Genomic DNA, 57,671 nt, shown 5'->3' on the forward strand with positions numbered 1-57,671 from the left:
AGAAGGAGTCCGGCGTGACGTTGAGGACGCCCATCACCACCGGGCCCGGAGCCCGTACCAGATCGGTCACGACTAGACGGTACCGGTCGCGGCGGCGGAGCCCTCCGGCCCGGGTGATCCCCCGAACCACCACCCCTGACGTGCTCATTGGAACAGGTGTACGATCGGTCTTCCGGGCAGAATCAGGCAGCCCCTTCGCGCTTGTCGCAATCCGGGGCGGCCCGTACGCTTTGGAATTGGCCAGCATCGAGATGGCGAAGCCTGGAGGGAGGGCCGAAGCGGGGAAAAACCGCCCAAAGCTCGCCACTCTCCGTGGTGAGTAACGAACACAGGGTCGAGTTCGCTGCGCCCTGTGAGCACATTTCCCGCAGGCTTGGCTACTGCACCGCCGCGGCACGGCCGGCCGCGATATGGGGAGGTTCCAGTGATCGCCTTTGAGCTCATGGAGACGGCGTCGTCCGGCGTCGCCCACGCGCTCTCCACCCTGGCGTCGGCTCCGCTCGCCGAGCCGGCACCGAAGGGGATCGACACCAACGGTGTGGTCACCTTCTTCGCCAGCAAGATCGCGCCGATCCTGCTCGCCGTGCTGGGCGTCATCTTCATCGGCCGCGCCAGCCGGGGCGAGATATCCAAGGTGCTGACGAGCTCCGCCATCGCCATCGTCGGGCTGGCCTTCATCGCAGGCGCGGCCACGCTGTTCTTCGTCGGCGATTACCTGATCGATCTGATCTTCGAATAGGCGCGTTCACCAATGCGGCTGCGCACCGACGACGACATCTACCGGGCCCGCCTGGTCTACCTCGGGCCGCCCGGCTACACCCTTCCGGTCCACCTGCCCTACGCCCAGTACGGGCTGTTCATGCTGCTCGTCCCCCTCTACATGTTCATCCACTGGCTGTTCACCTTGACGGTCGAGCTCTTCCCGGCCTGGGAGATCGCGCTCGCCATCGTGACCACGTCGTTCATCTTCCGGCACGTCGACCCCGATCGGCCGGCGCGAGTGGTCATCCGCACCGCGCTCACCGACTGGCGACGTACCCGGGAGCCGGCGGTCGAGCAGCGTGACCCACGCCTGGTCGGCAGCCGGATCAGGATCCGGGAGGAGCTGGCATGACCGGGCGTACGCCGATGGGTTTGTCACACGTTGTGGGTGAGGCTGCCGCATGAGTCGCTCTTCCACGCCGGGTTCCCCGGCCGGCCGCCCGGCCGTGCCGGCTGGTCACCGTACGCAGTCATTCGACTACACCGACGCCGAGGATGAGGTGGCGCTCGATCCCGCGCTGGTGACCTCGCCCGGCCACGGGGCGGTCGGCGTCTTCCAGGCTCCCCGGCCGGTCACCCGCCGTACGCCACCCGCCGAGCCCGCCGAGGTGTCGGCCGGCGAGAACGCCGACATCGACTCACCGTTCCTGGACCTGTTCGGCGCGGCCCGGCCCGGCGCGGCGCGGGCCGTCACGGCCGGCCCCGCCGTTCGGGAGCAGCCCGCCCTTGGGCCGGCACCCACCCGACCAGCTCAGAGGGTGCCGGACCGCGCACCCGATCTGGAAGCACCGTGGACCCCCGACGACGAGCCCGACGGCCGTCCGGTCGAGCCACGGCGTGAAGGTGCCGTGGAGTCGCGGCGCAGGGCTGCCGGCCCAGCCCTCGAAGCGCGCGGCGCGGCCGGCCCGACCGCCGAGTCCCGGGTGCCGCACCAGGCCGGCGACCGACTGCCCATGCTTCGCCCACCGAGCGAACCCGCGCCGGCCACGGCGCACACGCCGGCCCCGACCAGCGCGACCGGTACCGCCATTCCGACCAACGGGTCGACGGCGCCGTCCGACCGGCAAGCCGGCCCATCGAAGCGGGCGCCAGCGGCAGGTCCGGCCGGCACCGCCGAACGGCCGGCTCTGGAGCGACCCAGGCGGCGGACCCCCGAACCCGACGCGGAGCGACCCGGATCCGTCGGCACAGACCCGGCCGGGCGGGAGGTCGCCAAGCCCCGACGCCGTGCCGCGGGCCGCCCGGACCAACCGATCCGACCGACGCGCGTCCGGGCACCAAAGATCAAGTTCGGCGACCGGGATCCGTCGGTCGAGCTGGCCATCACCGAGATCGCCGGCCACCTGACCTTCACCCCCAACACGGTCACCGCCTGGTATTGGTTGCCCGAGGTCCGCTGGGCGTTCCGGCCGGACGCGGAACGCGAGGCGCTGCTGTCCGCGATCTCCGAGCAGTACGCCGGCCTGGCCGGCTTCCGGCTGCACCTGCGCCGCACCACCAGGCCCTTCCCCGCCGACGAGTGGGCGCGCACCATCGACGCGCACACCCCCGCACCGCTCGCCGACGTACCCGGCACCACCGGCTGGGCCGACCACCTGGTAGCCGCCCAGCGGCACCTCATGGCGGTCAATCACGCCGAGGGGCAGACCTACCTGGGCGTCACCTTCGCCCGGCGCTCGCTCGGTGACTCGCTCACCGAGCGGCTGTTGCGCACGTTCGGCCGGGGCACCGCCGACGGCGAACGCCGCAAGCTGGGCCGCACCGTCGAACAGTTCGACGAGGTGCTCGGCGCGTTCGGCATGCGCGGCCGGCGGGTCACGGCCCAGGAGCTGGAATGGCTGCTCTACCGCTCGGTCGCGCTGTGCATGTCACCCCCGGGCCGGCTCTCCCCGGTGACCGACGGGCAATGGGAACGCGGCGACCTGCTAGCCCTCACCGAGCAGGTCGAGCGCTACCGCACCCCGTACGGCTCGACGGTGAAACTGGTCAATCGGATGACCGGCGAGGAACGGCACGTCGCGGTGCTCGCCGTCGGTCGGATGGAACCGCTGGAGATCCCCGAGCGGCACGAGCCCTGGCTGCACTTCCACGAGCGGCTGCCCTGGCCCATGGAGATCTCCACGCGGGTCGACATCCTCGGCTCCGGCGACTCGTTCCGTAACCTCGAACACCGGCTGCGGATGATCCGCTCCCAGCAGCTCGACTACGCCGAGCACGGCATCGACGCGCCCCCCGAGCTGGAACGTCTCGCCAAGCGCGCGCTGGTGATCGGCGACGAGATGACAACCGGGCTGCCCGTCGACTCGGCGCGGGCCCACGGCTGGCACCGGATCGCCGTCGGCGGCCGGACCAGGGAGGAATGCCTGGAGCGGGCCCGTCGGCTCATCCAGCTCTACTCCCGCGAGCTGCGCATCTCGCTCCAGCACCCGAAGAACCAGGATTGGCTGGCCCGCGAGTTCATCCCCGGCGAGCCGATCGCCAACACCGGATACGTCCGCCGGATGCCGGTCCCGCTGCTCGCCGCCGCACTCCCGCAGGCCGCGTCCAACGTGGGCGACAGGCGCGGCGACCTGATCGGCCGGACCGCCGGCACCTGCCGCCGCCCGGTCTTCCTCGACCTGCACTTCCCCATGGAGGTCCGCGAACGCTCCGGGCTCGCGGTCTTCGTGGCCGAACCTGGTGGTGGCAAGTCGACCCTGCTCGGTGCCCTGGGTTACCTGGCCGCCCGCCGGGGTGTTCAGGTAACCCTGCTCGACCCGTCCGGGCCGCTGGCCCGGCTCTGCGCCATGCCCGAACTGCGGCCGTACTCCCGGGTGTTGAACCTGACCGGCTCGGAGCATGGCACCCTGGCTCCCTACTCGCTCATCCCCACGCCCCTGCGCAGTGAATTCGCGGCCGGAGCCGCCGGTGACCGGGAGTTCGAGATCGCGGTCTCCAACGCCCGCGCCGAGCGGCGGATGCTGGTCCAGGACATCTGCATGATGTTGGTGCCGCCGCAGGTGGCCCGGGAGGCGTCGACCGCCACCCTGTTCCGGCACGCGGTCCGACAGGTCCCCGCCGAGGAGACGTCCACCCTGGACGACGTGGTGAGCTGCCTCGGCCGGCTCGACGACGACGCCGGCAAGGAGCTGGCCAACCTCCTGCTGGACACCGCCGAGATGCCGCTGGCCATGCTCTTCTTCGGTCGGCCACCGGAGGGCCTGCTCGGTGCCGACGCGGCGCTCACTGTCATCACCATGGCCGGGCTGCGACTGCCCGATCTCAAGATCGAACGCGAGTACTGGTCGGCGGAAGAGGCACTCGCCCTGCCGATGCTGCACACCGCGCACCGGCTCGCCGTCCGCCGCTGCTACGGCGGGTCGATGTCGTCGCGCAAACTCGTCGGTCTCGACGAGGCGCACTTCATGGAGGGCTGGCGCTCCGGCCGGTCATTCCTCGTCCGGCTCGCCCGCGACTCCCGCAAGTGGAACCTCGCGGCGCTCGTGGCCTCGCAGAACCCCCGCGACATCCTCGGCCTCGACGTGCAGAACCTCGTCTCCACCGTCTTCGTCGGCCGGATCGCCGAGGACGCCGAGATCGCCTCCGAGGCGCTGAGGCTGCTGCGGGTGCCGGTCAACGACGGGTACGAAGCCACACTCGCCTCGCTCTCCGCCGCCGACACGAACTCGGCCAGCCGGCTCGGCTTCCGTGAGTTCGTGATGCGCGACGTCGACGGACGCGTGCAGAAGGTCCGGGTCGACGTCTCGTACGTCGACGGCCTGCTGGAACACCTCGACACGACGCCCGCCGCGATCGCTGCGGCGGCCGGAGTGCTCCCGAGCATCCCCCTGCCGGATCTGGAGGCGTGACATGGCGAGGGCCTGGGCACGGATCGCGTCGTTCCTGCTCGCCCTCGGCGTACTGGCCGGGGCCAGCCTCTCCTGGCCGCTGATCGGCGCGGAGGCTGCCGCCGCCGCACCGCCCGCTGCCACCCAGCCCGTCGCCCAGGCTCGCGCCGACCTGTGTACGACCCCGGAGTGGCAGGCCGACTTCCGGGCCTGTGTCGCAAAGCTCCAGGCGGTCAGCGAGGACGAGATCACCTGCCGCAACGCCCCGACGCCCGGCACTCCGGACTCCGGCCTCGCCGGCTGGTTCGCCGCCGCCCCGCCGGCAGAGGCGGCGAATGGGGTGGCCGGGCGCTACAGCCTCTATGGGTACGCGGGTTACAGCTACAACACCTACGACATCGGCGGGGGCTGCGCATCAGCAGTCCTGCACCCGGACTACAAGTTCACCACCACGATCGCGAACGGCGAGTTCATGGCCGCCACGGCGATCATCGGCGCGTCGAATGCGCTGAGAGAGCGGGCCTGGGATCCCGGCTCGATGTGGGGTTGGGCCGACCCACTGGTGGACAAGGCGACCAAGGCCGTCTACGAGAAGGTGTTCAGTGTCTTCGGGATCGTCACGCTGTGCGTGGTAGGCCTCTACCTACTCTGGCGGTCCCGTCAGTCGGACATGAGCAACGCGATGACCACCGCCGGCTGGGCTCTGCTCGTCATGGTCGCGGTCACCGCGCTTGCCGCGTGGCCGATCAAGTCGGCAAACATCGCGGACGGTGCGCTCGTCGCCGGCCTCGGGGTGGTGCACGACGCGGTAGGCCCGCAGGCGAAGGAACCGGCACCGGGGCGTTGCATCGATGAGGACCGATGCAAGGATCTCAGAAGCCCTGCCGTCCGGGCCAGCGACACCGCTACCGAGACCATGCTCTACCGGAACTGGGTCCGAGGGGTGCTCGGCTCGGCCGACAGTGAGACTGCTCGGAAGTACGGTCCAGCGCTCTACGACGCACGATCTCTGACATGGGGCGAGGCCCAGTCCATGCGCGCCAACCCTGCTACCCGGGCGCCGACGATCAAGGCGAAGCAGCAGCAGTGGGCGCGGGTGGCCGAGCAGATCCAGACCGAGGATCCTGAGGCGTACGAGTATCTCCAGGGGATCCGGGACATGGACCGGGTCGGCGCGGGTTTCATCGCAGTGTTGGCCTCGATCCTCTTCGCCATGTTCGATCTCACCGCGTCCTTGCTGGTGCTACTGGGCTTCCTTGTCTTCCGGTGGGCGGTGATCGCAGCACCCATCCTTGGCACCGTCGGGCTGCTCCGACCAGCCAGCGCCGGCCTTCGACGGCTGGCGAACGCCGTGGTCGCCGCTGTCTTCAACATCGCCATCTTCGGCACCGGGGCGGCCATCTACCTGTTCGCGGTCGACCTGATCATGAGTACGCCCACCTTGCCCGGTTGGCTCCAGGTGGTACTGGTCTGGCTCTGCGGAGTGGTCGGTTGGTTGCTGCTACGGCCGTACCGACGGATCACCCAACTGGGCGGCAAGGACAGCAGCGAGGCGGTCAGCTCGGCCGGCTCCTGGCACCGCCGGTTCTTCCGGGACATGCGTGTCGCGGCGCGGCTCGACATCGCGGAGCCCGGGGGTACTGCGGAGCCGGTGGGTGGACGCCGGTCGCCGGTCGCGGAGCAGACCCGGCTGCGCCCGGAGGCGCGCAGGGAAGATCCGGTGCCGACCTCGGCTGCCCCGCTCGAGGGTCAACGCGCTGGCGGCGCACGGCCCGATGGTCAGGAACGCACTGACGAGACGCCGACAACGGAGACGGGCGGCAAGCGTCGACCGGTTCCGCCTCAGCCTCGACGGCGGCAGCCGGCGACCTGGACCGAGCCGGACGTGCCGGCCGAGAATCCGTCGTTCGTGGTCTACCGGCCAGGCTCCACCGAACGTGCGCCGGACCGCACCGGACCGCGGGTGCGTTCAGAGGCTCGGTGACAGCGATGCGACGTGCCCTGGAGTTCCTCTTCACCCGGGCGCTACGGTCCCGGCTGGGTGTGGCGCTGGTGATCGCGGTGCTCGTCTTCGGCGTGATCGGGGTTGCCCGTCTGGCCTCCGGTCCACTCGACCCGGCGGACGGTCTGAGCAGCCGACCGAGCCGACCGATCACCACTGTGGACCCGAAGGCTGGTGACGATGGCGTCCTCGCCACCGAGGCACCGCCGTCACCGGTCACCCCGGTGGGTGCCCGTACTCCTGAGCAGACCGCCGACCGGTTCACAGCGGCCTGGCTCGGCCGGCCCGGAATGACCGCCGAGGAATGGCACGCCGGCCTGCGGCCGTTGTCGACGCCGGCGCTGACCGAGAAGCTGGCCGGTGCCGAACCTGCCGGGGTTCCGGCCGAGAAGGTGACCGGCCCGCCGACGGTGCGGGCAGGCACCGAGACGTTCGTCGAGGTGCTTCTGCCACTCGACAACGGCCGGCTCCGGCTCGAGCTGGTCATGGCCGATGGCGACTGGCTGGTCGACGTCCTGGACTGGGAGCGGCAGTGACCGCCAGCGCCTCCGCAGCCGTCCGCCGGCCCATACGGATCGGACTGATCGCCAGCATTCTCACCGGTGTACTGCTCCTGCTCTGCTGCACCGGCGGCACGGCTGCGTTCTTCCTCAGCGGGCTCGGCGGCACAGCAGAGGACGGCGACAGCCTGGCCGGCTGGGGCTGCGGCCCCGTCCGGCCGGTCGACATCACCGGAGAGTTGCCCCGGTTCGCCGAGTACGGCGACACACAGATCCGCAACGCCGCGATCATCATCAAGGTCGGCCAGGACATGGGGGTTCCCTCGCGCGGCTGGGTGATCGCCCTGGCCACCGCCATGCAGGAGTCCGCACTGCGCAATCTCGCGAACTCCGGCGTACCCGAGTCTCTCGCCCTGCCGCACGAGGGTGTGGGCGCCGACCACGATTCGCTCGGCCTTTTCCAGCAACGGCCGGGGTGGGGCACTGTCGCCGAGCGGATGAATCCCGCCTACACGGCTCGGAAGTTCTACGAGAAGCTCGTCAAGGTGCGGAGTTGGCAGCGCCGACCGCTGACCGTGGTAGCGCAGCAGGTCCAGATCAGCGCATACCCGGACGCGTACGCCAAGCACGAGGAGTTGGCCAGCACGATCGTGGATGCCCTGGCCGGTGGTGCGGCCCGCACCGTCGAGATCAACGGCAAGGCGGTCTGCAACGCCGCCGAGCGTGGTGAGATCGCCGCCTCCGGCTGGACCGCGCCGATCCCCGGCGACGTCGGCTCCGGCTTCCGGACCACCGAACGGCCCAGCCACAACGGGGTGGACATCGGTGCGGCCAAGGGCACCGATATCCGCGCCGCAGCGGCTGGTCGGGTGCTTGTCGCCCGCTGCGACCCCGACGACCGGGGGCGGCAGAGCTGCGACGTGGACGGGCATCCCGGCAAGGGCGGCTGCGGGTGGTTCGTCGACATGCTGCATGCCGGCGGGTACATCACCAGGTACTGCCACATGGTGACCCGTCCCCGGGTCGCACCTGATCAGATCGTGCCGGCGGGCGAGGTCATCGGGCAGGTCGGCAGCAGCGGCAACTCGTCCGGCCCGCACCTGCACTTCGAGGTGCACCGGCGCAACGACCGGTCCAGCCGCGGTGCGATCGATCCGGTTCCGTTCATGCGGCAGCGGGGCGCCCCGCTGCGCGCTGCGGAGTGAGGTCACAACGGGCATGACCGGACCAATGCCGGACCCCTTCGCCGACCAGCCCGACTGGGCACCTCGGCCGCCTCGTCCGCTGACCATCGTCTCCGCGACCGAGCCCGTGGAGCTACGCGGACGGCGGGTACTGGTGGGCCTGCCGGGTCTGGGTTGGCGAGGCGATCTGCGCGCCGACGACCGGGTGGTGCAGGGTGCCCGCACCTACGTGCCGGTGATTCCCGAGCACGAGTGGTACCGGGCCGAGGCAGACCAGGTCGAGGTGTTCGCGCCGCTGATGCCCGTGGAGCGGGTGTGGGTGGAGACGATCGTCGAGCGGCCCGCGGCGGACAGCACCCGAGAAACCGGCATCCGGCTGGTCTCACTGGACGGCCCGACCCACCCGTCGCCCACCCCCGTCTTCGAGGCGGACGCGGTGACCGGGCGCCGGGTCGTGCACGTCGAGGACGGCGTGGAACATCGGGACATGCGGGCGGTCACCGAGACGTACTCGGGCGCCGAGGGCGACATCTGTGTACGGATCACGCCCGAGGTGGAGTGGTACCGCTGGGCCTGGCGCGGCCAGTCACCCACCACCTTGGAGGTTCCGGTTCACCTGCTGTGGATCGAGTGACGGTCAGCTCACCTTGGCCCCATCGCATACACGCCAGCCGTCTCTGTCTTGCACGTCGAAGCGCCAGGTGTCGGTCAGGCTCTGTTGAACGCCGTCAATCGATGCACTTCGCCGAATGACAGCGACGACCGAAGAGGCGTCCTGACCGGTCGTAGACGCCGCAACGCCCTCGATGTTGATCGAGAAGGAAACGTTCAGCTCCCTTTCCCGCTGGATTATCTGAGCACCAAACTCATCCAGGGCGGGAACTGCGCCATCGCAGGTGAACAGCTTGGCCCTGTTGAAATCGCGAGATACAAGCGCAGCCTGTAGATAGTTAACGACGACGACGTCGGGTGAGCTCCGGTCCGGAGTGGCAGCCCTGTTGTACCAGACGAAGCCGGTGATGACAGCACCCATGCCGAGCAGGGCGAGCACCCCTCCGACAACGATGAGCACAGTCCGCAACCGGCGGCGTGGCGGCTCCGGCGCTGGCGCGGCCTGGGCCGGCGGCAGCTGCTCGGACGGTGCCCGCTGGGCCGGTACGCGGGAGACCTGGGAACCGGCGGGGGGCTGCACTGATTCCACCTCCTGACGTTAACGGCTGGACGCTCCGGAGCCAATGCCTCAGATCGAGCGGATCGTGACGGACCGCTGCCCACTGGTGAGATCCGCGACAACACCGGCGCACCGCCGTGGCACCTCCCGGTGGAGCGGCCCTGGCTGGGATACCGTCTCTGCTCGGGAGGGGTTGCCAACCTCGGGCAGAGGGGGTGGACGCGGTGGCCGGTCCGAAGGCACGCACGAACCGCGCCGCAGCGCTGCACCGCCGGGCCGCAGCTGTCGTGACCGCCGCTGCAGGCATCCTCGACGAGACCCGCCCGGCCCCCGCTGACCAGCGTCGCCAGTACGAGTTGGCCGACCGTCTGCGGGTTGTTGCCGAGCGGCTGGCTCCGGGTTGGTCGGGCGCCGCCCTGGATTCGCTGACCGCAGATTCTCCGGCTGGTGACGGCCCGCCTCCGTTCGTGAGGGTGGGTACGGCGGCGCCGTTGGACGACGCCCGTTTCCCCGCGCTGGTGCCGCTGGTCGGAGCCGGACATCTGAGTGTGGACGCCGACGCCCGGGAGCCTCGGGTGGCGGGGCTCCTGCGGGCTGTGCTGTTGCGGCTGCTGGGTGCGGCGCCTGCGGGTTCGCTGCTGGTGCGTGCGGTGGACGCCACGGGTGCTGTGCTCAGCCCGTTCGGCGCGCTGGGCGACGCGGGTCTGTTGCCACCGCCGGCCGTGGACGTGGCGGGTTTGCGCGCGGTGCTGACCGAGGCGGAGCAGTGGGTGGCCCCGGGGGCGAGCGGGCGGCGCCGCCACGACCGGACGCTGCTGCTGGTGGTCGCGGTGCTGCCGGAGCTGACCGGCCCGACGGATCTGGCGCGGATCGAGGCGTTGGCGGAGCAGGGTCCGGCCGCTGGATTGCACCTGGTGGTGACGGGTTGGCCTCCGGCCGGCCCGTATGCGGCTCGGGCGCCACTGCCGCGGGCCACTCCGCTGGTGTTGCGCAACGCGTACGCGCTGCTTGGTGATCCGCCGGGGACGTCGTTCGCGAGCCCCGGTGCCGAACCGCCGGGTGGGTTGAACTCGCCTGTCTTCGTCGAGGCGGACCCGCCGGCCGACCTGGTTGACGCGGTGTGCAGGCGGCTGGCCGAGCAGGTGGAGGCGGGTTCCCGGTTGGCGTTGGCGGATCTGCTGCCGGCGACGGGTGAGCGGCTCTGGGAGTCCGACTCGGCCGACGGGTTGACCACGATGGTCGGTGATGCCGGGGGTCGGCCGGTGCCGCTGGGGTTCACGGAGCTGACCCCCCACTGGCTGGTGAGTGGCCGGTCCGAGGCGGGGCGTGCGGCGTTCCTGACCACGGCGTTGCTCGGGCTTGTCGCCCGGTACGGTCCGGACGACCTCGCCCTCTACCTGGCCGATCTCGGGGACGGCGAGTCCTTCGTGGAGTTCCTCCAGACCGAGCGGGACCGGTCCTGGATTCCGCAGGTGCGGGCGGCGGCGATGGCTGCCGACCGGGAGTACGTGCGGGATCTGCTCGAACAGTTGACGGCCGAGGTGCGGCGCCGGACGGAGGCGGCCGAGCGGGCGGGTGGCCAGCGCTTCGCCGAGTTGCGCCAGCACCAGCCGCTGCCCCGGATCGTGTGTGTGGTGGACAATCTGCCGTCGGTCTTCGCCGAGCGTGACCGGCTGGCTGCCGAGGTGGCCTCCCTGTTGGACGGGCTGGCCCGATCCGGTCGGGCGTACGGCGTACACCTGATTCTGGCCGGGGCGGGTGAGCTGGGGTTGAGCGCCCGCTCGGACGGCGGGCACCGGGATTCGGTGCTCGGGCAGTTTCCGGTACGGGTGGCGCTGCCGGGCGGCAGCCCGGTGCTGGAGCCGACGAACGACTCGGCGGCAGGGCTGCCGGTCGGCAGTGCGGTGGTGAACACCGCCGGTGGGCTGGGCGGTCCTCGGGGCGCGATCCGTGGCCACGAGCGGCTGATCCGGCACCCCGATCCGCAGGACCACCCGGAGGTGGTGGAGCGGCTGCGGCACGAACTCTTCGCCGCCCGGCCGGCGGGGTCGGCCCCGCCTGTGGTGTTCGCCGGCTACGCGCGGCCACTGCTGGGCAACGATCCCCGGCACCGGGCCGCACTGGCGGGGCAGGCGCACGGGCCGGCTGCCCTGCTCGGCCGGGCTGTGGACGTGGCCCGCACGACTGTTGCCGTACCGCTGGGGCCTGCGGCCGGCCGTAACCTCGCGGTGCTGGGGTCGGGTCCGGCGGCGGGTGGGCTGCTGGCGACGGCGGCCCGGAGTACCGCGGCCCATCACCCGCCGGGCACGGCGCGGTTCCTGCTGGCGGCACCCGACCCGGGTGCCCGGCCGCTGGTGGAGGCGCTGACGGCCGAGCTTGCCGCTCGCCATCCGGCCAGCATTGTCGACCTGCCGACGCTGCTCGCGGATCCGGACGACGAGCTGCCGACGTACCTCGTGGTCTTCGGGTTGGACCGCCCTGGTCCCCGGGAGTTGTCGGCGGACCGGCTGCGCGCCCTGCTGCGGGACGGCCCGCCTGCGGGACGGCACCTGTTGGGCTGGTGGCGGGCGGTGCCGCCGTTCGCCGCGCTGCTGGAGCCGGACGGCGAGGTGGACAAGCTCGCCGCCGTAGCGGTGCTGGATGTGCCGGCCGCGCAGCTCGCGGCCGTCTTCGGCCGGCCGGTGGAGTGGCGGACGCGCCCCGACCGGGTGACGCTCTGGGATGGTCCGGGCGATCGGGGCACGGTACTGGTGCCGTTCGCCGACGAGGCGTGGTGATCCGGCGGTGCGCGCGGGAGGTGCGGGGATGAGCGCGGAGGCGACGGTGACCGGGCCGGTCCGGCAGCGGACGGCCGGGCCGGACGATGCGCGGTCGGGCGCGGAGCCCGCCAACGCGTGGTCGGAGTACCTGGCGGCGGCACGTCAGCTGGACGGGGTGCGGCGCGGCGCGGCAGCGGCAGCCGGCGAGCAGGCCCGCTCGGCGGAGGCCGCCCGGGAAGAGCTGACGGTGGTCCGCGCTGGGCTGGCGAGTCAGCAGGAGCGGCTGCGGGAGCTGGGCGTACCGGCGATCTCGCTGGTGCCGTCGCCGCCGGAGCTGACCGAGGCGGCCCGGTCGATGGCCGGCGGCCCGGCGGCCGTGTTGGCGGCGCTGCGGGCGGCGCGGGGCCGGGCCGAGGCGGCGGACGCGGCGCTGGCCGCCCGCCGTGGGTTCCGGCCGGGTTCCTGGCCCGCGCGGGCGCGCAACCTTCTGGTGTACGGGCCACTCGCGCTGCTCGTGCCACTGATCCAGGTGATCGTGTACGCGTCGACCGGTGCGGGTGCGGCAAGTGTGGCGGCGCTGATCTGCGGGCTGCCGATGCCGGCGGTCGCGTTCGTCGCCGGTTGGGTGGGCGTCGGGCGGTTGTTCCGCGCCGGCCCGGGTGAGCGGCTGGACCGCACTGTGCGCTTCGGCGCGCTTGTCTGCCTGGTGCCGGCGGTGCTGGTAACGGCGGTTCTGCTGCTGGCCCTGCTGGCCGGCTGACCCACCGCGAACAGCGGAGTTGGTCGGCCGACCAGCAGCGTGCGGTCAGCGGGGGATGATCAGCGCCATCGCCTCGGCCCGCGACTTGGAGTCCGACTGCAGGATGCCGCGTACCGCCGAGGTGATGGTCTGGGCACCGGACTTCTGGATGCCACGCATCGCCATGCACATGTGCTCGCACTCCAGCACCACGACGACGCCCCGGGGTGCGAGCTTGCTCATCAGCAGGTCGGCGACCTGGGAGGTGAGGCGTTCCTGCACCTGCGGACGGCGGGCGAAGACCTCGACCAGCCGGGCCAGCTTGGACAGGCCGGTGATCCGCCCGTCCGGGCCGGGGATGTAGCCGATGTGCGCGCTGCCGCGGAACGGCAGCAGGTGGTGCTCGCAGAGGCTCATCACGTCGATGTCCCGGACGATCACGAGTTCTTCGTGGTTGGCCTCGAATGTGGTGCTGAGGACCTGCGCCGGGTCGACCCGAAGACCGGCGAACAGCTCGGCGTACGCGCGGGCGACCCGGGCCGGGGTCTGTTGGAGCCCGTCACGATCCGGGTCCTCGCCGACCGCGATCAGGATTTCCCGGACTGCCTTCTCGATCCGGCCGAGGTCGATGGCCTCCTCGACCGGGCGGCCGCTGAGCCTGCCGCTGATCAGTCGGGCGGCCACGTAGTCCAGGGCGTCGTCACCGTCGGGTTCGGTCGCGGAGACGGCCAGCTCCCTGTTCGGGGAGCTGGCCGTCGGGTCGTTGCTCAGTGCGTACCGTCCGAGTTGTTGGACGGTGTGCCGCCACCGACGGACGCCTGCGCGCCGTCGGCCTGGGCCTGCGCCTTGAGCGCGTCCTTTTCCGCGGGGGTGAGCACGGGCGGCTCGGTGGAGGGCTGGCGCTTGCCGAAGCCGTTGTACGGCGCCAGCGGCGGGCGCTTGACCACCCGGGAGCAGATCCGCGCCATGTCGGCCGTGGAGAGGGTTTCCTTCTCCATCAGCTCGAGCACGATGTTGTCCAGGACGTCCCGGTATTCCACCAGGATCTCCCACGCCTCGTCGTGCGCCAGCTCGACCAACGCCCGCATCTCGCCGTCGATCTCGGCGGCCACGGAGTCCGAGTAGTCCCGCTCGTGGCCCATGTTGCGGCCGAGGAACGGCTCGTCCCCGCTGGTGCCGTACTTGATCGCACCGAGCTTCGAGCTCATGCCGTACTGGGTGATCATCGCGCGGGCCAGTTGGGTGGCCTTCTCGATGTCGTTGCCAGCGCCGGTGGTGGGCTCGTGGAAGACGAGTTCCTCAGCGGCCCGGCCGCCCAGCGCGTACGCCAGGGTGTCGATCATTTCGGCCCGGGTCTGGGTGTACTTGTCTTCGGTCGGCAGCACCAGGGTGTGGCCCAGCGAGCGGCCACGGGACAGGATCGTCACCTTGTGCACCGGCGCGGCGTGCGGCAGCGCCCAGGCGACAAGCGCGTGCCCACCCTCGTGGTACGCGGTGATCTTCTTCTCCTGGTCGCTCATCACCCGGGTCCGTCGCTGCGGACCGGCGATCACGCGGTCGATCGACTCTTCCAGCGAGTCGTTGGTGATCGCCCGCTGGTCCTTACGGGCGGTGAGCAGAGCCGACTCGTTGATCACGTTGGCCAGGTCGGCACCGCTGAAGCCCGGGGTACGCCGTGCCACCGCGTCGAGGTCGACGTCGGGGGCGAACGGCTTGCCCTTGGCGTGCACCCGCAGGATGGCCTTGCGTCCCTCCATGTCGGGGGCGTCCACCGGGATCTGCCGGTCGAACCGACCGGGGCGCAGCAGCGCCGGGTCGAGGATGTCCGGCCGGTTGGTGGCCGCGATCAGGATGACCCCGCCCTTGGTGTCGAAGCCGTCCATCTCGACGAGCAGCTGGTTGAGCGTCTGCTCGCGCTCGTCGTGACCGCCGCCCATGCCGGCGCCACGGTGCCGGCCGACGGCGTCGATCTCGTCGACGAAGACGATCGCCGGGGCGTTCGCCTTGGCCTGCTCGAAGAGGTCACGGACCCGGCTGGCACCGACACCGACGAACATCTCGACGAAATCGGAGCCCGAGATGGAGTAGAACGGCACCCCGGCCTCGCCGGCGACCGCGCGGGCCAGCAGCGTCTTACCGGTTCCGGGCGGGCCGAACAGCAGCACGCCCTTCGGGATCTTGGCGCCCAGGGCCTGGTACTTCGCCGGGTTCTGCAGGAAGTCCTTGATCTCGTGCAGTTCCTCGACGGCTTCCTCGGCACCCGCGACGTCCGCGAAGGTCGTCTTCGGAGTGTCCTTGGTGATCATCTTCGCCTTGGACTTGCCGAAGTTGAGCACCCGGGAGCCGCCGCCCTGCATCTGCGACATGAAGAACAGCAGCAGGAGCACGAGTAGCGCGATGGGCAGCAGGTTGACCAGCAGGCTCACCCAGATGCTGTCCGACGAGACCTCGACGTCGGCAGGGCCGGTGACCCGGTTGGCCGCCTTGGCGTCCAACACCTCGTTCCAGATCTGGTCGCCAGCCTGATACGGGAACTGGGCCTCGATCTTGTCGGTCTCGGTCTTACCGAACTTCGTCTTCTCGGCCAGGTCGAGCTGGAGCGTCTGCTCCTTGTCCTGGAAGACGACTTTATTGATCTTCGCGGTATGGAGCTGGTCGAGCGCAACGGAAGTGTCCACGCGGTGGTAGCTGGGACCACTGGTGAACAGCTGACTGAGCACAACGGCGCCGAGGATGACCAGGATGATCCAGACCACCGGTCGGCGGAAGAAACGCGTACGTTCCATACTGTTGTCGAGCGCCAAGGCGCCCGCATCCTCCTGATCGACGTCCTGACCGTCTGATTGGTGTCGCCGCGTGAGCGGCCGCCGGAGCCGCCGTGCGGGCCGGCCTCGACCCCGAAGCGCGAAAACTGCCGCGCCGCGGTCATTCGACGGTACACCGTGTACGCGACGAGTGAGCTCGCGAGCCCCGCACTCGGTGCACCGTCGCCATCGACGGCGGGCACCATGGGCGGCCTCGCCAGCCCCACACCGAGGTCGTACGGCGGGTCCCGGGCAGAAACCGGCGTGGCGGAAATTCCGGCCCGACCACCCGAACGCCCGGTCACGCGGTCGAGGGGGCGGGCGCGAGGGTACTTTTCACGCCACCGGGCTCCACGGTAACCGGAAGAACTGAGAGCGCGCTGAACGTCGGCTTGACGAACACCGATGCGAGTTGCGCTCACGACCCAGGTGGACCGGGCCGGCCGACCTCAGGACCGGGCGTAGACCTCGGGCTTGAGCACCCCGACGTACGGCAGCTCGCGGTAGCGCTCACCGAAGTCCAGGCCGTACCCGACCACGAACTCGGTGGGGATGTCGAAACCGACGTACTTCACCGGGACCGGCACCTTGACCGCATCCGGCTTGCGGAACAGCGCGACCACCTCGACGCTCGCCGCCGAGCGCGACTCCAGGTAGCGCAGCAGCCAGGAGAGCGTCAGCCCGGAGTCGACGATGTCCTCGACGACAACGACGTGCCGGCCGGCGATGTCCCGGTCGAGGTCCTTGAGGATGCGGACCACACCGGAAGAGGTGGTGCCCTGGCCATAGGAGGAGATGGCCATGAAGTCGAGTTCGGCCGGGGGGCCGTTGCGGCCCAACGCCCGGGCGAAGTCCGCCATGAACATCACCGCACCCTTGAGCACGCAGACCAGCAGCAGTCCGTCACCCACGTGGGCGTAGTCGGCGGAGACCTGCTTGGCCAGCTCCGCCGTCTTCTCGCGGATCTGCGCCTCGGAGATGATCACGTGGTCGATGTCGGCGTCGTACCAGGAGCCGTCAGCCATGCCTCCTAGCCTGCCGTACGTCGCATGGCCTCCGTCGGCGGGGCCGCACCTTTCGGCGCGGTCCCGCCCGGGATTTTCAGGTCAAAAGCCCTCAAAGGCATCAGCTGGTACGGGACTGCCACCGGCGGCCGTCCTCAGTGGGCTTCCAGTCGGCCGAGTCGCGGCTGTCCGCGGTGAGGCCGGCCGCCGAGGCGGCGACGAGCAGGGCGAGGAACAGGAGGAAGAACAGGAACTCCATGGCGGCGCTCACTTTCGCGTGTTTGCTGTCGGTTTCGCCGCCGGTGCGCACCGGGCTGAGACCAGTCTGCGACGGCTCGCGCCTACCGAACAGTGGCAGTCATGACACTGATCATCGATTTACTGCCACCCGTCGGGTTACCCTCGTCACATGCTCAGATCCGTTGCCGTCCTCGTCCTGGACCAGGTCGCCCCCTTCGAGCTCGGAGTGCTCGCAGAGGTGTTCGGCACCGACCGCACCGCCGACGGCTTCCCCGCGTACCGCTTCGACGTGTGCGGCCCGAACGGCGCCCCCGTACGCACCTCGGCCGGGTTCCACCTCACCCCGAACGCCGACCTCGGTCCGCTTGAGGACGCCGACCTGGTGGCCGTACCGGCGCACGCCCAGGGCACGACCGTTCCGGGCCCGGTCCTGGACGCGCTCCGGCGAGCCGACGCACGCGGAGCGCACCTGTTCAGCGTCTGCTCCGGAGCCTTCCTGCTCGGCGAGGCCGGGCTGCTCGACGACCGCGAGTGCACCACCCACTGGCGGTACGTCGACGAGCTTCAGGACCGCCACCCGCGTGCCCGGGTCCGCTGCAACTCGCTCTACGTCCAGGACGGCCGCCTGTTGACAAGCGCCGGCACCGCGGCCGGTATCGACGCCTGCCTGCACCTGGTCCGCCAGGAGCACGGCTCGGCCACCGCGACCCGCCTGGCCCGCCGGATGGTGGTGCCGCCGCACCGCGACGGCGGGCAGTCGCAGTACGTCGAGGCGCCGATCCCGAGGGTGCCCGAGGCGCCGACCCTGGAGCCGGTGCTGGAGTGGCTCATGGGGCATCTGGATCGCCCCATCACCGTCGAGGAGTTGGCCGCGCGCGCCGGCATGGCGCCGCGTACGTTCGCCCGCCGGTTCCGCGCCGAAACCGGCACCACCCCGCACGACTGGCTCACCAATCAGCGGGTGCTGCTCGCCCGACGGCTGCTGGAGGAGACCCCGCTGAGCGTGGAGGCGGTGGCCGACCGGGCAGGCTTCGGCGACGCGGCGGCGCTGCGCCACCACTTCAACCGCCGCGTCGGCGCCACCCCGCACAGCTACCGGACGACCTTCCGGGACCGCGTGCACACCGTCTGACGCAGGCCGGCTCGTGACGCACGAACGAGTCAGGTGGGGTCGACCGGCGCCAGCCGGCCGGCGCGGCGCAGCACCCGGATCCCTCCGGGCAGGTCGACAGGCCCCTGACCGTGCCACTCGGTGACCAGGGCGTCCAACGCGTTGACATGCCCGTAGGACAAAGCAGCCGGCAGGGCGCCCAACTCCCGCGCCCAGGTGTGCAGCACCCGGCCACGCACGGCGGGCACCAGGCCCGCCAACGCCGCCACGGAGAGCCCTCCATCGGCACACCGGGCCGCCGCCAGCGCCGCCACCGCCAACCCGTCGAGAGCGGCGTTGTCCGCCGCCACCAACCGGGCGGTACGCGCGAGGTTGTCCACCACGCCCGGCCCGAGCGCGCGTACCAGCGCCGGCAGCAGGTCGGCGCGGACCCTTGAGCGGGCGTACGACGGGTCGGTGTTGTGCGGGTCCTGCCACATGTCGAGGCCGAGCGCGGCACAGGCGGCGCGGGTCTGCTCCCGGCTGATCTCCAGCAGCGGGCGCAGCAGCGGCACCCCGGCCAGGTCCCGTCGAGCCGGCATTCCGGCCAGCCCGCGCGGGCCGGCTCCCCGCGCCAGCGCAAGCAGCACGGTCTCCGCCTGGTCGTCCCGGGTGTGACCGGTGAGCAGCGCGGCAGCCCCGTGCTGGCGAGCCGCCTCCGTCAATGCCTGGTAGCGGGCCTCCCGGGCCGCCGCCTCGGGGCCGCCCGGACGCCCTGCCACCTCCACCCGGGCCACCTCCACCGGAGCGAAGCCGACCTCACGTGCCCAGACAGCCACTGCCTCCGCCCGCTGCGCCGAGCCGGCCTGCAGGCCGTGGTCGACGGTCACCAGCCCCGCAGACCGGCCCAGCCGGGGTACCACGAAGGCGGTCGCCGCAGCCAGGGCGAGCGAGTCGGCACCACCGGAACAGGCCACCAGCACAGGACCACCGGGCGGCAGGCCGTTCAGCGCGCGGCGGACGACCACCCGGATCGCGGCCACCGGCGGGGCGAGCGCGGCCACCTGCGGACGGTCAGCCAGCGGCCGGGATGTGGCCGGCCGGGCCGTGCACCCGCGCCACCCAGGCGTCCGGATCGCCAAGCTCGGACAACCGGGGCAGGGTGAGCGGAGAGTTGAAGATCGAGTTGAAGCCCTCCATGCCGACCCGCTCGACCACGCCGTGCACGAACTTGCGGCCCTCGGCGTACTGGCGCATCTTGACGTCCACCCCGAGCAGCCGGCGGATCGCCTTCTCCAGCGGGTTGCCCGCCTCGCGACGTCTGTTGAACGACGCCCGGATCCGCTCCACGCTCGGGATCACCTGCGGGCCGACGCCGTCCATCACGAACTCGGCGTGCCCCTCCAGCAGGGTCATCAGCGCGGTGAGCCGGTCCAGCACGGCCCGCTGCGCCGGGGTCTGGACAATGTCCAGCACGCTGGTACGGCTCTCCGGATCGCGGACCGCCTCGGACAGCGTCGCCACGCCACGCCGCAGCCGCTCGACCAGGTGCTCGCCGCCGTTGGACGAGGCGTCCACGAACGCCTGCACCTCGCCCAGGAAGTAGGCACGCATCCACGGCACGGCGGTGAACTGGGTGCGGTGGGTGACCTCGTGCAGGCACACCCAGAGCCGGAAGTCGCGCGGATCGGCGCCGAGCTTGCGCTCCACCTCGACGATGTTCGGCGCGACAAGCAGCAGTTGGCCCGGGTCGGCGGAGAAGACCTCGTACTGGCCGAGGACCCGGCCGGACAGGTAGGCAAGCACCGTGCCGGCCTGCACACCGGTCAGACGGGACCCGATCGCCTCGGTCAGCACGCCGGGCTGCTTGTCGCCGGAGAGGCGGCTGACCAGCGGAGTGATCACCTCACGTAGCCCGGCGATGTTCGTGGCCGCCCAGTCCCGGCGGTCCACCACCCGGACCGGCGGATGGGCCACCTGCGCCCGTAGCCCCGTGTAGTCGGCCACGTGTCCGGCCGCCTCGTCGGTAAGCCGACGCAGGTCGCCGACCACGTCGGTCGCCTCGGCGTACGACACCCGAGGGCCCGACTTGCTCAACGCCCCCGCGGTGGCGGCGGCCAGATCCCAGTCCACGAACTGCGCCATGGACCCACCGTACCCGCGCCCCGACACCTCGGCCCGGGGTCGCGTCGGCGATAGACACCGGTCGCGGGCTTCCGCGCTCGACGTTCGCGGGCGTCAGGAGCGACGGTGGAGGCTCCCGACGGGCCGGTCAGCGGCAGCCGCAGCCCGCCAGCGCGGCGGCGATCCGGTCCAGCGCCGGTTGGGCGGTGTCCGTGCCTCCGGGCACCTTGTCGGTGAGCACCGCGAAGGTGAGCAGCCGGCCGTCGACCGTGGTGACCAGGCCCGCGATGGCGTGCACGCCGGTCAGCGTGCCGGTCTTGGCCCGGACGGCGCCAGCTCCGGCGGCGGTGCCGGGAGCACCCCGGTAGCGGTCGTCCAGGGTGCCGGACCAGCCGCCCACCGGCAGGCCGCCGAAGACACCTGCCAGCTCCGGGTGGTCCGGGCTGGCGGCCAGCCGGATCAGATCGGTGAGCAGAGACGGGCTGATCCGGTTGCGGCGGGACAGCCCGCTGCCGTCGGAGAGGGTCATCTCGTCGGCGGGCAGGCCCAGCGCCGCCACCTCCGCGTCCATGGCCGCGGCGGCGCCGTCGAACGAGGCCGGTTGACTGCGGGCCAGCGCCACCTGGCGGGCGAGCGCCTCGGCCAGCAGGTTGTCGCTCTCGCTGATCATGATGTCCACCAGACGGATCAACGGTGGGGACTGCACCGTACCCAGCTCGGTGCCGGGAGGCGGGGTGCCACCCGCGGCGGCGGCCAGGGCCGGAGCCGTACCCCGCTTGACGGTGCCGGCCGGCACGCCGAGCAGCCGGGCGAACGACCGGCCCGCGACGAGGTCGGGCTCGGTGACCCGTTCCGCGCCTCCGGGGTCGGCTCCCGGGTCACGCCGCGCGCCGTCGGTCATCAGCGCGGTGACCGCACCGCCGTAGCCGCCGGTGGGGATGTCGGCGTCCCAGCCGGGGCCGTACACCGGGCCGGAGTAGATCGTCCCGTCTACGGTGACGCTCGTCGGGGCCGTGCCGCCGAGCGCGGTACGCACCTGTGCGGCCAGGTCGTCAAGGCGTGCCGCGCCCGGGTAGTAGCCCTTCTTGTCCACAGCGAGGGTCGGGTCACCGCCGCCGACGAGCACCACCTCGCCGGGCTTGTTGCCGGCCACCACCCGGGTGGGGATCCGGTGGCCGGGACCACGGGCGGCCAGCACTGTCACCGCTGTCGCCAACTTGGTCACCGAGGCGGGCACAGTCCCGTCGTCGGCGCCCTTGGCGAAGAGTGTCTGGCCGGAGGTCACGTCGGCCACCGAGACGTTCACCCGGTCACCCAGGGCTGCGGCACCGACTAGCGGGCCCAGCGCGGCCTTCACCCCGTCCGGGGTGGGCAGCGGAGCATTCGCGTCCGGCCCGGCCAGCACCTCCGACGGGTCGGGTTCCGGGGTGGCACCGGCCGCGACCGGCGTCGATGCGTCGTCCTCGCCCAGCCAGCCAGCCACCGGCCCAGGTCGGGCCACGACCACGCCGACGCCGGCGAGCACCATCAGCAGCACCGTGGCGAGCACGGCCAGAAGCCGTCCCCGGCGGCGCGGGCCGGTGGGCGCGGTGGGCGGCTCGACGCCGGCCGGAGCCGGCAGCGCGGAGATCGGTGGACCCAGCGGCGGTACGCCTGCGGGGGCGGTCGGTCGGTCACCGGCCGGCGGAGGGCCGGCCTGGGCAGGACCACCCGGAGCAGGACCACCCGGAGCGGGAGCGCCGGAGGCTGGAACGGGACCGCCCGAGGCGGGACTGGTCGGCACCACGGCACGGCCAGCCGCCGGGGCGCTGGCGGGCCGGTCGCCACCGAGAACCGGGAAGCGGCCGGTGTTCGGGCCGGCAGCCACCGAGCCGGGCGGGCTCCACGGCAGGGGCGCGGGCCGCTCGGAGGTCGACCCCGGTGCCGGAGATGTCGGTTCGGGAGGCTGCGGGAGGTGGGCCTCGGGCACCGGCACTCGCCCGGTGGCGCCGCCGGAGCCGGATCGTCCGGTACCGCGTGCAGCGCCCCCGTCCGGGCGGTAGTGTGAATCTTCCCTCCCCACGACCCCCTCCTCCCCCAGCGAAAACCGGCTTGGGTGACACTACTTCGGTCCGAAGACTATGCGGCGGCCGGCGTCGGCGGGTGGGCATTCACCTGTCCGGGGAGCCGCCAGTGGTTTCCGTTAGCCAGCGTGGGCAGACGAGGGAGCGTGCAGATGGATTTCGACGTGACGGTTGAGATCCCCAAGGGTCACCGGAACAAGTACGAGGTGGACCACGCGACCGGCCGGATCCGGCTGGACCGCACCCTCTTCACGTCCACCCAGTACCCGGCCGACTACGGGTTCATCGAGGGCACCCTGGGCGAGGACGGCGACCCGCTCGACGCCCTCGTGCTGGTCCCCGAGCCGACCTTCCCGGGCTGCCTGATCAGGTGCCGCGCCATCGGCATGTTCCGGATGACCGACGAGAAGGGCGGGGACGACAAGGTCCTCTGCGTACCCTACGAGGACCCCCGCCAGGAGCACCTGCGCGACATCCACCACGTGGGCGAGTTCGACCGGCTGGAGATCCAGCACTTCTTCGAGGTCTACAAGGACCTGGAGCCCGGCAAGTCGGTGGAGGGCGCGACCTGGGTCGGCCGCACCGAGGCCGAGGCCGAGATCCACGCCTCGTACCAGCGTGCCCGCGACGCCGAGGCGCGCGGCGAGACCCTGCACTGACGCATCCTGACGCACCGGGCCCGGGAGCCGCTCAGCCGAGCAGCCCCCGGGCCCTGTCGTACAGGTCGAGCACCGCGCAGGCGACCGGCACCACGGCGACCACGAGCGCCGTGTCGGTGAGGTCGGCGACCCTTCCGAGGTACGGCGAGACCGGCCGGCGGGCGTATCCGGTGCCGGCGGCCACGGCCACCAGGCCCAGCGCCGCACCGCCCAGGGCCAGCGCCAGCCGCCCGGTGTCGTCGGCCCGATCGACGAGTACGGCGCCGAGCACCGCGTAGCCGGCCAGCCCGGCGAGCACCGTCGGCACCCGGTGCCGCAGCGCCACGAACAGTCGCGAGCGCAGCAGCAGCACTGCCGAGACCACCGCCACCAGCACCCGCCCGGCCGTGCCACCGGCGGGCCCGAGCACCGCCGCCGCGGCAACCACGAGCAGGGCGTGCCCGAGCAGCATCCCGGTGAGCATCTCCTCGGTACGGGCCACGGCCGCGTGCACCCGACCCCGATCCGGCAGGTCCCGGGCCCGCTCCGGCTCGCCGTTGGACGCGGTGGCCGGCAGGGTGATCGGCGGCAGCGGCAGCTTGCCCAACCGGATCGCCAGCAGCGGGATCGCGCCAACGGCGAAGACCAGGGCGCTGAGCAGCACCGCTGCCGTGCCGGCCGGGGTCAGCAGCAGCGCGCCGAGAGCCGCACCGGCACCGACAAGGCCGACGGTGACGCCGGCTACGAAGACCCGCAGTCGACTTGCCACCCCGAGCAGCCCGAGCAGGGCCACCAGCAGCAGCGCCACCGAACCGGCAAGCAGTTCGGGAGCGCCGACCCAGCGTGCCAGCCCCAGTGGCCCGACCGGATCGCCCGAGCCGACCGCGAGGGCGCCGGCGACGAACGCGTACGGCAGGGCGTACCCGCCGAGTGTCGCCCCGGCCACGCCGTCGCCGTTGGCCCGGGAGGCGACCGCGCCGGCAACAGTGAGCAGCAGTGCCACGATCGTCGCAGCGAGCCAGCCGCTGCGGAGCGTCGGGCCGCTGACGAGCAGGGCGAGCAGCCCGACGGCGAGCGGCACCGCCGCGCCGGCCAGGCCGGCGACCCGGGTGGCTGTGGGTGACCAGGCACCGCCACGACGCCGGGCGCCGTCGGCGATCGCCTCCACCACGTCGTCGTACTCAAGCTCGGGCCAGTGGGTGTGGGCCGGCACCAGGTGCAGCACCTCGCCGTCGCGTACGCCCTGCGGCAGCAGCGCCTGAGCGGTCGCCAGCAGCGCGCCGTCGGTGCGCCGCAGCACCCAGCCGCCGTGCCGTTCGCCGTCGTCGGCCAGGCCCTCACCGGCGTGTCGGAGCACGTCGGGCAGCAGCTCCGCCAGCGGCGTCTGCTCCGGCAGTGCGACGTCCACCCGCCGCTGCGGCGCACTGATGGTGACGCGGGCCAGCCCTGCTGTCATCGACTGGTCTCCATATCGAGGGGGATCGGAGGCTGCGCGGACGACAGGACTTTACCTACGATGAGCCAGCCTCGGGTTACCCAGCGCTGTCAGGAGGCCGAGTGTCCACAGTCATCATCAAGCGTCCGCCGCGCCGGCCGGCACCGGAGATCCCCGCCGGTGACCTGCCGGTCGAGGCGCCGCCGGAGATCCCCGCGGTGACCGGTGGACGGTGGCAGCAGATGCTCATGCTGCTGCCCATGCTTGGCGGCACAGTGGCGATGGCGATGATGTTCGGCCGGGGCGGCGGCGCCTACTCGTACGTGGTGGGAGGGATGTTCGGGCTCTCCTCACTGGCGATGCTCGTGACGTCCTGGGGCAGCGCCTCGGGCATGCCGAAGAAGTCGGAGATGATGGCGGCCCGCCGGGAGTACCTGCGCCACCTGGCCACCCTGCGTCGCCGGGTCCGGCAGACGGCCGGGCAACAGCGGGCAGGGCTCTACTACCGGCACCCGGATCCGGGCCGCCTCTGGTCGACTGTGGACAGCCACCGGGTCTGGGAGCGGCGTCCCGCTGACCCGGACTTCGCTGTCGTACGGGTCGCCGTCGGGCCGCAGACGCTCGCCACCCCCCTTGTCCCACCGGTGACCCGGCCGCTTGAGGAGCTGGAGCCGATGACCGCAGGTGCGCTGCGCCGCTTCCTGGACGCGTACTCGGTGGTGCCGGAACTGCCGGTGGCCCTGTCGCTGCGCAGCTTCGCCCGGGTGCACGTGCGCAGCGGCACGGGCAGCACGCCGGCCACCGGCGGGCCGCACACCGGCGACCCGGCGGCGCAGTCCCTGGTCCGGGCCGTACTGACCCAGCTGGCGGTCTTCCACGCCGCCGACGAGTTGCTGATCGCGATCTGCGCGGGGCCGGAACGCCGAGCCGAGTGGGAGTGGGTGAAGTGGCTTCCGCACGCCCACCACCCCGTGCGCACCGACGCGCTCGGCGCGGTGCGGCTGGTCACCACCTCGGTCGCCGACCTGGAACGGCTGCTCGGCGATGTACTGGCAAGCCGCTCCCGGTTCAGCCCGGCCGGTACGGCCACCGACGGTCCGCACGTGGTGGTGGTCCTCGACGGCGGCGACCTGACCGGCGCCAGCGACCTGACAGGTGACGGCGGCATCGACGCGGTCACCGTTCTGGACCTGGAAACTCCGCCACCTCGCCTGCTCGACAGGTACGCGTTGCTGCTGGAGCTGCGCGGCCGGCGGCTGCACTCCTTCTCGATCGAGGGCCATGCGGAGGTGGGCATCGCCGATCAGCTCGACCTGACCGACGCCGAGGCGGTCGCCCGACGGTTGGCACCGCTGCGGCTCGCCGGCACGGCACGCGGTCCGGACGCGCCGCTGCACGCCGAGCTGGGCCTGCCGGAGCTGCTCGGTCTCGGCGACCCGGAGGGCTTCACCGCCGAGCAGGGCTGGGCACCCCGCTCGGCCCGGGACCGCCTGCGGGTGCCGATCGGGGTGGGCGCCGACGGAGGTGCCATCGAGTTGGACCTCAAGGAGTCCGCGCAGGACGGGATGGGTCCGCACGGCCTGCTCATCGGCGCGACCGGCTCCGGCAAGTCCGAGCTGCTCCGCACGCTGGTGCTGGGCTTGGCCGCCACGCACAGCTCCGAGCAGCTCAACTTCGTCCTTGTCGACTTCAAGGGCGGTGCCACCTTCGCCCCGTTCGGCAGGCTGCCGCACACCGCCGCGGTGATCACCAACCTGGCCGACGCGCTGCCGCTTGTCGACCGGATGGTCGACGCGATCAACGGCGAGCTGGTACGCCGGCAGGAGCTGCTGCGCCGGGCCGGCAACTTCGCAAGCGTGCGCGACTACGAGCGTGCCCGTGCCGCCGGCACCCCGCTGGCCCCGTTGCCGTCGCTGCTGCTGATCTGCGACGAGTTCTCCGAGCTGCTCTCCGCCAAGCCCGACTTCATCGACCTGTTCGTCCAGATCGGCCGGTTGGGTCGGTCGCTCGGCGTGCACCTGCTGCTCGCCAGCCAGCGCCTGGAGGAGGGCCGGCTGCGCGGCCTCGACACCCACCTGTCGTACCGGATCGGGCTACGCACGTTCTCCGCGCTGGAGTCCCGTACGGTCCTCGGCGTGCCGGACGCGCACGAGCTGCCCCGCTCACCGGGCCACGGCTACCTGCGCGCCGGCACCGACCCACTGGCCCGGTTCAAGGCCGCGTACGTCTCCGGCGCGGTCCGCCGCCGGGCCACGTCGGCGAGTGCCGCAGCCGGGGCGGATGCGCGTCTGCTCACCTTCACCACCCACACGGTGCCGCTGCCGGAGCCGGCCACTCTGGCGCTGCCGATGGTGGCCGAGGACGAGAGCAGCCGGGAGACCCTGCTCGACCTGCTTGTCGACAGGCTCGTCGGGCAGGGTCCGCCCGCGCACCAGGTCTGGCTTCCGCCGCTCGGTGAGCCGCCCGCCCTGGACGAACTGCTCGGCACGGTCGAGGTGGATCCGGCGCGCGGGCTCACGGTGGGCAACCCCGAGCTGCACGGCGCGCTCGGCGTGCCGGTGGCAGTGGTGGACCGGCCGTTGGAGCAGCGCCGCGATCTGCTCTGGCTGGCGCTGGACGGCGCGGCCGGGCACGTCGCGGTGATCGGCGCGCCGCAGAGCGGCAAGTCCACGGCGCTGCGGACGTTGATCTGCGCGCTGGCGCTCACCCACACCCCGGCCGAGGTGCAGGTCTACTGCCTCGACTTCGGCGGCGGTGGCCTGGCGGCACTGCGGGAGCTGCCACATGTGGGCGGGGTGACGGGTCGGGCCGATCCGACCGCCGTTCGGCGAACCGTCGGCGAGATGACCACGCTGTTGGCCGAGCGGGAGCGCCGCTTCGACGAGCTGGGCGTGGAATCGATGTCGGCGTACCGGCAGCGTCGGGCCGCCGTGGGCGCGGCCAGCCAGCCGGGAGCGGACCCGTTCGGCGACGTGTTCCTGGTGATCGACGGCTGGAGCACCGTCCGTGGCGAGTACGACGATCTGGAGCCCCTGGTCACCGACCTGGCCACCCGCGGCCTGTCGTACGGGGTGCACGTCGTCGCCACGGCGCTGCGCTGGCTGGATTTCCGTCCGGCGATCCGGGACCTGTTCGGCTCCCGGCTGGAGCTGCGCCTCGGCGACCCGGCGGATTCGCTTGTGGCGCGGAGGGCAGCGGCGAACGTGCCGGAGCAGCCCGGGCGGGGTGTGACGGCCGAGAGCCTGCACTTCCTGACCGCGCTGCCGCAGCTCACCGCCGACGGCGGGGACACCACCGATCTGGTCAAGCGGGTCGCCGACAGTTGGACCGGCCCTGCCGCGCCCCGGGTGCGGGTCCTTCCGCCCGTGTTGCCGTACACCGAACTGGATCTCGCCGCGGCGACCGGGCTGCGGCTGCCGATCGGGATCGCCGAGGCGGACCTGCGTCCGGTGCTGCTCGACTTCGCGACCGAGCCGCACTTCGTGGTCTTCGGCGACGCGGAGTGCGGCAAGTCGTCGTTCCTGCGGGCGTTGGCCACCTCGATCATCACCCGGTTCACGCCCGAGCAGGCCCGGGTGATCCTTGTCGACTATCGACGCAGCCTGCTGGACGCCATCGAGACGCCACACCTGATCGGGTACGGCACCGCGGCGGCGCACACCGCCGACCTGGTCGAGTCGGCCGCCGGTTATCTGGAGCGGCGGGCCGCCGGCCCGGAGGTCACTCCGCAGCAGTTGCGCGACAGGTCCTGGTGGTCGGGGCCGGAGCTGTTCGTGCTCGTCGACGACTACGACCTGGTGGCTGCCGGTCCGGCGAACCCGTTGCGGGCGCTGGAGGAGCACCTGCCACACGCCCGGGACGTCGGGCTGCACCTGGTGCTGGCCCGCCGCACGGGCGGGGCGGGCCGGGCCCAGTACGAGCCGATCGTGCAGCGGCTGCGGGAACTCTCGACAGCCGGTCTGGTGATGGCGGGAAGCCCGGACGAGGGCGCGCTCGTCGGGCCGGTGCGGCCCGGCCCGCTGCCGCCGGGTCGTGGTCGGCTGGTCACCCGACGGGAAGGTGTACGCCTCGTTCAGCTCGCCCACCTGCCGCCACCATGACCCGTCTTCGCGGTTCCTCCCGGGACGGGTGGGGAAACCGGTAATCTCCGATCGTCATGGTTCCGTCGGGGTGAATGGCTGGGGATGTGACTGGGGTTCGGCACAGCTGTCCGGCTGCGGCCCGGCGGGTCGCCGGCCGGGCGCTGCTCGGTGTGGCGGCGGCCCTCGCCGTCGCGGCGCCGACCGCCGTGCCCTTCGCCGCGTCCGTCGAGGCTCCCACCGCCGGCGGGCAGCTCGCCGGCGCGCCGATGGCGTTCGCCCCCGGCGATGTCGTCACCCGTACCGACCAGGTCCGCGACGAGCAGTGGCAGCTCGACGAGTTGCGCGCCGAGACGGCCTGGCGCACCTCGACCGGCCGGGGCGTGACAGTCGCTGTGGTCGACTCCGGAGTGGACGGCTCTCATCCCGACCTTGTCGGCCAGGTGCTGCGCGGTGTGGACCTGGTTGGTCCCGCAGGCGGCGCCGGTCCGGACCCGGTGGGCCACGGCACGACAGTCGCGGGCCTGATCGCCGGGCGCAAGGACGACAAGCGGGGCGTGGTCGGCCTTGCGCCGGACGCCCGGATCCTGCCGGTGCGGGTTCTCGACGAGGATAACCGCTACGACGACGCGCTGATCGTCGCCAAGGGGGTCCGGTGGGCTGTCGACAACGGCGCCCGCGTGATCAACTTGTCGCTTGGTGGCAGTGGCGACAGCCCGGCCCTGGCAGCGGCTCTCGACTACGCCTTCGCCCGGGACGTGGTGGTGGTCGCCTGCACCGGCAACCTGGCCACCTCGACCAACTCGAAGGTCTGGTACCCGGCCCGCGAGCCAGGTGTGATCGCGGTCGCCGGCCTCGACGGTGGCAGCGACAACCTGTGGTCCGGGTCGATCACCGGTCGGGCGACGGTGCTCACCGCCCCCGCGACCGGCCTGGTCGGCGCCCGACCTCCCACCGGCTACTGGCGGGTGCAGGGCACGAGCTTCGCCGCACCCCTGGTGGCGGCCACCGCCGCGCTGGTCCGGTCGCGCTATCCGCAGATGCCCGCCGGTGAGGTGGTCAACCGGCTGCTGGCCACCGCCCGGGACCTCGGCCCGACCGGTCGCGACGATCGTTTCGGGTACGGGGTGGTCGACCCGGTGGCCGCGCTGACCGCTGAGGTGCCGCCGGTGACAGCCAACCCGCTCGACGATCAGACGTCGCCGGGTGTGGTCGGCTTCGGCCCGGCGCCGGGCACTGCCGACGACGACCCGGTGGAGGGCGCCGGCAGCGACCCCCTCGGATTCACCGCCCCACGGCAGCAGACGGGGTGGACGGCCCGACCGGCGGGTCTGGCCGAAGACTCCCCGCCGGAGCAACTGTGGACGGGTGCTGTGCTGCTGGCCGCCCTGGTCACGGGCGCGGCCCTGATGGTGCGCCGCTTCCGTCAGCGCACCCGCTGATCGGCAGGGCTGAGCACCGGCCGAGCGGGGTAGATCTCCCCCTATGAGCACGTCCGGCACTCGTACCCTCGAAGCCGCCAGGCCACCGTCCTGGCGGCGTCGCCGTCTCGACCCGGACCACGCGCGGGGTCTGCGGCTGACCCTTGCGGCGACGGCGGCGTTCCTCGTGCTGGTGCCGTTCTCCCTGCTCGCCCTGCTGGTGCTGCGGGCCTGGACGCCGCTGCGCCGGGTGGACGAGGCGGTCACCGAGGCTCTGCACGCCTACGCGCTCGACCACCCGGTCTGGGTCACCCTGATGCGGGTCTGGACCGACGTGTTCGCGCCCATGCCGCTGCGGGCCGTCGCCCTGCTCGTGGTGATCTGGCTGCTGCGCCGGGGTGCCCGCCGGCTCGCCCTCTGGGTGACGACCACCATGGTGGTCGGTGGATCGCTCGGTCCGCTGCTCAAGCTGCTCGTCGGTCGGGACCGGCCGGAGCTGCTCGACCCGGTGGCACGGGCCGCCGGCTACTCGTTCCCCTCCGGGCACGCGCTTAACGCCGCCCTGGCCGCCGGGGTGCTCCTTGTGGTGTTCCTGCCGTACGTCGGACGCGCGGCGTCGCGGGTCGCGCTCTGGGTCGCCGCCGCCCTGATCGCGGTGGTGACCGGGCTGAGCAGGGTGGCGCTCGGTGTGCACTTCACGAGTGACGTCGTCGGCGGCTGGCTGCTCGGCCTGGCGGTGATCGCGGCGACCGCCGCCGCGTTCACGATCTGGCGGGCACACACCGGTCCCCGGCCGGTCCACCGCGATGGCGGCGGCGATGTCGGGGCCGCCGAGGCCGACAAGCGGTCTACCGGCGGCTGAGACGCCCGCAGGGGGCCACCCTCAGGTGCACTCGCCGGTGGAGACGGCCCGATTGCGCTCGGCGCCGGCCAGCGCCACCGGACGAGCCTCGGCGGCGGTCACCGCGAAGCCCGTGTTGGGATCGTCGGCCGCCGCCGCGAAGATCACACCGAGCACCAGGCCGTTGGCGGAGAGCAGCGGGCCACCGGAGTTGCCGCTGCGCACAAGCGCCCGGATCGTGTAGACCTCCCGCGTGACGTCGCCGGAGGAGTAGATGTCCGGTCCCTTGATCTTGTCGACGTCACGGATCCGCGCCGACTGCGCGTTGTACGGGCCGTCGAGCGGGAAGCCCAGCACGATGGCGTCCGAGCCGCTGCCCGCGTTGCCAGCGGCGAACCGCATCGACGGACCGGGCAGCCCCGGCACCAGCAGCACGGCCAGGTCCCTGTTGGGGTCGTAGACCACCACCTGACCGTCGTACCGCTCCCCACCCAGTTCCACCGCCACCGAACGGGTGCCGGCGACCACGTGCGCGTTGGTCATGACCCGGTCGTCGGCGTAGACGAACCCGGAGCCCTCGATGCGGCGCGAGCAACTGGGCGCGGAACCGAGCACCTTGACCACCGACCGCTGGCCGTTGACCACCACCTGGGAGCCGGCCAACGCCGGGTCGGGCGGGTCGACCTGCCGGGCCCGGGTGGGCGCGAGGTCACCGAAGACGTCCGGGAAACCGTCGGTGTCGACGGTGTCCTCAAGCGCTGTGGAGAGCCGGTGTGCCTGCTCCGGCAGGATCCCGTTCACCACCGTGATCACGGTGCTGTTGCGCACCGCTGCCGCGAGCCAGGGGACCGATGACGAACCGAGTGGTACGGCGACCAGCCAGGCGAGCAGCAGCACCGCGAACAGTGAGACGAACGCCCCGCCGACGTCGTCGATCCGCCTGCCGACCTGGCTGGTGATCGTCTTACGCAGGTGCGAGCCGAGCCAGCCGGCGAGCGCCTGGCCGATCACCGCCAGTCCGAAGATCGCCACCAGGGAGACCAGCACCCGGGTGCCGGCATCCACGAACTGCCGGGCGAACAGCGGCCCGACCTGGAGGCCGAGGAGCAGACCCAGGAAGAATCCGGACAACGACGTGACGCCGATGACGAAACCCTGGCGGTATCCGCTGATCGCGAACACGAGCATGAGCAGCAGTAGGACGAGATCCACGACGGACACGGGTCAAGCGTACGGGCAGTGCGCCCGCCAGATGACCATCGCTTGCGGAAGGTGACCGCGTGGTCAGCGCAGGGCGGTTTCGTCGACCTCGTCGGTGCCGGCCGACGGCGCCGGTGTCACCCCTGTCGGCGGCAGATCCACCACCCGGTTTCGCGGCCACGGGCGGGCCCAGCCGCCCATCTCCAGCAGTGTGGCAATCACCCCGGCGGTGAACCCCCAGACGAGCATGCCGCGCGCCGAGAACGCCGGGCCGATCCAACCGCTGGAGTGACGCACCCGCATCCGGTTGGCCGGGTCGACAAGTTCGCTGACCGGCAACCGGGCCACGTGCGCCACCTCGGCGGGTTCCCGGGGGTGCACCGGGTGCGGATCGTGCCACCAGGCCAGCACCGGCGTGACCACGAAGTCGCTCACCGGTATCCACAGCTTCGGCAGCTCGGCCAGCACTGTCACGCTTGTCGGGTCCAGGCCGACCTCTTCGTTCGCCTCGCGCAGCGCGGTAGCGCGTACGTCGGCGTCCTCCGGGTCGGCTGCGCCGCCGGGAAAGGCCGGCTGGCCTGCGTGATTGCGCAGGTTGGCGGCCCGTTGCAGCACCAGCACGTCGGGCCCCACACCGGGCTGCTCACCGAGCAGCACCAGCACGGCGCTCTCCCGACCACCCTCGGCGGGGGTGGTCAGCCGGGTGAAGTCCTCGGCGCGGGCGGTGCCCAGCCGGGTCAGCAGCGGCTCGATCCACTCGGGCGGTCGACGGGTCACGCCGACACCTTCAGGCCGAGGTGCGTGCGGACCAACGTGGCGAGTTGGGCGTCGTCGAGCGCGCCCGTGGCGTCGATGTGCCGGATCCGCCGGTCGGCGTCGACGAAGAGGGTCAGCGGGAAGGCGTTGCGGTTCAACTCGCGTTGCAGGGCGTCGCCCTGGTCCACCAGGATCGGGAACCGTACGCCGTAGTCCTCACCGATGGACTGGGCACCGCGCCGGCTGTCCCGGGTGTTGACCCCGACGACCTGGAGCTGACCGTCGGCACGTTCGCTGAGTCGCTGGAAGGCGGGCAGCTCCTTGCGGCACGGCCCACACCAGGACGCCCAGATGTTGATCACGGCGGGGCCGGCGACGGACCGCAGCTCGACCGGAGCGCCCCCGGTGAAGCAGGCCAGTGTCAGCTCCGGCAGCACCTCACCGCGAGGTGACGTTCCCGTGCCTGAGGCCGGCGACGCGGACGGCGTCGTGCCCGAGTCGGGCGACGCCGAGGCTGTCGTGCCCGAGGCCGGCGACGCGGAGGCCGTTGCACCGGGGCTCGTCGTGCCGGCTCCGGGCGACCCGGCCCCGGGCGGCGTGCTCAGCGCCGCGCAGTCCTCGAACGGCGACGGGCGCTCGGCGGCGACAGGCCTCGGCGCGGGGTCGTCGTCGGTAGTGCCACCGGTGCAGCCTGCGACGGCAAGCAGCAGCGGCAGGGCGAGCAGGGCGAGACGCCGGTTCACGGCACCTCCGCGGCGACCGCCTGGGCGGGCACCAGTTCCGGGTCGACACCGGCGGCCACCGCCAGGTCGCGTGCCCGAGGGCCCTTGAGCAGCTTGGCGGCGGCGGCCGGCTCGGTCGGGCCGGTGCCGTACGACGGGCAGAGCTTCGCGAGCGTGCACGCGCCACACGCGGGCTTGCGGGCGTGACAGACCCGTCGCCCGTGGAAGATGATCCGGTGCGACAGCATTGTCCAGTCACGCTTCTCGTACAGCGCGCCGATCGCGTGCTCGATCTTGACGGGGTCTGTCTCGGCGGTCAGCCCCCACCGGTGGACCAGTCGCTGGAAGTGCGTGTCGACGGTGATCCCGGGGACGTCGAAGGCGTTGCCGAGGATGACGTTCGCGGTCTTGCGACCGATCCCGGGGAGCGTCACCAGGTCGGCGAGGCGGCCGGGGACCTGGCCGTCGTACCTGTCGACAAGGGCCTGCCCGAGCTTGAGCAGCGAGTCGGTCTTGTTCCGGTAGAAGCCGGTGGGCCGGATCAGCTCCTCCATCTCGCCCCGATCCGCAGCGGCGTACGCGGCCGCGCTCGGGTAGCGGGCGAAGAGCTTCGGGGTGACCTCGTTGACCTTCTTGTCGGTGCACTGCGCGGAGAGGATCGTGGCGACGGCCAACTCCAGGGCGTTGGAGTGGTCCAGCTCACAGTGCGCGTCGGGGTGCGTCTCGGCCAGCACCCGGCCGATCTTGCGGGCACGGCGTTTGCGCCCGAGGTCGGTCTCGCTGGCACCGGGAGGACTACTGGTCACGACGGCCAGCCTACGTCGCCCCCCGGACGTTCCTGCTCGGGTCAACCGGCGGTAGGCGCGGAGATCTTGCCGTCGGTGTCGAACCGGGCGCCGGTCTTGGGAAAGTCGGTGCGACTCAGCTCGGTGATCAGGCCCAGACCCCTGTCGTCCGGGTCCATCGTCGGCTTGCCCGCGGAGTTCATGTACGTCGAGGTGAACGAGCCGCCGGCCCAACTGCCGTCGGGCTTGAGGGACACCTTCAACACGCCGCCCCAGCCGAGCCGCCCGGCGTTGCTCAGCGAGTTACCGCCACCGGCGAAGTTGCCCAGGCTGTAGGCGATCAGGCGCCCCTTGTAGAACTCCATACCGCGCAGCACGTGCGGCCCGTGCCCGACGATCAGATCCGCACCGGCGTCGATCATGGCTCGCGAGAACTTCACGGGGTCGCCCCGGTTCTCGCCGAGGAACATCTCGGTACCCGGCTTCACCCGGGTCTTGTCGGCACCTTCGCCGCCCATGTGCACCTGCACCACCACCAGGTCGGCCATGGTGGCAGCCTTGGCGACGACAGCCTTGGCCTTGGCGATGTCGACGAGGCTGTTGGACCAGACGTACGACGAGAAGCCGGCCACCGCCACCTTGACGCCCTTGACCTCCACCACGGTGATCTGGTTCGGCGCGCCGGTGTGCTCCAGGTCGTACTTCTCCAGCGCCTTCTGGGTGTTCTCGTAGCCCTTCGGGCCGTAGTCGTAGCCGTGGTTGTTCGCCTGGTTGAGCAGGTTGAAGCCGGCGTCACGCAGGTGTGCGGCGTACTCCGGCGGAGCCCGGAACTGGAAGCACCGGGTCGAGTTGGCGCCGCACTTGCCGGTGCCGGTGTCCACGGTCAGCGGCTCCTCCAGGTTGCCCATGACGAGGTCCGCCTTGAGTGCCCGGGTCACCGAGTCGAAGAAGCCCTTACCGCCACCGGCGGGCAGCCGGTTCGGAGCGTTGCCCATGATGATGTCGCCGGTCGCGGAGAGCGAGATCGCGTCCCCATCGGGCGCCGGGGCGTCACCGCCGGCCTTCGGGCCGTCCGTGGTCACCGGCGCCCCGGTGCCACCGCCGCCGATGCCCGGCTGCCAGACCGGGGCCTCTGCGGTCTCGGCGCAGCCGGCTACGAGAAGGGCAGCCAGCAGCGCGGCGAGGCCGAGGGCGACGCGGCGGTGTGGGCGGGGCGCGAGGGGGGCGGAAGCGTACATCGTTCGCGAGGCTACCGGCCCGTAAACTCGCCGACGAGGGCCGATCGGTCGAAGTTTCAGCCCGTCAGCCTGTCCGACCAGGGCACGACGGTCCGTTCGCCGCCGGCACGCACCGCGGCGTGGACCGCTCGGGCCAGCGGGCCGCCCCAGGTGGAGCGCGGCCCGCCGTACGCGGCCTCCGGCCCGTCCACCGGGCAGAGCACTGTGACCGCGTCGGTGGGAGTGCCGGTTCCGGCCAGCCCCAGCTCGCTTATCGCCTGGGTCTTCGCCTCGGTGGCGGTGGCAACGGCGTTCACCAGAGCGGAGTCGGCGAGCCGCGCCGGCACGTACACCACGATGTTGACGGTGCCGACGTGCTGCGTGAGCGCGGTGACCGCCGGCGCGGCGGCGGGCACCGGCGTGCCGAGCCCGACGGTCGCCCAGGCCCGCACCCCGGTGTCGGTCCGGGCCACCACCTCGGTCACGTCCACGCCGGTCAGCAGACCGACCCCGGGCCCGTCGAGGGCCAGGTCCGCGGCGAGCGCGCTCAGGTGAGCGGCAGGGTCTTCCCGGTCGTACGACATGGGCACCGTCGCGTTCAGCACCCAGTGCCGCACGCCGATTCCACCGCCGAGCGGGCCACTGCTGACCGCTCGCAGCGGGCCGTCGGCACGCCAGACGAGCAGCGGAATATGCCGCCCGTCCTCGGGGCGGCTGGTCAGAGTCGGCTCGGTCAGCACGTCGGGCAGGTTACGCCCACCGATCAAGATTCCAGGGGCGACCTCTGATTCATGCTCATGTGCGCCTAGACTTGGCGGCGCGCGAGGGGATCAGCGGACGGCGGACCCGGCCGACGGACGGCACGCGCAACCGGAGGTGCGCGATGGATGAGGTACTGGCCCGCAGCGGGATCTTCCAGGGTGTCGACCCGGAAGCTGCCGAGGCGCTCGCCAAGGAGATGGAGACGATCGAGGTCCGCAAGGGCGAGATCGTCTTCAATGAGGGCGAGCCCGGTGACAGTCTCTATATCCTGCTGTCCGGGAAGATCAAGGTTGGCCGCCGCGCGGCTGACGGGCGGCAGAACCTGATCGCGGTGATGGGGCCGTCGGACATGGTCGGTGAGCTGTCGCTCTTCGACCCGGGTCCGCGTACGGCGACCGCCACCGCGGTGACCGACACCCGGCTGGTACGGCTGCGCAAGCAGGCGCTGCGGCCGTGGCTGAACAACCGCCCGGAGATCGCCGAGCAGCTGCTCCGGGTTCTGGCACGGCGGCTGCGCCGGACCAATGACTCGCTCGCCGACCTGATCTTCACGGACGTGCCGGGCCGGGTCGCCAAGAACCTGCTCCAGATGGCCGGCCGGTTCGGCACCCGCGACGGTGGCGTCCTGCGGGTGACGCACGACCTCACCCAGGAGGAGATCGCCCAGCTCGTCGGCGCCTCCCGCGAGACGGTGAACAAGGCGCTCGCCGACTTCGCCTCGCGTGGCTGGCTGCGGCTGGACGGCAAGAGCATCATCATCCTCGACCCGGAGCGCCTGGCCCGCCGCGCCCGCGTCTGAGCGCTACGTCCCGTCCCCGCCTTCCGTCACCGACGGACGGCGGGGACGTTTCGTCTGCCCGACGATGCCTTGGCCGACGTGTACCTCGACCAGGTGACGGCCCTCGGTCCATGGTCCGTGCTCAAGGGCGGGTCGGGCACCGGGAAAGGTCCGTGCTCAAGGGCGGGTCGGGCACCGGGAAAGGTCCGTGCTGCCTGTAGAGCTGCCCCGAATGTGGGGCGAGGGCGACGCGACTCAGTCGAGACGGGACGCGACTCAGGGGCCCCTGAGTCCGACTGGATAGGCGAGCACGACCAGGACTCCTTCGTCTGAAGGCAGAGGGCCACTCGACTGGCCCGCTCGCCGGGCAACCAACCACCCAGGACCCCCGCCGGTGACGTCGGCACCTGCCCCATCCGTGGGGCAGCTCTACAGGAGCTGCCGCACACAGGTCCCATCCCCTCCCGTCCCGCCCCGTCCCGCCCCGCTCCGCCCCGCTCCGCCCCGCTCCGCCCACGCCGAGCGCCACAAAAAAGTCAGTCTTGACTGTTTGTTTCTGAGCCGGCAGGCTGTGCCGCATGTCAGCCGCATCGACGCGCGTCCCGCAGCAGGAGCGCAGTCGCGCCACCCAGGCCCGTCTGCTGGAGGCGACAGTCGACTGCCTGATCGAGCACGGCTGGTCCGGCACCACGACCACCGTCGTCGCCGCCCGGGCCGGTGTCTCACGAGGCGCGCAGCTGCACCACTACCCCACGAAGGCAGCCCTGGTCACGGCCGCTGTCGCCCACCTCGCCGAACGCCGGGCCGACGAGTTGCGCACCGAGGCGGAGGCCCTGCCCGCCGGCCCGCAGCGGCTGGACCGGGTGATCGATCTGCTCGCCGCCGCGTTCACCGGGCCGCTCTTCGTGGCCGCGCTCGAACTCTGGGTCGCCGCCCGTACCGACCGGGAGCTTCGCGACGCCCTGATGCCGCTGGAGGCGATGGTCGGCCGGGAGATGCACAGGCTCACCGTTTCGCTGCTCGGCGTCGACGAGCGCCGACCCGGCGTCCGGGAGGCGGTGCAGGCCACCCTCGACCTGCTCCGCGGGCTCGGCGTGGCAAACCTGCTCAGCGACGACTCGGCCCGCCGCACCGCGCTCCTCGTCACCTGGAAGCGCCAGCTCGCCACCCTGCTCACGCCCTGACCACCGGCCGCACCGGCCCGCACCGACCGGAGGCACAATGGTCGACCTCACCGACCTGCTCGCGGATCTCGCCGACGAGTCCGCCCACCTGGACGCCCTGGTGGCCCCGCTGCCGGCTGTCGACTGGGCACGCCCGACCCCGGCGCCCGGCTGGAGCATCGGCCACCAGATCGCCCACCTCGCCTGGACCGACCACGTGGCGGTGTTGGCAGCCACCGACGCCGAGGCGTTCTACGCGACGGTGATGAACGCTCCGGACCCGTCCCGCCTGGTCGACGACGGCGCGGAGGAGTTCCTCGCGCCGCCCGCCGACCTGCTCGCCCGCTGGAGGGCCGGCCGAGCTGCGCTCGCCGACGCGCTCGCGGCGGTCCCGGCCGGCGAGAAACTGCCGTGGTACGGCACCCGGATGTCGGCCACCTCCATGGCGACCGCCCGGATCATGGAGACCTGGGCGCACGGCGAGGACGTGGCCGACGCGCTCGGTGTGGTCCGCCCCGCCTCCGACCGGCTCCGGCACGTGGCACACCTCGGTGTGCGTACCCTCGGGCACGGTTTTGCCGCCCAGGGCCGACAGGTGCCGACGGCGCCGGTCCGGGTCGAGTTGGCCGGCCCCGGCGGCGACACGTGGGTCTGGGGTCCGGCGGACGCCTCCGATCGGCTGACCGGTCCCGCTCGGGACTTCTGCCTGCTTGTCACCCAGCGTCGGCACCGCGCGGATCTCGCCCTGCTGGCGACCGGCCCGGTCGCCGACGAGTGGCTCGACGTGGCGCAGGCATTCGCAGGCCCGCCCGGCGCCGGTCGCGAGCCGGCCGGCCGGAACGGAGCCGCCGCGTGATCCGCATCGGCAACGCCTCGGGCTTCTACGGCGACCGGTTCGCCGCCTGGCAGGAGATGATCGACGGCGGCGACCTGGACGTGCTGACCGGCGACTACCTGGCCGAGCTGACAATGCTCATCCTCGGCCGTGACCGGATGCGCGACCCCGACCTGGGGTACGCGAAGACCTTCCTTCGCCAGTTGGAGACCTGCCTCGGCACGGCCCTCGACCGGGGAGTGCGGATCGTGACGAACGCCGGCGGGCTGAACCCGGCCGGCCTGGCCGCCGCAGTCGAAGCCCTCGCCGGTCGGCTGGGCGTGCCGGTGCGCGTCGGGTACGTCGAGGGCGACGCGCTCCAGCGGCCCGACGCGCTGACCGCGAACGCCTACCTCGGCGCGTTCGGGATCGCCGCCTGCCTCGACGCCGGGGCGGACGTCGTGGTCACCGGTCGGGTGACCGACGCGTCGCTTGTGGTCGGTCCGGCCATCGCCCGGTACGGGTGGGGTCGCGACGCCTTCGACGAGCTGGCCGGGGCGACCGTCGCGGGGCACCTCCTGGAGTGTGGCGCGCAGGTCACCGGCGGCAACTTCAGCTTCTTCACCGAACTGCCCGACGGCGCTCGCCGGCCCGGTTTCCCGATCGCCGAGGTGCACCCGGACGGCTCGGCGGTGCTCACGAAGCACCTGGGCACCGGCGGTGCGGTCACTGTGGAGACGGTCACCGCACAGCTGCTCTACGAGGTGGGCGGGCCGGCGTACCTGGGGCCGGACGTCGTCACCCGACTGGACTCGGTGACGCTGAGCCCCGACGGGCCGGACCGGGTCCGCATCTCCGGCGTCCGGGGCACTCCGCCGCCGGCGACGCTGAAGGTGGGCGTCAACAACCTCGGTGGCTTCCGCAACTCGATGACCTTCGTCCTCTGTGGGCTGGACATCGAGGCCAAGGCGGCACTGGTCCGAGGTCAGATGGTGGAGGCGGTGGGCAAGGAAGGGCTGGAGTTCACACTGGCCCGGACCGACCACCCGGACGCCGTCGACACGGAGGCGGCAAGCGCCCTGCTCCACGTACACCTGCGCGACACCGACCGGACGCGGGCCGGGCGGGCTTTCTCGGCCGCCGCCGTGGAGTTGGCACTGGCGTCGTACCCGGGCTGCACGTTGACCACCCTGCCGGGCGACGCGACGCCGTACGGCGTCTTCACCGCCGACACCGTCCCGCAGGACGAGGTGTCGCACGTGGCGGTGCTGCCAGGAGGCGAGCGGGTGCCGATCGCTCCCCCGAGCCACACCGTCCCCGCGCCGCCCCCGGATGGGGAGGCTTCGCCGGGCGACGCGGCGGCGGCCGACGCGGTGACGGGCCACGGCCCGACCCGCCGCGGCGCGCTCGGAGAGCTGGTCGGCGCCCGCTCCGGAGACAAGGGCGGCGACGCCAATCTGGGTGTCTGGGCACGCTCCGACGACGGGTACGCGTGGCTGCGCGGCTGGCTGACCGTCGAGCGGCTTGCGGAACTGCTTCCGGAGACGGCGTCGCTTGTGGTGCGGCGGTACGAGCTGCCGAACCTCCGTGCCGTCAACTTCGTGATCGAGGGCCTGCTCGGAGCGGGTGTGGCCGCGTCCACCCGGTTCGACCCGCAGGCCAAGGCGCTCGGTGAGCTGCTGCGCTCCCGGCTCGTCGACCTGCCGGCGGGCGTGCCGACCGGTCCCCCGGCAGCGGACAGGGAGACGGCGGCATGAGCATCGTGGACACCCCGGAGCGGCGGCAACTGCGCGAGCTGACCCGGTCCTTCGTGACCCGGGAGGTGCTGCCGCACCTGGACGACTGGGAGAAGGCCGGCGAGGTGCCGAGGGCGCTGCACGCCAGCGCCGCGAAGCTCGGACTGCTCGGCATCGGCTTTCCCGAGTCGGTCGGCGGCAGCGGCGGTGACCTGCTCGACTCGATCATCGTGACCGAGGAGGTGATCCGCTCCGGCGGGTCGTCCGGCCTGATCGCGGCCCTGTTCACACACGGCATCGCGCTGCCGCACATGGTGGCGGCGGCGGGCGTGGGCATCGGCGGCTCGCTTGGCGGCATGCTCGGCGGCACCTCGACGCCCGGCGACGACGACCTCGTCCAGCGGTACGTCCGGCCCACGCTGGCCGGCACGATGATCGGGGCGTTGGCGATCACCGAGCCGGACGGCGGTTCGGACGTGGCGGGCATCCGCACCACGGCCCGCCGCGACGGCGACCACTACGTGGTGAACGGGTCGAAGACGTACATCACCAGCGGGCATCGGGCCGACTTCGTGACGACTGCTGTCTGCACCGGTTTCCCCGGCAGCGGCTCGATCTCCCTGCTGGTCATCGACAAGGACAGCCCCGGGTTCACTGTCGGACGTCGGCTGGAGAAGCTGGGCTGGCACTGCTCGGACACGGCTGAGCTGTCGTTCGTCGACGTACGGGTGCCGGTGGCGAACCGGATCGGCGAGGAGGGCACCGGCTTCCTGGCGATCATGCAGAACTTCGCCGCGGAGCGGCTTTCGCTCGCCACCCAGGCGTACGCCACAGCGCAGCGCTGCGTCGAGCTGGCCGTGCGCTGGTGCCGCGACCGGGAGACCTTCGGGCGTCCGCTGGCCAGCCGGCAGGTGGTCCGGCACCGGCTGGCCGAGATGCACACCCGTGCCGAGGCGGCGCGGGCGTACGTGCACGAGGTCGCGGTCCGGGTGGCGGCCGGCGAGCCGGTGGTGACCGAGGTGGCGATGGCCAAGAACGTGGCGGTGGCCGCCTGCGACCAGGTCGTCGACCAGGCGTTGCAGCTGCACGGAGGGTTCGGCTACATGCGTGACGCCGAGGTGGAGCGGCACTACCGCGACGCCCGGCTCCTCGGTATCGGCGGCGGTGCCACCGAGATCATGAATGAGATCATCGTGAAGGGGATGGGCCTGTGACCACACTGGACACCTCGGTCGACCCGTCAGCGCCCGGCTTCGTGGCGAACCGGGCAGCGCTGCTGGAGCGGCTCGCCGAGTTGGACGCGGCGCTGGACCAGGCCCGCGGGGGCGGTGGCGAGAAGTACGTGACCCGGCACCACAAGCGGGGCAAGCTGCTGGCCCGGGAGCGCATCGAGCTGCTGCTCGACGCGGACAGCCCGTTTCTGGAGCTGTCGCCGGTGGCGGCGTACGGCACTGACTTTCCGGTGGGCGCCAGCGTGGTGACCGGCATCGGCGTGGTCGAGGGCGTGGAGTGCCTGATCGTTGCCAACGACCCGACGGTACGCGGTGGCGCGGTCAACCCGTGGTCGCTCGCCAAGACCCGGCGGGCCGGCGAGATCGCACTGGCCAACCGGCTGCCGATGGTCAACCTTGTCGAGTCGGCCGGTGCGGACCTACCGACCCAGGCGGAGATCTTCATTCCGGGCGGGCGGGTGTTCCGCGACCTGACCCGGCTCTCCGCGGCGAAGATCCCCACTGTCAGCGTGGTCTTCGGCAACGCCACTGCGGGTGGCGCGTACGTGCCTGGGATGTCCGATCACGTGATCATGATTCGGGACCGGTCGCAGGTCTACCTGGCCGGGCCGCCGCTGGTGAAGATGGCCACGGGTGAGGTCACCGACGACGAGTCGCTTGGCGGCGCGGCCATGCACGCCGGCACGTCCGGGCTTGCCGATCATCTGGCCTCCGACGAGCGGGACGGCATCCGGTTGGCCCGACAGTGCGTACGCCGGCTCAACTGGCACAAGTCGGGTCCGTCGCCGCGTACGGCTGTGCCGCAGCCACCGAAGTACGACCCGGAGGAGCTGCTCGGCATCGCCAGCGCCGACCTGAAGGTGCCGTTCGATCCCCGCGAGGTGCTGGCCCGGATCCTCGACGGCAGCGACTTCGACGAGTTCAAGCCGACGTACGGGGACGCGCTTGTCACCGGCTGGGGTGAGCTGCACGGCTACCCGGTGGGTGTGCTCGCCAACGCCCGGGGTGTGCTGTTCAGCGAGGAGGCGCAGAAGGCGGCGCAGTTCATCCAGCTCGCGAACACCTCGAACACCCCGCTGATCTTCCTGCAGAACACCACCGGCTACATGGTGGGCACTGAGTACGAGCAGCGCGGCATCATCAAGCACGGCGCGCTGATGATCAACGCGGTGTCCAACTCGACGGTGCCGCACCTGACGGTGAACCTCGGCGCGTCGTACGGGGCCGGCAACTACGGCATGTGCGGTCGCGCGTACGACCCGAGGTTCCTGTTCACCTGGCCGAACGCCAAGTCGGCGGTGATGGGTCCGGCGCAGCTCGCGGGTGTGCTCTCGATCGTGGCCCGGCAGGCCGCTGCCGCGCGGGGGCGTGACTACGACGAGGAATCCGACGCGGCGATGCGGATGATGGTCGAGCAGCAGATCGAGTCGCAGTCCGGCGCGCTGTTCCTCTCCGGCCGGCTCTACGACGACGGGGTGATCGACCCGCGCGACACCCGTACCGTCCTCGGGCTCTGCCTCTCGGCGATCCACAGTGCACCGGTGAAGGGCGCCGACGGCTTCGGCGTCTTCCGGATGTAGCCCCCGTGAGCACGAGGAACGCAGCGAACCGCAATCCCGCACCGGCGAACGAGAGGCAGGCTCAGCCAACATGATCAACCGATTGCTCGTCGCCAACCGGGGGGAGATCACCCGCCGGGTCTTCGCGACCTGCCGGGCGCTCGGCGTGGAGACGGTCGCCGTGCACTCGGACGCGGACGCCGACGCGCCGTTCGTCGCCGAGGCCGACCAGGCGGTCCGGCTGCCCGGTGACACGCCGTCCGAGACGTACCTGCGGGTCGATCTGATCCTGGACGCGGCCCGGCGCAGCGGCGCGGACGCAGTCCACCCAGGTTATGGATTTCTGGCCGAGAACGCCGAGTTCGCGGCGGCGGTGACGGACGCGGGGCTGACCTGGGTCGGCCCGCCGGCCAAGGTGATCGCGGCCATGGGCGACAAGTTGGCGGCGAAGTCGCTGCTCGCCGAGGCGGGCGTGCCGATGCTGCCGAGCTGGACCGACGCCGCCGACGTCACCGACTTTCCGGTGCTGGTGAAGGCGTCCGCCGGTGGCGGCGGCCGGGGCATGCGGATCGTCCGGGACACCGCCGGGCTGGCCGAGGCCGTGGCGTCCGCGCGCCGCGAGGCGGCTGCGGCGTTCGGCGACGGCACTGTCTTCATCGAGCGGTACGTCGAGCGCGGCCGGCACGTCGAGGTGCAGATCTTCGGTGACACGCACGGGACGGTGGCAGCGCTCGGTGTGCGGGAGTGCTCGATCCAGCGCCGACACCAGAAGATCGTCGAGGAGGCACCGGGAGTCATCCCCGAGGACGTGCGGGAGCGCCTGCACGAGGCGGCGGTGGCGGCGGGCCGGGCTGTCGACTACGTGGGCGCCGGCACCGTCGAGTTCCTGCTGGCGCCGGACGGGGCGATCTACTTCCTGGAGATGAACACCCGGCTCCAGGTCGAGCACCCGGTCACCGAGCTGACCGCCGCCGGTGGGCTGGACCTGGTCCGGCTGCAACTGCTTGTCGCCGAGGGCGCAGCGTTGCCGGAGGAGGCCAGGTCTCCGTCCGCGCGGGGCTGCGCCATCGAGGTACGCCTCTGCGCCGAGGAACCCGCTCAGGGTTTCCGCCCGGCGACGGGTGTCCTGCACCGCTTCGCCGTACCCGGTGTCGACTGCGAGTTCGGCGGTCTTCAGCGGGCGGGTCTGCGGCTCGACTCGGGTGTGGTAAACGGTTCCGTGGTCGGCGTCCACTACGACTCCATGCTGGCGAAGCTTGTCGCCTGGGCACCCACCCGCGCCGAGGCGGCCCGGGCTCTCGCGGGCGCGCTCGCGCGGGCCGAGTTGCACGGGGTGGCCACGAACCGGGATCTGCTGGTCCGCGTGCTGCGCAGCCCCGAGTTCGGCGCGGCGGACATCGACACCGGGTTCCTGGACCGGCACCCGGAGGTGTTCACGGCGCTGCTTCCCGCCGACCGTCTGCCGCTTGCCGCGCTGGCTGCGGCGCTCGCATCGGCAGCTGGGCGCCGCGCGGGCGCGACGGTGCTGGCCGGGCTGCCGTCGGGCTGGCGCAACGTGGCGGCCGTCCCGCAGGTCGCCCGGTTCACCGGGCCGGACGGCGAGATCGAGGTCCGCTACCGGCTGGACCGCCGGGGCGGGCTCGCCGAATGGTCAACCGATCCCGCCGACACCGACCCTCCCGCTGTGGCGCTGGTGGAGGCCACCCCGGACCGGGTGGTGCTCGACGTCGACGGGGTGCGGCGCGCGTACCGCGTACACCGGGTGCTGTCGGAGGTCTTCGTGGACGGCCCCGACGGGTCGGCGAGCCTGACCGAGCTGCCGCGTTTCCCGCTGCCCACGGCGCAGCTGGCGGCCGGGTCGCTGCTCGCGCCGCTGCCCGGCGCGGTGACCCAGGTGCACGTCGAGGTCGGCCAGCGGGTCGCGGCCGGCGACCTGCTGCTCACGCTGGAAGCGATGAAGCTCGAACATCCCGTGCTCGCCCCGACCGACGGTGTCGTCGCCGAACTGCCGGTGCCCGCCGGCGGTCAGGTGCGCACCGGTGCCGTGCTGGCTGTCATCGACGGCGTCGACCCCGCGCCGTCGAACCCCGAGGAGGACCCCCGATGAGCTTCGACCTCACCCCCGAGCAGGACCAGCTGCGCGACGCCGTGCGGGCGTTGGGCCGCCGCTACGGCCACGGCTACTTCGTCGAGAAGGCAAAGGCCGGCGAGCACACCACCGAGCTGTGGGCCGAGGCCGGCCAGCTCGGCTACCTGGGGGTCAACATCCCCACCGAGTACGGCGGTGGGGGCGGCGGCATCACCGAGCTGGCAATCGTCTGTGAGGAGTTGGCGGCGGCCGGTTGCCCGCTGCTGCTGCTCGTGGTGTCCCCCGCCATCGCGGCCACGGTGATCAACCGGCACGGCACCGAGGAGCAGCGCAAGCGGCACCTGCCCGGCCTCGCCGACGGCTCCGAGAAGATCGTCTTCGCGATCACCGAGCCGGAGGCCGGCTCGAACTTCCACAGGCTCGCCACTGTGGCCCGCCGCGACGGCGACGACTGGCTGCTCTCCGGCCGCAAGTGCTACATCTCCGGGGTGGACGAGGCCGGCCACGTCCTGGTGGTGGCCCGCACCGAGGATTCGTCCACAGGCAAGCTCAAGCCCACGCTGTTCCTCGTGCCCACCGACGCGCCCGGGCTGACCCGCTCCAAACTGGACATGGAGATCCTGTCTCCGGAGAACCAGTTCCTGCTCTACCTGGACGACGTGCGGCTGCCCGCCGACGCGCTGGTCGGCGGATCGCTGGACGCCGGGCTGCCGGCGCTCTTCGCCGGGCTCAACCCGGAGCGGATCACGGTGGCCGCGATGGGTGCCGGCACCGGCCGGTACGCCATCGAACGGGCCACCGACTACACCGCGACCCGCAAGGTGTGGGGCGGCCGGACCATCGGCTCGCACCAGGGCGTGTCGCACCCGCTGGCGCACGCGGCGGTGCAGGTGGAACTGGCCCGCCTGATGATCCAGAAGGCGGCCACCCTGTACGACGCCGGCCGTGACCTGGAGGCGGGCGTGTCCGGCAACATGGCCAAGTACGCCGCCGGAGAGGCCGCAGCGCTCGCCGTGGACACCGCCGTCCAGGCACTCGGCGGGGCCGGCATGACCACCGAGTACGGGGTGGCGACCCTGCTCGGCGCCGTCCGGGCGGGTCGTATCGCTCCGGTCAGCCGGGAGATGATCCTCAACTTCGTGGCCCAGCACGTCCTGGGCCAGGACAAGTCCTACTAGATCAACGGACGCGGCGAGGCGCGGGCCGGCTTCGGCACGGCGAGTGGGGCACCGGGAGTAGCGACCCGGGCCCGCTACGTGTCGACTCGGCCCGCCCATCTCGGGCCAAGCGGCCAAAATCGGCGCGGCGGAACGCCCTCTCCGGTTGACAGCCGGCCAGGTCACGGCATGCTTGGGGGGTGAATCGACTGGCCAGGCCCGACCCGCGGATAGTAGCGGCGATCGCCGCGCTGGGCGCCCTCGTTCTGCTGGTCCTGCTGGTCGTGTGGCGCCGCCAGGATCTCCTCGGCGTGGTCCTCGCGCTGCTCGTCGTGCTGCTGACAATCATCGCCGGTGTGGCCGTGTCCGCCGCCCGGCAGCACGACGAGCCGGAGCCGCCGGACCGGTCGGCCGGGCCCCCGGAGTTGATGCCGTACGGGATCGACGCCGACACTCTCGACGCCCTGGACAGCCGGGCCGCGTTGCGCGCGGTGCGGGACCGACGCGGGACACCCAGCGGCTTCAGCGACCGGTGAGTGTGGGGCCGGCGAGCGCGTCGACGCCCCGCCCGGCCAGGCACCGGTAGGTCCGGTCGACACTGCCGTCCACCGGCGGTAGCACCTCCAGGCGCCATCCGGTCGCCTCGTTGATCCCGGTGGTCACACGGAAGGTCGTCGTGCCGCAGACCTGCCGGACCGGCTCGGCGGCGATCACCTCCTGGTAGGGCGCGCCCACGAGCGACACCGGCAGGATCCCCTCGGCGTACGTCTCCCAGGTATGCCGGGAATCGCAGGGGACCCGGACGGCCTCGGCGCGGTCGCCGCGGATCCGCATGGGGCCGAAGCACTCCAGTTGGGGCAGGCACCGGGCACCGCTGGGCAGGGCCGCCGGCGCACCTGCACCCGTCGTGCAGCCGGGCAGCGCGCCGGTCGCCGGGGCACCGGCCTGGCTGACCTGGGGAGACGGGCTGGGCGGCGGGGCGCTGCTGGCCACCCACGCCCCGGTGGTCGCCGAGGCGGCGAGCGCGAGCACTCCCGCGCCGCCGAGGAACCAGCGTCGCCGCCAGCGCCGGCTGTCGGGGGTCGTCGGTTGGGTTTCCTCGACCGGCGGCCGAGGTACCGGCTGGCCGGCGACGTACGGGCCGGGCCGGGCCGCGCCGCCGCTGATCGGGCCACCACTGATCGGGCTCCCGCTGATCGGGGCGCCACTGACCGGCTTCGGCGGGGAGCCGAACGGCAGGTGGGTGAGCAGGTCGTGCAGTTCGAGCGCGGAGGGCCGCTCGGCCGGGTCGTTGGCCATGCCGGCGCGCAGCACCTCGATCAGCTCGTCAGGTACGCCGGGCAGGCTGGGGACCTGCTGGTTGAACATCTCCAGCACGGTGACCAGGCTCGGGTTGCGCTCGGACTGCCAGCGGGGCGGCCGACCGTGCATCACCGCGTAGAGGGTGGCGCAGAGCGCGTACACGTCGACGGCCGGCGACGGCGGGCTGTGGCTGAACATCTCCGGTGGCGCGTACGCCGGGGTGAGCACCTCCAGGGTGACTGTGGGGTCCCGGTGTTCCGCGAGAACGGCCAGCCCGAAGTCGGCGAGCACCGCCGAGTTGAAGTGCGAGTAGAGGATGTTCGCCGGCTTGACGTCGCGGTGCAGCACCCCGGCCGCGTGCGAGTGGGCCAGCGCGTCGGCGATCTTGATGCCGAGATCGCGAGCCTCCACCGGGCCGAGCGGCGAGGTACGCATCCGCTCGGCGTACGACCCGTCGCACAGTTCCATGATCAGGTAGGGGTGCTGGTCGACGGTGACCCCGACATCGAAGAGGTCCACCACGTGCGGATGGGACGACATCCGCCCGGCGGCCCGCGCCTCGCGCAGGAACCGGGCCTGGTCGCGCTCGCTGTCGAGCGTGCGGTTCTCCACCTTGACGGCGACCTCACGCCCCACCGAGATCTGGGTGGCCTGGTAGACGGTCGCGTATCCGCCCCGGGCAAAAACCCGCAAATCAGTCAAGCCGGGCACGATCGGCACCCGCGAACGGCCGGTCGGGGTGTCGGTCACTGCTCGAAAATACCCAACCCGGCCGGAGGCTCAGCGCGCCGCGTCAGCCGAAGCGGCACCGGATGCACTTCGGCGGGCGTCGACGCGCAGGCCGATCGCGGTGGCCAGTGCACCCAGGCCCTCCCATGCGGCAACCCCGAAGAACCGGTCCGGGGCGATGTCGGAGAGCACGGCGATGGTGAACACCGTGAAGGTGACCAGCCGGAACACCACAGTGAAGCGGTAGAACACCCGCCACTCGGTGACAGTGGCGAGCAGGTAGTAGACGCCCATGTTGAACGACGCCATCGAGGACGCCAGCAGGAACGTGCCCGTGTGGTCGCCGGCCGCACGAGTCGACGGCACCTCCAGCCCGAGCAGGCCCAGCAGCGCCTCCGGCCAGATCAGCCCGACCGCACCCATCAGCAGCGCCAGCACACCGAAGACAGCGATGGTCCAGCCCGCGATGGAACGCGGCAACTTCATGATGGCCCTCCCCGGCACGGCGACGGTCACCCACTGTGGACCGGCGCACGGTGGTGACACGCTAGCCGGTCGCTCCGACAACCACATCCCCGGAACCGCCAAAACCGGACGGGAAGCAGCGATGGCTAGACCTGGGCGGCGATTTCGGCACGCAGGGCATCGGCGGCGGCGCGTTCACTGCGCTGCTCGGTGGCGTACGCCAGGCGGACCGCCTCGTCCGCGCAGGAGAGCGCCTCCACCTGCCGACCGCAGGCCGCCAGCGCCTCGGCCAGCACGCTGGCCGCGATCACCTGGCTGCGGACGTCCTCGGCAGGCACCGTCACCGCACGCTGCGCCCAGTCCAACGCCTGCTCCCGCTGACCGTGGGCGAGCAGCGCCGACGCGTACCGGGCCATCGTCTGACGGCGGGAGAACAGCAGCGACGGCGCGTTCGCGGCGGTGGTCGCCACGGGAGCGAGAAGCCCGACAGCGGTCGCCGGGTCGCCAGCGGCCAGCCGGGCGGTGGCAAGCAGCACCCGGGGCGCGACCTGCGCCGGCGCCTGCGGGTTGTGCGGTTCGACGGCCGTCAGCACCCCACGCGCCGCCTGCTCGGCGGTCTCCCAGTCCCCCATGTCCAGTGCCACGAACCCCCGCAACGTGCCGGCCATCCCGGTGAGCAGCGGGTGCGAGGTCCGTTCGGCGTCCGCCAGGGCGTCGGTGAGCAGATCGGCCGCGTGTTCCGGCTCGCCCAGGCCCCGCGCCACCACGGCCCGGACCACAAGCGCGAACCCGCGACCCCAGTCGTCGGAGGCGGCGGCGAACTCGCGGTACGCCCGGCGTGCCCCCTGGTCCGCCTCGGCCAGCTCACCCAGCTCGGCAGTGGCGTACGCCGCGACCGCCCGCAGGGTGCCCACCGCCCACGCCTCGCCGACCCGCTCGCCGAAGGGCAGGAACACCTGTGCCATGCGACACGCCTCGCGCAGCCTTCCGGCAAGCAGCCGGGCGAACGCCGTGGTGCCCCGCAGCCAGGCCCGGCCGTACGGGTCCTTCAGCTCGGCGAACAACCGGGCGGCCCGGCCGAGCACGGCGTCGGTGCCGGCGAAGTCGCCCCGGGTGGTGGTCACCCACGCCAGGTTCTGCAAGGACCATGCCTGCCCGCGCCGGTCCTGGGCGCCGAGACTGACCTGGTACGCGGCGGCCAGCCGGCTGCTCGCCTGACTCAACCGCCCGCCCACGAAGTCGGCCATGCCGAGCCGGCGCATCGCGGACGCGCGCAGCGTGGGCAGCGCAGCGGCAGTGGCCACCTGCAGCGCCTCCTGCCAGGCAGTCACCGCCCGTCCCTGGTCACCGAGGGTCTGCTGGGCCTGCCCGGCGAGCAGCAGGGCGCTGACCCGGGTGGCCTCGTCCCCGGCGTTCGCGGCGATCTTCTCGGCGTAGGCGAGCGCGTCGACGGCCCGACCGATCTGGAGCAGCGCCCGGGCGTGCACCACCCGATCGGTCGCCGGCACGCCGTCGCGGGCCAGTTCGGTGGCGCGTTCGGCGTACTCCACGGCGAGCGCGGGCTCCCCGGCGGACAGCGACCGGCGGGCGGCCCGACCGAGCGCGGCGACCCCGAGCGGGGCCACGGCGCGGGCCGGGGCGTCCGGGCGCAGCTTCACCGCGTCGGCGAGCCTGGCGGCCCGCTCGACGTGCATCGCCACGAAGTCGTCCCGGGCCTCGTCGGTGAACCCGCCCAGGGTGGGTACCGCGGCGTCGCTTCCGGGTGCCGCCCACTGGGCAAGCGCGGCGTGCCGCTCAGCCAGCTCCGCCTTGCTCACACCTGCGTACGCGGCCTCCCGCATGAGCGGGGTGGCAAACGCGTAGCCGGTGCGGGTGCGGTGCAGCATCCGGCGTTGCAGCAGCTCCTCCACCGCCCGGTCGAGCTCGACAGCGACCACGGCCGAGGGCCGCCCGTCGCGGCCGGCGCGCTGGTCGAGCAGCGCCTCCAGCGCGCCCTCGGGCACCGTGTCACCGACCACAGCGGCATCCCGCAGCACCGAACGGGCACCCGGTGGCAGCGCGTCGATACGGGCGGCGAGCACCGCCGCGAGGTCACGGGACAGCAGCCGGCTGCCCAGCGAACCGGGCACCAGCCGCCAGCTCGCCGTCGAGCCCTGATCCCGCTCGCCCGGGGCGGGCCGGACACCGCGACCCGGTTCGACAGTCGTGAGGGCACCGCGCTCGATCAGCAGGGTGACCAGCTCGGCAAGGTAGAACGGGTTGCCCTGGGCGGTGGCCAGCAGCCGGTCGGCGTCGGCCTGCGGCAGTTTCCCGCCGCCGAGATAGCTGGTGAGCAACCGGGCCGCGTCGGCTCCGCGCAGCGGCGGCAGGGAGTGCACCTCGGCGTCCGCGACGCGGGTCAGAGCGCCTGCGGTACGGACCAGCTCGGGGCGGCCCAGCAGCAGCACGAGGACCGGGCCGGTGAGGCGGGACAGGGCCAGCCCGAGAGCGCGGATCGTCTCGGCGGTGGCGTCGTGCAGGTCGTCCACCACGATCACCAGCGGCGCCTCCGAGGCGAGGCCGCTGAGCAGGTCGGCGACGGCGTTCGGCACCGCCTCGGCGTCGGCGGCCGCGGCAGCGGCACTGCCCCACTCGCCGTTGTCGGTGCCGGTGTGCGTGGGGAGTTCGGCATAGCCGAGCAGTGCGAGCAGTTGGTCGGTGACGATCGGCGGTTGTTGGGCGCCGGCTCGGGCGAGCCGCTGGCCGAGCCGACGCAGCCGCTCCTCGACCGCCGGACGGGTAAGCGCTGTGGACGCGTCACTGGGCAGGCCGACGGCGGCGCGGACCAGGTCGGCGAGCGGCGCGAGCCGGCGGCGCTCACCGAAGGCGGCGCAGCGCACCGAGAGCACCCGCGCGCCGGTGTGCGCCGCGTACCTGCCGGCACCCACGTCGTATCCGGCGGCGAGGCGTTCGACCTCGGCGGCGAACCGGGACTTGCCGATGCCCGCCTCGGCAGTCATCAGCAGCACCCGGGGGTCGCCCTGGTCGATCACCTCGGCGAGCCGGCCGGCGACCCGGCCGATCTCGGTCTCCCGGCCCACGTAGGGCGCCTCGTCACCGAGACCCGAGCGGGTGCCCGGCGCGTCGAGCAGACCCAGCAGCTCGTACGCCTCGACGGGCTCACGCTTGCCCTTGAGCCGCAGCGGGCGCAGCGCCCGCCAGGAGGCGACGTGGCGGGTGGTGGCGGCGGTACGCCCACCGGCGTAGACGGCACCGACAGCGGCGGCGTCGGCCAGCCGGGCGGCGGTGTTCACCGTGTCGCCGATGACCGTGTACTCGATCGCGGCCTGGATGCCTGCGATGACGTCACCGGTGTTCAGCCCGACCCGCAGCCCGAGCGGCGCACCACCGCCCCGCTCGTCGTCGAGCACGCGGCGGACGGCCCGCTGCATGGAGAGGGCGGCCCGGACGGCTCGCTCGGCGTCGTCCTCGTGTGCCACCGGAGCACCGAAGACCGCCATGATCCCGTCGCCGGTCAGCTTGTCGACGTGCCCGCCGAACGTCTTCACCGCCCCCGCGAGGGAGGCGAGCACCCGGTCGGTGACCGCGCCGACCCGCTCCGGGTCGAGGTCCTCCGACCAGGAGGTGAATTCGGACAGGTCGCCGAAGAGCACCGTGACCACCCGACGCTCGGCCGCCGGCAACGTCGCGGCGGCCGGCAGCGCGGCTCCGCAGTTGTGGCAGAACCGCGCGCCGGGAACGGCGACAGTTCCACACACGGGGCAGGTCACATGTGCTCCAACCCACTGACCCCCGGCTCGGATTCCCCGGTGTCGACACCCAGATACTCCAGCTGGGCACGGACCGACCAGCCGGCAGCCCACCAGAGCGAGCGGTCCACGTCCGCGTAGACCGCGGCGACCACGTCGTCGGGCGTGCGGGCGCCAGCGGCGACCGCCTCCCGGACCTGGTCGAGCCGGGCCCGCCGGTGGGCAAGGTAGAAATCGGCCGCCGCGCCGCAGTCGGCGAGCGCCGGGCCGTGCCCGGGCAGTGCCGTGATTCCCCGGTACGTCGACAGCAACTCCAGGCTGCCCAGATAGTTGCCGAGGTGCCCGTCCGGGTGCGCCACCACCGTGGTGCCCCGGCCGAGGATGGTGTCGCCGGTGAGCACCACCTGCTCGTCGGCGTGCTCCACGAGGAAGCAGACCGAGTCGGCAGTGTGCCCGGGGGTGCTCAGCAGGCGAATGTCGAGGCCGAAACCGCCCAGGTGCTCGGCCGGCTCGGTGAGGGGTTCACCGCCGATGGTGTGCGCCGGGTCGACGGCCAGGACGTGTGCCGACCCGCCGAGGAGTTCGCTAAGCGGGGCCGAGCCCTCGGTGTGGTCCGGGTGCCCGTGGGTGATCAGCACGAGCCCGATGGGGCCGGTGGCGGCGATCGCGGCCAGGTGTCCCTCGTCGGCCGGCCCGGGATCGATCACCACTGCCGGCTCGGTGGGGGCCGCTCGCAGCACCCACGTGTTGGTGCCGTCGAGGGTCATCGGCCCCGGATTGGGCGCACGCAGCAGCGTCACCCAGTCCGGCAGCTCAGCGGCGAGTGCCGCCGCCGGTGCCGTCACGTGCCCGCTCATGGCTGCGATCGTACGACCCCGCCCGCCACCCTCCGCGATCTTGCACTTTCGGACCCTGATTCGTCCCTTTTCAGGACTTTGATCCGGGCAGCAAGTGCAAGATCGCGGGGCGGGTCAGGCGACCTCGACGATCAGCTCTACCTCTACCGGGGCGTCCAGGGGGAGTTCAGCCACGCCTACCGCGCTGCGGGCGTGGCGACCGGCCTCACCGAAGACGGTGCCGAGCAGGTCGGAAGCACCGTTGATCACGGCGGGCTGGCCGGTGAAGCCGGGCGCGGAGGCCACGAAACCGGTCACCTTGACCACCTTGACCACGTTCTCCAGGCCGACGAGCGAGTCGACGGCGGCCAGCGCGTTGAGCGCGCACCGCTGGGCCAGGTCCTTGGCCTGCTCGGCCGAGATCCCGGCGCCGACCTTGCCGGTCGCCAGCAACTTGCCCTCGGAGATCGGCAGCTGGCCGGAGACGTACACGTGCTGCCCGGACTGAACGGCCGGCACGTAGCTGGCCACCGGCGGCACCACCTCGGGAAGTTCGAGCCCCAACTCGGCGAGCTTCGCGTGCGGGCCGTTGCTCATGCCGTCACCCCTCTGTTCGCGACTGCGGGGCTCCGCTGCGCTGCACTCCTCGCGCTCACGCCTTGGGCCGCTTCAGGTAGGCCACCAGCTGGTCCGGGTTCGGGCCGGGGACCACGGCGACGAGTTCCCACCCGTCCTCACCCCAGTTGTCGAGGATCTGCTTGGTCGCGTGGACAAGCAGCGGGACCGTGGAGTATTCCCACTTCTGCATCGCTGGAGGGCTCCCTCTCGGTGCGGACGGCGTCGAGGTACAGCCTACGGTCCGCTTGCCGGGCGAGGTGCGGGGCGCTGTTCGGGGGGTGCCGGCAGCTCCCCGCAGGGGCCTTCGTGCCCGTACCCCTGGGGGCACCGCGACCGGTCGGGTTGCAGGAGGTCGCAGAAGACGCGGTGCCTGTTGTTCTGGTCGTCGGCGTTCGACACGGTGGTCTCGCCGGCGTCCAACTCCGGCAGGAAGCCCAGGGAGACGGCCACGCGACCGGCAAGTGCTGTCGCCGCCGACAGGTCGGCCACCCGGATCGGCAGGTGGATGACGAAGCCCGGCTCGTCGTCGTCCCGCCGCTCGACGGGCCGGCTCGGCGTGCGCACCACCTCGGGCGGCTCCGGAACCCGACGGTACGACCGCTCGTTGACCGGCAGGCTGCCGAACGGTCCACCGGCAGCCTCGCCCATCGACCCGGATCGGCGCAGCCGGTCGTTGGCCGGGAACTGGGTGCGAGGGATGTTGTCCGCGTCGCGCATGTACTTCCTCCGGTGGTACCTCTCGGGTCACGCCTCCGGCCGGCCCGGCCATCTCCGGCCCCCGCACCTGGACGAACGTAGGTGTGTGGCGGCGGTCCCGCCAACAGGACGCGCACATCAGCCCCGAAAGTCACATATACGACAGATCGTATGCAGTAGCCCAACGGTGGCCGCCCTGTCGCCCCACTGGCCGACTCCGCGCTCCGCGCGGCGCGATACGGGCGACACCAACTCGGGGATCGACCGCTACCCTTCCCGTCGGACGGTCGCGAGCAGCGCCCGGCCGCCCGCTCGATCACGCTCGGCGCCCGGGGTGGCGGCCGGGCGCCGCACACTCGGGGGAACGAGATGACCCAACCGCCCAGCGGTGACCAGACCGGCCCGCGCGCCCTCCCGGCGGGCCACCCGGATCCCGCCGGTCAACCCGGCGATCCAGCCGTCCCCCCACAGCCCGGCGCACCGACAGCGCCCGACCAGCAGGCCGGCAGCGCGCAGCCGGGCAGCACCTCGCAGCCCGGTCCGCTCGCTCTTCCCGCCCAGCCCTCCCCGGCGGCGCTGCCCGCGTCGGCGGGTCTCCCCGGCCAGCCCGACAGCGCCAGCCAGCCCGCGAGCGCCCCGCCGTTCGGAAGCGCCCCGCCGTTCGGCAATGCCCCCTCGTTCGGCAATGCCCCCTCGTTCGGCAGCCCGACGGGCGACCCGGCGACGCAGGCACCAGGCGCCGTCGGGACCGGGACTCCGGGGGCGATCCCGCCGCCCCCGCCCGGCTACCCGCCGTACCCGGGGGCGGCCGAGCCGAAGAAGAAGCGTGGCCTGCTGATCGCGGCCATCGCTCTCGTCGTGATCATGGTGCTCTGCGTGGGTGGCGGCGTGGTGACGTTCCTGACCCTGCGCAACGCCGAATCCGGCGAGGGCGCCAAGGAGCCGGCGGTCGCCGTCGACGAGTTCCTCACCGCTGTCTACAAGGATCGCGACGCCACCAAGGCGGCCAACCGCGTCTGCGCCGCATCCCGGGACGACAAGAAGATCGCCGCGAAGGTGGCCGAGGTGCAGAAGTACACGGCCGAATACCAGAACCCGCGCTTCAAGTGGACCGCCCCGAAGGTCGACAACCAGACCGGTGACCGGGCGACCGTCTCCACCCGCGTCACAATGACCACCGCCGACGAGAAGGTGGCCGACCAGGACCTGCGCTTCACTGTGGTGCAGAAGACGGGTTGGTGGGTCTGCGAGGTCGCCTGACCCCCGAGCCTGGATAGGCTCGACGGGTGCGTGCAGCTGAGCGGCCGTCCGACCCGGCCGGTACCGGATGGTCGGCCCGCCTCCACGTCGTAACCGGCAAGGGCGGCACCGGCAAGACAAGCGTGGCGGCGGCGCTGGCGATGGCGCTCGCCGCCGGTGGTCGGCGCACCCTGCTGGTCGAGGTCGAGGGCCGGCAGGGCATCGCCCAACTCTTCGGCATCGACCCGCTGCCGTACGAGGAGCGGCACCTCACCGACGTGCCCGGCGGCGGTGAGGTGCGGGCGCTCGCGGTGGACGCCGAGGAAGCCCTGCTCGAATACCTCGACATGTTCTACAAGCTGGGTGCGGCGGGACGGGCGCTGCGCAAGCTCGGCGCGATCGACTTCGCCACCACCATCGCCCCGGGTCTACGGGACGTGCTGCTCACCGGCAAGGTGAAGGAAGCCACCACCCGCACCTCGGGGCAGCGGCGTGTGTACGACGCGGTGGTGCTCGACGCTCCGCCGACCGGGCGGATCGGCCGTTTCCTCAACGTCACCGCCGAGACGGCCCGACTGGCGAAGGTCGGCCCGATCAAGACCCAGAGCGAGGGGGTCGCCGCGCTGCTGCGCTCCCCGATCACGGCGGTGCACGTGGTCACGCTGCTGGAGGAGATGCCGGTGCAGGAGACGGTGGACGCCATCGCCGATCTGACATCGCTCGGCTTCGGGGTCGGCAAGGTGATCGTCAACGGCACCCGCCCGCCGCTGCCTGCCGGCCGGGCGGTCAGCCTGGCGGAGTTGAAGCGCGGGCTCGCCGCCGCCGGGTTGCCGACCGATCGGGAGATCGTCGCTGGCCTGCACGACGAGGCACGTGACCAGGTCATCCGGCGGGAGCTTGAGGATTCGCTGCGGGCCGAGCTGGTGGAGCTGGGGCTCCCGATCGTGGAGTTGCCACTGTTGCCCGAGGGGGTCGACCAGGCCGGGCTCACCACCCTGGCGCAGGCCCTCGTGCATGCGGATTGACGCGCACCTCACGTCGGCACAGGCGCACGGACCCATCCGGCCCGATACGCTCGATTGGTGCCTTCCGAAGACGCGGCGCCGCAGCTGGACGTCGACCAGATCCTCGCCGACCCCGGCGTGCGGATCATCGTGTGCTGCGGTGCCGGCGGAGTGGGTAAGACGACCACTGCCGCGGCGCTGGCGCTGCGGGCCGCCGAGCAGCACGGACGGCGAACGGTGGTGCTCACCATCGACCCGGCCCGCCGGCTCGCCCAGTCACTGGGCCTGACCGAGCTGGACAACACGCCCCGCCAGGTCAAGGGGATCGACGTCGAGGCCAGCGGCGGCGAGCTGCACGCCATGATGCTGGACATGAAGCG

49 protein-coding genes (2 of these 49 only partly in view) are annotated in these 57,671 nt (G+C 72.3%); 26 read left to right on the forward strand and 23 right to left on the reverse strand.

Annotated elements, in window-relative coordinates:
- A protein-coding gene (folP, locus tag ADK66_RS12455; protein ID WP_053655060.1) for a dihydropteroate synthase crosses the window boundary here: on the reverse strand, positions 1-70 show its 5' end (the start). The gene continues 800 nt to the left of window position 1, outside the view; only the first 70 of its 870 coding nucleotides appear in the window; its start codon is at positions 68-70; the stop codon falls past the left edge of the window.
- A 354-nt stretch (positions 71-424) separates the two neighbouring features.
- Between folP and ADK66_RS12460 the strand changes: the two genes are divergently transcribed.
- From ADK66_RS12460 to ADK66_RS12490, 7 genes are read left to right on the forward strand one after another with little or no spacing between them, the layout of a single operon-like run.
- Positions 425-739, forward strand: a complete 315-nt coding sequence (locus ADK66_RS12460) for a hypothetical protein (RefSeq protein WP_053654780.1) — start codon at positions 425-427, stop codon at positions 737-739.
- 12 nt (positions 740-751) lie between these two features.
- Positions 752-1,114: a hypothetical protein gene (locus tag ADK66_RS12465; RefSeq protein WP_053654782.1), complete on the forward strand. Its 363-nt coding sequence runs from the start codon at positions 752-754 to the stop codon at positions 1,112-1,114.
- A gap of 49 nt (positions 1,115-1,163) precedes the next feature.
- Complete coding sequence (locus ADK66_RS12470; RefSeq protein ID WP_053654785.1) at positions 1,164-4,610, forward strand: ATP-binding protein; 3,447 nt, start codon at positions 1,164-1,166, stop codon at positions 4,608-4,610.
- A gap of 1 nt (position 4,611) precedes the next feature.
- Positions 4,612-6,573: a hypothetical protein gene (locus ADK66_RS12475; protein WP_053654787.1), complete on the forward strand. Its 1,962-nt coding sequence runs from the start codon at positions 4,612-4,614 to the stop codon at positions 6,571-6,573.
- Positions 6,570-7,127 (forward strand): hypothetical protein, encoded by a 558-nt coding sequence (locus ADK66_RS12480; protein WP_053654789.1) that lies wholly within the window; start codon positions 6,570-6,572, stop codon positions 7,125-7,127. The genes ADK66_RS12475 and ADK66_RS12480 overlap by 4 nt, the downstream gene beginning before the upstream one ends.
- A complete protein-coding gene (locus ADK66_RS12485) occupies positions 7,124-8,296 on the forward strand; it encodes a M23 family metallopeptidase (RefSeq protein ID WP_053654792.1) in 1,173 nt (390 codons plus the stop codon). Before ADK66_RS12480 ends, ADK66_RS12485 begins: the two co-directional genes overlap by 4 nt.
- Positions 8,297-8,309: 13 nt before the next feature.
- Positions 8,310-8,909 carry a hypothetical protein gene (locus tag ADK66_RS12490; RefSeq protein WP_053654794.1) on the forward strand — a complete coding sequence of 200 codons (600 nt, stop codon included), beginning with the start codon at positions 8,310-8,312 and terminating at the stop codon, positions 8,907-8,909.
- Between the two features lie 3 nt (positions 8,910-8,912).
- On the opposite strand, the gene ADK66_RS12495 is transcribed toward ADK66_RS12490, so the two are convergent.
- Positions 8,913-9,476, reverse strand: coding sequence for a hypothetical protein (locus tag ADK66_RS12495; protein WP_197281497.1), 564 nt, complete (start codon positions 9,474-9,476; stop codon positions 8,913-8,915).
- Between the two features lie 185 nt (positions 9,477-9,661).
- Here ADK66_RS12495 and ADK66_RS12500 point away from each other — a divergent pair, with 185 nt between their 5' ends.
- On the forward strand, positions 9,662-12,223 hold the full coding sequence (locus ADK66_RS12500) for an FtsK/SpoIIIE domain-containing protein (protein ID WP_053654797.1): 2,562 nt from the start codon (positions 9,662-9,664) through the stop codon (positions 12,221-12,223).
- Positions 12,224-12,251: 28 nt separating this feature from the next.
- Positions 12,252-12,965, forward strand: coding sequence for a hypothetical protein (locus ADK66_RS12505; protein WP_053654799.1), 714 nt, complete (start codon positions 12,252-12,254; stop codon positions 12,963-12,965).
- Between the two features lie 45 nt (positions 12,966-13,010).
- Here ADK66_RS12505 and folE read toward each other — a convergent pair whose 3' ends face one another.
- The 4 genes from folE to ADK66_RS12525 all read right to left on the reverse strand — a co-directional run bounded on the left by folE (position 13,011) and on the right by ADK66_RS12525 (position 17,023).
- Positions 13,011-13,676 carry a GTP cyclohydrolase I FolE gene (gene folE / locus ADK66_RS12510; protein ID WP_053655062.1) on the reverse strand — a complete coding sequence of 222 codons (666 nt, stop codon included), beginning with the start codon at positions 13,674-13,676 and terminating at the stop codon, positions 13,011-13,013.
- A 35-nt stretch (positions 13,677-13,711) separates the two neighbouring features.
- Entirely contained in the window at positions 13,712-15,730 is a 2,019-nt protein-coding gene (gene ftsH / locus ADK66_RS12515; RefSeq protein WP_053654801.1) for an ATP-dependent zinc metalloprotease FtsH, read from the reverse strand.
- 467 nt (positions 15,731-16,197) lie between these two features.
- Positions 16,198-16,773 (reverse strand): hypoxanthine phosphoribosyltransferase, encoded by a 576-nt coding sequence (gene hpt / locus ADK66_RS12520; RefSeq protein ID WP_030328005.1) that lies wholly within the window; start codon positions 16,771-16,773, stop codon positions 16,198-16,200.
- Between the two features lie 100 nt (positions 16,774-16,873).
- Entirely contained in the window at positions 16,874-17,023 is a 150-nt protein-coding gene (locus ADK66_RS12525; protein WP_157552414.1) for a hypothetical protein, read from the reverse strand.
- A gap of 138 nt (positions 17,024-17,161) precedes the next feature.
- Between ADK66_RS12525 and ADK66_RS12530 the strand changes: the two genes are divergently transcribed.
- Entirely contained in the window at positions 17,162-18,124 is a 963-nt protein-coding gene (locus tag ADK66_RS12530; protein WP_053654805.1) for a GlxA family transcriptional regulator, read from the forward strand.
- 29 nt (positions 18,125-18,153) lie between these two features.
- Here ADK66_RS12530 and tilS read toward each other — a convergent pair whose 3' ends face one another.
- From tilS to dacB, 3 genes are all read right to left on the reverse strand, one after another.
- The gene (tilS, locus tag ADK66_RS12535; protein ID WP_053655064.1) at positions 18,154-19,146 is read right to left on the reverse strand and encodes a tRNA lysidine(34) synthetase TilS; all 993 of its coding nucleotides are present in this window, start codon (positions 19,144-19,146) and stop codon (positions 18,154-18,156) included.
- A gap of 10 nt (positions 19,147-19,156) precedes the next feature.
- The gene (locus ADK66_RS12540; RefSeq protein WP_053654806.1) at positions 19,157-20,227 is read right to left on the reverse strand and encodes a zinc-dependent metalloprotease; all 1,071 of its coding nucleotides are present in this window, start codon (positions 20,225-20,227) and stop codon (positions 19,157-19,159) included.
- A gap of 127 nt (positions 20,228-20,354) precedes the next feature.
- Positions 20,355-21,827: a D-alanyl-D-alanine carboxypeptidase/D-alanyl-D-alanine-endopeptidase gene (dacB, locus tag ADK66_RS12545; RefSeq protein WP_369814785.1), complete on the reverse strand. Its 1,473-nt coding sequence runs from the start codon at positions 21,825-21,827 to the stop codon at positions 20,355-20,357.
- A gap of 594 nt (positions 21,828-22,421) precedes the next feature.
- On the opposite strand from dacB, the gene ADK66_RS12550 reads away from it, so the two are divergent.
- Positions 22,422-22,928 (forward strand): inorganic diphosphatase, encoded by a 507-nt coding sequence (locus tag ADK66_RS12550; RefSeq protein WP_053654810.1) that lies wholly within the window; start codon positions 22,422-22,424, stop codon positions 22,926-22,928.
- A 31-nt stretch (positions 22,929-22,959) separates the two neighbouring features.
- Here the strand turns inward: ADK66_RS12550 and eccD are convergent, their stop codons facing one another.
- A complete protein-coding gene (eccD, locus tag ADK66_RS12555) occupies positions 22,960-24,363 on the reverse strand; it encodes a type VII secretion integral membrane protein EccD (RefSeq protein ID WP_053654812.1) in 1,404 nt (467 codons plus the stop codon).
- Between the two features lie 101 nt (positions 24,364-24,464).
- Here eccD and eccCa point away from each other — a divergent pair, with 101 nt between their 5' ends.
- The 3 genes from eccCa (at position 24,465) to ADK66_RS12570 (ending at position 30,704) form a co-directional block, all read left to right on the forward strand.
- Positions 24,465-28,442, forward strand: coding sequence for a type VII secretion protein EccCa (eccCa, locus tag ADK66_RS12560; RefSeq protein WP_053654814.1), 3,978 nt, complete (start codon positions 24,465-24,467; stop codon positions 28,440-28,442).
- Between the two features lie 74 nt (positions 28,443-28,516).
- Entirely contained in the window at positions 28,517-29,863 is a 1,347-nt protein-coding gene (gene mycP / locus ADK66_RS12565) for a type VII secretion-associated serine protease mycosin (protein WP_053654816.1), read from the forward strand.
- 43 nt (positions 29,864-29,906) lie between these two features.
- On the forward strand, positions 29,907-30,704 hold the full coding sequence (locus ADK66_RS12570) for a phosphatase PAP2 family protein (protein ID WP_082377410.1): 798 nt from the start codon (positions 29,907-29,909) through the stop codon (positions 30,702-30,704).
- Between the two features lie 21 nt (positions 30,705-30,725).
- Here the strand turns inward: ADK66_RS12570 and ADK66_RS12575 are convergent, their stop codons facing one another.
- From ADK66_RS12575 to ADK66_RS12600, 6 genes are all read right to left on the reverse strand, one after another.
- A complete protein-coding gene (locus tag ADK66_RS12575; protein ID WP_053654818.1) occupies positions 30,726-31,904 on the reverse strand; it encodes a MarP family serine protease in 1,179 nt (392 codons plus the stop codon).
- 63 nt (positions 31,905-31,967) lie between these two features.
- The gene (locus ADK66_RS12580) at positions 31,968-32,660 is read right to left on the reverse strand and encodes a CoA pyrophosphatase (RefSeq protein ID WP_053654820.1); all 693 of its coding nucleotides are present in this window, start codon (positions 32,658-32,660) and stop codon (positions 31,968-31,970) included.
- Entirely contained in the window at positions 32,657-33,382 is a 726-nt protein-coding gene (locus tag ADK66_RS12585; protein WP_053654822.1) for a TlpA disulfide reductase family protein, read from the reverse strand. The genes ADK66_RS12580 and ADK66_RS12585 overlap by 4 nt, the downstream gene beginning before the upstream one ends.
- On the reverse strand, positions 33,379-34,167 hold the full coding sequence (gene nth, locus ADK66_RS12590; RefSeq protein ID WP_053654823.1) for an endonuclease III: 789 nt from the start codon (positions 34,165-34,167) through the stop codon (positions 33,379-33,381). The genes ADK66_RS12585 and nth overlap by 4 nt, the downstream gene beginning before the upstream one ends.
- A gap of 41 nt (positions 34,168-34,208) precedes the next feature.
- Positions 34,209-35,384: a CapA family protein gene (locus ADK66_RS12595; RefSeq protein ID WP_053654825.1), complete on the reverse strand. Its 1,176-nt coding sequence runs from the start codon at positions 35,382-35,384 to the stop codon at positions 34,209-34,211.
- Positions 35,385-35,440: 56 nt separating this feature from the next.
- Positions 35,441-36,103 (reverse strand): adenosylcobinamide amidohydrolase, encoded by a 663-nt coding sequence (locus ADK66_RS12600; RefSeq protein WP_053655067.1) that lies wholly within the window; start codon positions 36,101-36,103, stop codon positions 35,441-35,443.
- Positions 36,104-36,246: 143 nt separating this feature from the next.
- Here ADK66_RS12600 and ADK66_RS12605 point away from each other — a divergent pair, with 143 nt between their 5' ends.
- The 9 genes from ADK66_RS12605 to ADK66_RS12645 all read left to right on the forward strand — a co-directional run bounded on the left by ADK66_RS12605 (position 36,247) and on the right by ADK66_RS12645 (position 47,189).
- Positions 36,247-36,924 carry a Crp/Fnr family transcriptional regulator gene (locus tag ADK66_RS12605; RefSeq protein ID WP_007466162.1) on the forward strand — a complete coding sequence of 226 codons (678 nt, stop codon included), beginning with the start codon at positions 36,247-36,249 and terminating at the stop codon, positions 36,922-36,924.
- Between the two features lie 557 nt (positions 36,925-37,481).
- Positions 37,482-38,087 carry a TetR/AcrR family transcriptional regulator gene (locus ADK66_RS12610; RefSeq protein WP_053654827.1) on the forward strand — a complete coding sequence of 202 codons (606 nt, stop codon included), beginning with the start codon at positions 37,482-37,484 and terminating at the stop codon, positions 38,085-38,087.
- Between the two features lie 37 nt (positions 38,088-38,124).
- Positions 38,125-38,922, forward strand: a complete 798-nt coding sequence (locus tag ADK66_RS12615) for a TIGR03084 family metal-binding protein (RefSeq protein WP_053654829.1) — start codon at positions 38,125-38,127, stop codon at positions 38,920-38,922.
- A 56-nt stretch (positions 38,923-38,978) separates the two neighbouring features.
- Positions 38,979-40,637: an acyclic terpene utilization AtuA family protein gene (locus tag ADK66_RS12620; protein WP_231640019.1), complete on the forward strand. Its 1,659-nt coding sequence runs from the start codon at positions 38,979-38,981 to the stop codon at positions 40,635-40,637.
- Positions 40,634-41,830: an acyl-CoA dehydrogenase family protein gene (locus ADK66_RS12625; protein ID WP_053654831.1), complete on the forward strand. Its 1,197-nt coding sequence runs from the start codon at positions 40,634-40,636 to the stop codon at positions 41,828-41,830. Before ADK66_RS12620 ends, ADK66_RS12625 begins: the two co-directional genes overlap by 4 nt.
- Complete coding sequence (locus ADK66_RS12630) at positions 41,827-43,428, forward strand: acyl-CoA carboxylase subunit beta (protein WP_053654833.1); 1,602 nt, start codon at positions 41,827-41,829, stop codon at positions 43,426-43,428. The genes ADK66_RS12625 and ADK66_RS12630 overlap by 4 nt, the downstream gene beginning before the upstream one ends.
- 70 nt (positions 43,429-43,498) lie before the next feature.
- Entirely contained in the window at positions 43,499-45,514 is a 2,016-nt protein-coding gene (locus ADK66_RS12635; protein ID WP_053654835.1) for a biotin carboxylase N-terminal domain-containing protein, read from the forward strand.
- Positions 45,511-46,674 carry an acyl-CoA dehydrogenase family protein gene (locus ADK66_RS12640; protein ID WP_053654837.1) on the forward strand — a complete coding sequence of 388 codons (1,164 nt, stop codon included), beginning with the start codon at positions 45,511-45,513 and terminating at the stop codon, positions 46,672-46,674. Before ADK66_RS12635 ends, ADK66_RS12640 begins: the two co-directional genes overlap by 4 nt.
- A 179-nt stretch (positions 46,675-46,853) precedes the next feature.
- A complete protein-coding gene (locus ADK66_RS12645) occupies positions 46,854-47,189 on the forward strand; it encodes a hypothetical protein (protein ID WP_053654839.1) in 336 nt (111 codons plus the stop codon).
- Here ADK66_RS12645 and ADK66_RS12650 read toward each other — a convergent pair.
- From ADK66_RS12650 to ADK66_RS12675, 7 genes are all read right to left on the reverse strand, one after another.
- On the reverse strand, positions 47,176-48,705 hold the full coding sequence (locus ADK66_RS12650) for a serine/threonine-protein kinase (protein WP_053654841.1): 1,530 nt from the start codon (positions 48,703-48,705) through the stop codon (positions 47,176-47,178). The genes ADK66_RS12645 and ADK66_RS12650 overlap by 14 nt on opposite strands.
- A gap of 30 nt (positions 48,706-48,735) precedes the next feature.
- On the reverse strand, positions 48,736-49,170 hold the full coding sequence (locus ADK66_RS12655; RefSeq protein WP_053654843.1) for a hypothetical protein: 435 nt from the start codon (positions 49,168-49,170) through the stop codon (positions 48,736-48,738).
- A gap of 125 nt (positions 49,171-49,295) precedes the next feature.
- Positions 49,296-52,919: an adenylate/guanylate cyclase domain-containing protein gene (locus ADK66_RS12660; protein WP_053654845.1), complete on the reverse strand. Its 3,624-nt coding sequence runs from the start codon at positions 52,917-52,919 to the stop codon at positions 49,296-49,298.
- A complete protein-coding gene (locus ADK66_RS12665; RefSeq protein ID WP_053654847.1) occupies positions 52,916-53,755 on the reverse strand; it encodes an MBL fold metallo-hydrolase in 840 nt (279 codons plus the stop codon). Before ADK66_RS12665 ends, ADK66_RS12660 begins: the two co-directional genes overlap by 4 nt.
- 114 nt (positions 53,756-53,869) lie before the next feature.
- A complete protein-coding gene (locus tag ADK66_RS12670) occupies positions 53,870-54,331 on the reverse strand; it encodes a RidA family protein (RefSeq protein ID WP_053654849.1) in 462 nt (153 codons plus the stop codon).
- A gap of 55 nt (positions 54,332-54,386) precedes the next feature.
- Entirely contained in the window at positions 54,387-54,542 is a 156-nt protein-coding gene (locus tag ADK66_RS31865; protein ID WP_007466198.1) for a DUF4177 domain-containing protein, read from the reverse strand.
- A 44-nt stretch (positions 54,543-54,586) separates the two neighbouring features.
- Positions 54,587-55,069, reverse strand: coding sequence for a hypothetical protein (locus ADK66_RS12675; RefSeq protein WP_053654851.1), 483 nt, complete (start codon positions 55,067-55,069; stop codon positions 54,587-54,589).
- Between the two features lie 555 nt (positions 55,070-55,624).
- Here ADK66_RS12675 and ADK66_RS12680 point away from each other — a divergent pair.
- The 3 genes in view from ADK66_RS12680 to ADK66_RS12690 are tightly spaced (at most 57 nt apart) and all read left to right on the forward strand, a layout consistent with a single transcriptional unit that may run on beyond the window.
- Positions 55,625-56,308: a hypothetical protein gene (locus tag ADK66_RS12680; protein WP_369814786.1), complete on the forward strand. Its 684-nt coding sequence runs from the start codon at positions 55,625-55,627 to the stop codon at positions 56,306-56,308.
- A 26-nt stretch (positions 56,309-56,334) separates the two neighbouring features.
- Positions 56,335-57,312 (forward strand): ArsA-related P-loop ATPase, encoded by a 978-nt coding sequence (locus ADK66_RS12685; RefSeq protein WP_053654853.1) that lies wholly within the window; start codon positions 56,335-56,337, stop codon positions 57,310-57,312.
- Positions 57,313-57,369: 57 nt separating this feature from the next.
- Positions 57,370-57,671 carry the 5' end (the start) of an ArsA-related P-loop ATPase gene (locus tag ADK66_RS12690; RefSeq protein WP_053654855.1) on the forward strand. Its footprint extends 847 nt past the window's final position, so the window shows 302 of its 1,149 coding nt (coding positions 1-302); its start codon is at positions 57,370-57,372; its stop codon lies beyond the right edge, outside the window.

The sequence above is a fragment of the Micromonospora sp. NRRL B-16802 genome (assembly GCF_001279555.1).
In the GTDB taxonomy this organism is placed as follows: Bacteria; Actinomycetota; Actinomycetes; order Mycobacteriales; family Micromonosporaceae; genus Micromonospora; species Micromonospora profundi.

Excerpts from the sequence above, each read along its gene's own strand:
- ADK66_RS12465 (WP_053654782.1), top strand. The coding sequence starts at position 752 with ATGCGGCTGCGCACCGACGACGACATCTACCGGGCCCGCCTGGTCTAC.
- ADK66_RS12470 (WP_053654785.1), top strand. The coding sequence starts at position 1,164 with ATGAGTCGCTCTTCCACGCCGGGTTCCCCGGCCGGCCGCCCGGCCGTG.
- ADK66_RS12475 (WP_053654787.1), top strand. The coding sequence starts at position 4,612 with ATGGCGAGGGCCTGGGCACGGATCGCGTCGTTCCTGCTCGCCCTCGGC.
- ADK66_RS12490 (WP_053654794.1), top strand. The coding sequence starts at position 8,310 with ATGACCGGACCAATGCCGGACCCCTTCGCCGACCAGCCCGACTGGGCA.
- ADK66_RS12505 (WP_053654799.1), top strand. The coding sequence starts at position 12,252 with ATGAGCGCGGAGGCGACGGTGACCGGGCCGGTCCGGCAGCGGACGGCC.
- ftsH (WP_053654801.1), bottom strand. The coding sequence starts at position 15,730 with ATGGAACGTACGCGTTTCTTCCGCCGACCGGTGGTCTGGATCATCCTG.
- hpt (WP_030328005.1), bottom strand. The coding sequence starts at position 16,773 with ATGGCTGACGGCTCCTGGTACGACGCCGACATCGACCACGTGATCATC.
- ADK66_RS12530 (WP_053654805.1), top strand. The coding sequence starts at position 17,162 with ATGCTCAGATCCGTTGCCGTCCTCGTCCTGGACCAGGTCGCCCCCTTC.
- ADK66_RS12540 (WP_053654806.1), bottom strand. The coding sequence starts at position 20,227 with ATGGCGCAGTTCGTGGACTGGGATCTGGCCGCCGCCACCGCGGGGGCG.
- ADK66_RS12550 (WP_053654810.1), top strand. The coding sequence starts at position 22,422 with ATGGATTTCGACGTGACGGTTGAGATCCCCAAGGGTCACCGGAACAAG.
- eccD (WP_053654812.1), bottom strand. The coding sequence starts at position 24,363 with ATGACAGCAGGGCTGGCCCGCGTCACCATCAGTGCGCCGCAGCGGCGG.
- mycP (WP_053654816.1), top strand. The coding sequence starts at position 28,517 with ATGGCTGGGGATGTGACTGGGGTTCGGCACAGCTGTCCGGCTGCGGCC.
- ADK66_RS12570 (WP_082377410.1), top strand. The coding sequence starts at position 29,907 with ATGAGCACGTCCGGCACTCGTACCCTCGAAGCCGCCAGGCCACCGTCC.
- ADK66_RS12595 (WP_053654825.1), bottom strand. The coding sequence starts at position 35,384 with ATGTACGCTTCCGCCCCCCTCGCGCCCCGCCCACACCGCCGCGTCGCC.
- ADK66_RS12605 (WP_007466162.1), top strand. The coding sequence starts at position 36,247 with ATGGATGAGGTACTGGCCCGCAGCGGGATCTTCCAGGGTGTCGACCCG.
- ADK66_RS12610 (WP_053654827.1), top strand. The coding sequence starts at position 37,482 with ATGTCAGCCGCATCGACGCGCGTCCCGCAGCAGGAGCGCAGTCGCGCC.
- ADK66_RS12615 (WP_053654829.1), top strand. The coding sequence starts at position 38,125 with ATGGTCGACCTCACCGACCTGCTCGCGGATCTCGCCGACGAGTCCGCC.
- ADK66_RS12620 (WP_231640019.1), top strand. The coding sequence starts at position 38,979 with ATGATCGACGGCGGCGACCTGGACGTGCTGACCGGCGACTACCTGGCC.
- ADK66_RS12625 (WP_053654831.1), top strand. The coding sequence starts at position 40,634 with ATGAGCATCGTGGACACCCCGGAGCGGCGGCAACTGCGCGAGCTGACC.
- ADK66_RS12635 (WP_053654835.1), top strand. The coding sequence starts at position 43,499 with ATGATCAACCGATTGCTCGTCGCCAACCGGGGGGAGATCACCCGCCGG.
- ADK66_RS12640 (WP_053654837.1), top strand. The coding sequence starts at position 45,511 with ATGAGCTTCGACCTCACCCCCGAGCAGGACCAGCTGCGCGACGCCGTG.
- ADK66_RS12655 (WP_053654843.1), bottom strand. The coding sequence starts at position 49,170 with ATGAAGTTGCCGCGTTCCATCGCGGGCTGGACCATCGCTGTCTTCGGT.
- ADK66_RS12665 (WP_053654847.1), bottom strand. The coding sequence starts at position 53,755 with ATGAGCGGGCACGTGACGGCACCGGCGGCGGCACTCGCCGCTGAGCTG.
- ADK66_RS12670 (WP_053654849.1), bottom strand. The coding sequence starts at position 54,331 with ATGAGCAACGGCCCGCACGCGAAGCTCGCCGAGTTGGGGCTCGAACTT.
- ADK66_RS31865 (WP_007466198.1), bottom strand. The coding sequence starts at position 54,542 with ATGCAGAAGTGGGAATACTCCACGGTCCCGCTGCTTGTCCACGCGACC.
- ADK66_RS12675 (WP_053654851.1), bottom strand. The coding sequence starts at position 55,069 with ATGCGCGACGCGGACAACATCCCTCGCACCCAGTTCCCGGCCAACGAC.